Here is a 57,519-nt window from a genome sequence, read left to right on the forward strand (position 1 = left end):
CCCCAAGACAGCGATCTGGAAGAGATGGACGCGTTATGGGATGCGGTGAAGGCGGCGGAGAAAGCTAGGCAAAGCTGACGCCGGACATCCACTCGATCTGCTTGAGGTCGGACGCGTAACGCTCTGATAGTTCTGTGACTTCTTCGGGCGAAAATGCGGCGAATCCGCGGGGGGCGCGGTCCTCGGCATATTGCCCGATCACCGACTTCCACTTGGCCCGGGGCAGTTTCTTTCCCCCTTGGTATTCGTCTTGCAGCACTTCCAGCGCAGCATCCGTCGCGCTGAGGTTGACCACCCGCCCCGGCTCGATCAGCGCGCCACCCGGCACACCGGGCACCAGCCGCTGCACAAGGTCTGTGCTGGTGCCGCGTCGGGCATAAGGAATAACAGTCAACTGTTCGGGACGCAGCACATCGCGCAGAATTTCGACAATGGCGGGCCAGCCGCGATCCATGGCCATGTAGGTGGGGCGCAGCGTGTCGAACGCAGGCACCGCGTTGTCCTCGGCCCGTTTGCGATAGCCCGACACGAACAACTCGTCATAGGGGCGCACCACCAGCAGCACATGGGCAATCGGCCCGGCCCACGCAGCGCGCAGCACCTCGCAACGCGCCTTGGCCAGCGGATAGAACATACCTCGCATGAAATGGAACATGCGCCCGGGAATGTTCTCTTCGGACAGGATCAGCGGACGCCCCTTGGCATGATCACTCAGCGTCACGGCGGCACGGGGCACCGCATCGGCATCCACATTGCCAATCGTGCCCGGCAGGCGCAGCGCGAGCGTTCCCGACGGGATACCGTCACGCCCGGGATAGGCCAGCGACAGACCTGCCCCATCCAGCAACGCGCGGTTCTCGTGCAGGCACATCTGGAACGACGAAGTGCCGGTTCGATGCGCACCTGCATGGATAAAGAGAGGGGCCGTGGTCATGCCCGCCCTTATGCCAGCCCGCGCCGCCCACGCAAGGTTTTGCGCAAACCGGGGCGGCGGTTCTGGACAAGGGGTGCCAAAGGGGCCACGGTGCGCCCTCAATGAACAGGAAGACCCATGGCACCGCGCAAGACCATTATCGACACCGATCCGGGCCAGGACGACGCGGTTGCGATCCTGCTGGCGCTGGCCAGCCCCGACGAGATCGAAGTGCTGGGAATCACGGCTGTGGCAGGCAACGTCCCGCTGGACCTGACAGCCAAAAATGCGCGCATTGTCTGTGAGTTGGCGGGCAAAGCTGAAGTGCCTGTCTATGCTGGATGTGACCGCCCGTTGGGGCGCGATCTGGTCACGGCAGAGCATGTGCATGGCAAGACGGGGCTGGACGGCCCTGACCTGCCCGACCCCACCATTCCGCTGCAACCGGGCCATGCGGTCGACTTCATCATCGACACGTTGCGGGCTGAACCTGCAGGCACAGTAACGCTGTGCCCGCTCGGCCCCCTGACCAACATTGCGACAGCGCTGCAACGCGCGCCGGACATTGCGGAACGCGTGCAGCAGATCGTGCTGATGGGCGGCGCCTATTTCGAAGTGGGCAACATCACCCCGACGGCTGAATTCAACATTTATGTCGATCCGGAAGCTGCTGATATCGTGTTCAAAAGTGGCATCGACATCGTAGTCATGCCGCTGGACGTCACGCACAAGGCGCTTGTCACCAAACCGCGCAACGATGCGTTTCGCGCCCTCGCCACACCCGTGGGGATCGCCGTGGCCGAAATGACCGATTTCTTTGAACGGTTCGACAAGGAAAAGTACGGCTCCGCAGGGGCGCCTTTGCATGACCCTTGCGTGACGGCCTACCTGATCGACCCTGAGCTGTTTTCCGGACGCCACGTGAATGTCGAGATCGAGACATCCTCCGAACTGACCATGGGCATGACCGTTGCGGATTGGTGGCGTGTCACCGACCGCCCGGCCAATGCCACCTTCGTCGGCGATCTGGATGCGGATGGCTTCTTTGCCCTTCTGACTGAACGTCTGGCGCGGCTGTGAGCGCGGCGCTGACCCTCGCGACGGTGGAGCATGCCGACAAGCTTTTGCAGCTTGTCGCGGCCTTTCACGTCGAAGAAGGCATCGACCTCAGCGACGAGGACCGCGCCGCGGGCATCATGCCGCTGCTCGAGGGGATCCCCCACGGCGCTGCCTATCTGATCGGCCCGCCCCGCGCGCCCATCGGCTATATCGTGGTCACCTTTGGCTGGTCGGTGGAATTCGGCGGCATGGACGGGTTCGTGGACGAACTCTATGTGCGCCCCGGCGTGCGCAAACGTGGGATCGCCTCCGAAGTGCTGCTGGCTCTTCCCCGCGCCTTGTCGGATGCAGGCCTCAAGGCACTGCACCTCGAAGTAGACACAGGCAATGCAACGGCGCAGAGGCTCTACACTCGCGCAGGCTTTCGCTTGCGGGACGGATACCACCTGATGACCCGCACCTTCTAGCCAATCCAGCCCGCGCTGCTTATGTGTGAGGCATGAGCATGCACATCCCCTTCGACAACTCCTATGCCACCTTGCCAGACGGGTTTTTCACCCGTCTTGACCCGACCCCGGTCAAGGGCGCGCGCATGCTGGCGTGGAACACGGACCTGGCACAGCAACTGGGCATCGACGGCCAGGATGCAAACGTCTTTGCGGGCAATACCGTGCCTGATGGTGCGGCTCCGCTCGCGCAGCTTTATGCCGGCCACCAGTTCGGCAATTACAACCCGCAACTGGGTGACGGGCGCGCGATTCTGCTGGGCGAGGTGATCGACCAGGACGGCACGCGGCGCGACATCCAGCTCAAAGGGTCTGGCCCAACGCCCTATTCCCGCATGGGCGACGGGCGCGCCTGGCTTGGGCCTGTCCTGCGTGAATACGTGGTGAGCGAGGCGATGCATGCGCTCGGCATCCCGACCACCCGCGCGCTGGCCGCCGTGGCAACGGACGAACCGGTCTACCGCGAACAGGGCGCGTTGCCGGGCGCTGTGCTGACCCGCATCGCGGCGAGCCATCTGCGCGTCGGCACGTTCCAGATCTTTGCCCATCGGGGCGAGATCGACGCGCTGCGCACCCTCACCGACTATGCCATCGCGCGCCATCACCCGCAGGCAGATGGACCGTTGGGCCTCTTGTCCGCTGTCTGTGTCGCGCAGGCCGAGCTGGTGGCCGCATGGATGTCCGTCGGTTTTATCCACGGCGTGATGAACACCGACAATTGCACCATTTCGGGCGAAACGATCGACTATGGCCCCTGCGCCTTCATGGATGCCTATCACGAGGGGCGCGTGTTCTCCTCTATCGACCAGATGGGACGCTATGCGTTCGGCAATCAGCCCCGCATCGCCGTGTGGAACATGGCGCAACTGGCCACTGCACTGATCCAGTTGTTTGACGACAAGGAACGGGCCGTCGAAGAGGCGACAGCGATTGTTCATGCGATGCCCGGACAGTTGCAAACCGCGTGGTTGCGCCGGTTCGGGGCCAAGATCGGGCTGGCAGAGGCAACGCCCGAGGACCAGCCGCTAATCGAGGATTTACTGGCGATGATGCAGGCGCAAAGCGCGGATTTCACCAACGGCTTTGCCGCTCTGGGCACCGAGACTGCGCGCGATCAGTTCACGGATCGCGCCGCATTTGATGCGTGGGAAGTGCGGTGGAAGGCACGCCTGCCCGACACGGCACTCATGGCGCGCACCAATCCCCAGATCATCCCGCGCAATCATCGGATCGAGGCGATGATTGACGCGGCGGTGGCGGGTGACATGGCCCCGTTCACCCGGTTGATGGACGCACTGGCCGCGCCTTACAACCTGCCTGACACCTATGACGACTTGCGCAGACCACCCACCGAAGATGAGATCGTGCCCGCCACTTTCTGCGGCACCTAGCGGCGGTTGATCAGGATCAGGCCCGCCGCAACAAGGCCAAGCGCCAGCCAGATGCCCAGGCCGATCTCTTCCCCCAGGATGAGCCAGCCCAGAAGTACGGCAAATACCGGCGACAGAAAGCTGAACGAGGCCACACCCGAAGCCGGATACATCTTCATCAGCCAGAACCACGCCAGGAACCCAAAGCTGGCGATGGCGAGGATCTGGTAGATCAGCCCGGCCAAATGGATCGGTTGCAGATCACGGATCAGATCGCCAAAGAACAGCGATGCCACCAACAGAACCGGCGTCGAGATCAGCAATTGCCACAGCAACTGCTGCTCGGCAGGCACATCGCTGAGCGGCGTGACGCGCACGCATAGCGCAATGCCCGCCCAGCACATAGCGGCCATCAGCGACATCAGATCGCCCCACAGATTGCCCTGTGCACCACTGCGATCCGCCACGGCCAGCGCGACCCCGGCCATTGCCAGCCCCAAGCCCAGCAATCGCTTGCCGGACAACCGTTCACCCGGCAGCAGGAAATGCGCCGCCAGTGCTAGCCAGATCGGCATGGAGTAAAACAGGATGGACGAGCGTGACACGGTCGTCAGATCAAGCGCATTGAACAGCAGGATGAACTCGCCCGCAAAAAACAGACCCGCCAGCACGCCGCCCAGCATACTGGCGCGCGGCAGATGCAGCGAAATGCCCCGCGCGCGCATCCACATCAGCAGGATCACCCCCGCCCCGATGGAGCGCAACGCGGCCATGAACACCGGCTGAAAGCCCCCGTTGGACACTTTGACCACGACCTGGTTCAGGCCAAAATTCAGGGCAAAGCCGGTGAGCGCGAGCGCACCGACTAGATCGATGTGGGATTTGCGGACCATGGGCGCACTTGGGCCGTGTTGCCCGCGCAATGTCAATTCCCGGAAAACATTCCCCGCCGTTGGGTGCGCAATCTGTGCCAAGGTCGTCAGGTATGATTCCCGGGACGATGGAGGGCGACCCTATGAGCTTGATGAAAACACTGGCCAAAGTGGCCGTGGGCGTGGCTGTGGCCAAAGGCGCAAGCGCGATGATGAAGAACCGCAGCGGTGGCGGCACGGCGGCTGGCGGCGGTCTTGGCGGGCTGCTGGGTGGCCTTGCGGGCGGCACACAGGGCGGCACATCCTCGGGTGGTGCGGGCCTGCAAGACATGTTGGGCGGCCTGATGGGCGGCACGCAAGGCGGCGGCAGTGCCGCAGGGTTGCAGGACATGCTGGGTGGTTTGTTGGGCGGCGCGCAGGGCGCAGGTTCTGCCGGCGGTGGCGCGGCGGGTCTGGGCGGTCTGCTCGAAAGCCTCGGCGGAGGCGGCGGCAGTCAATCCGGCGGCTTGCAGGGCATGCTGGGCGGTCTGGCAGGCAGCGCGGGTGCGGGCGGCTTGCTGGGCGCGCTTGGCGGTGCTGCGGCCCGTCGCCCGGCTGACAATGGGGCGAGTTTTGGTCAGGTCCTGAACTCGAACTTCGACCAGACGCCAGAGGAACCTATCGAGCCAACGGCCGATCAGGAGGCTGCCGCCGCGCTGATGTTGCGCGCGATGATCCAGGCGGCGAAATCGGATGGTCAGTTGGATGACGCCGAGCAGGAAAAGCTGATGGGCCAGTTGGGCGGTGACATCGATGCGGAAGAGGCCGCGTTCCTGCGCAGTGAAATGTCCGCGCCGGTGGACGTGAACGCCCTTGCCAACGAGGTGCCGCGCGGCATGGGGCCACAGGTCTACGCCATGTCACTGCTGGCCATCGACCTCGACAGCCAGGCCGAGGCGCAATACCTGCACCAACTGGCCCAGGCCCTCGGATTGGATGCGGCATCGGTCAATGACGTGCACGCCCAGCTTGGCGTGCCATCGCTTTACACCTGATCCCGACGGATCACAGGGGCCGTCGTTACGACTGTGGCCCCTTCGACTTTGGCTTGCGCCGCCGCCGGTTCGACGGTTTTGCCCCGCCCGGTGCACCACCGGGCCGTCCCCCGCCATGCGATGCCCCACCGGGGCGGCCACGGCCCCTGCCCCGGCCACCGCCGGGTTTCTTGGCCGTGGGATCATCGACAGGTTCCCAGGCGCGCCCGGAGGCGACGGGAATCGACAGCTTCATGACTTTCTGTATGTCTTTCAGCAGCCCCATCTCGTCCGGCGCGCAAAAGGCGATGGCCGCGCCATCCTTGCCCGCCCGCGCGGTGCGTCCGATGCGGTGCACATAGGCCTCGGGCACATTGGGCAGGTCGTAGTTGTAGACGTGTTTCACGTCCGGGATATCAAGGCCACGCGCCGCCACGTCCGTGGCCACCAGCACCTTGATCTCGCTCGCCTTGAATGCCGCCAGTGCGCGGTCCCGCTGGCCCTGACGCTTGTCACCATGGATCGCAGCAACAGTGAACCCGGCCCGGTCCACGGCCTTGGCCAGCCGGTCGGCACCATGTTTGGTGCGGGTGAACACCAACGCGCGCTCATCCTTGTGATCGGCCATCAACTCGATCAGCAGGGCGGATTTTTCCGCCTTGGCGATGAAGTGCACGGCTTGGGTCACCTTGTCAGCGGCCTTGCCCGGCGGCGATACCTCGACCCGGATCGGGGATTTCAGGTAGGACCCGGCGATTTCAGCCATCTGCTTGGGCATGGTCGCCGAAAACAGCATCGTCTGGCGATCCTCGCCCATCATCGCCGCAATCTTGCGCAAGTCGTGGACAAAGCCGAGGTCGAGCATCTGGTCTGCCTCGTCCAGCACCAGAAAGCCGGTCTGATCCAGGCGCACCGCGCGCCGGTCCACAAGGTCGAGCAGACGGCCCGGTGTGGCGACAAGAATGTCGACCCCCTTGGACAAACGCTGGATCTGTGGGTTGATCGAGACACCCCCGACAACGATCTGCACTTTCATCGACGTCAAGGCACGCAGCACCTGCGCAATCTGTCCCGCCAACTCGCGGGTCGGGGCCAGCACCAGCCCGCGCGCCGTCTTGGGCGCAGCCTTGCCGCCCTCTTCCAGCAGCCGCGCCACCAGCGGGATGCCAAAGGCCGCCGTCTTGCCCGTGCCGGTCTGGGCCAGGCCCATCACATCGCGGCCGTTTATCGCATGGGGAATCGCCTGCGCCTGAATCGGCGTCGGCTGTGCCAAACCCATCTCTGCCACACGAGCGCGCAGGGCGTCGGGCAGGTCCATCATGTCAAAATCACTCATGCGCCCGCAGTGGACCCATCCCCAACCCGCGTCAACCGCAATTGCCGCGAGCGAATTGTGCAACTGGCAATCCTTCGCTAAACGAGGGGCCATGACCGCCAAGCGCCCCACCATCACCAGCCGCAGCGAGGCCAAGGGCCTGCGCATGACCCACCCGCGTCGCGTGATCGCGCAAGTGCTGGAAGAGTCCGACGACCACCCGGACGTCGAAGAGCTGTACAACCGCGCCAGCGCCGTGGACTCGGGCATCTCGATCGCCACCGTCTACCGCACAGTGAAACTGTTCGAAGAGGCGGGGATTCTCGACAAACTCGAATTCGGTGACGGGCGCGCCCGCTATGAGGATGCCGAGCGGGAACACCATGACCACCTCATCGACATGAACTCGGGCGAGGTGATCGAGTTCGTGGATGAAGAGATCGAGGCGCTGCAGGAAAAGATCGCGGAAAAGCTGGGCTATGAGTTGCGCGGTCATCGGCTCGAGCTTTATGGCGTGCCGCGCAAGACCTGATCATGCGCCCTGACCGGGCCTTACCCAAAGGATATGCCATTGGCTGACCGCGACCGCCCCCTGCTTGCCGTTCTGATCGACGCTGACAATGTTCCGGCCAAATTTGCCGACGCAATCCTGCGCGAGGTCACGGCCATCGGCGAACCTGCGCTGCGTCGTGTCTATGGCGACTGGTCCTCGACCCGGATGAAAGCCTGGGCCAGCCGTATCCTCGAACTGGGGTTGGTGGCCCATCAGGACACGTCCAACACGACCGGCAAGAATGCCAGCGACATCGGCCTTGTGATCGACGCAATGGACATCCTGCATGGCGGGCGTTTTGACGGCTTTGTCATCGTTTCGTCCGACAGCGATTTCACCGCCCTTGCCAACCGCCTGCGCGAAGAAGGGCTGACTGTCATCGGCATCGGCGAATCCAAGGCACCCGAAGCGCTGCGCAATGTGTGCAACCGGTTCATTCTGATTGAAAACCTGCTGGATGATGGCGGCAAGACCGCAGGCCGCGGTGCGGCCAAGGACGCCCTGCCCCTGATCGAGGCGGCGATGGACAAGATCGAACAGGACGACGATTGGTACACGCTGGGCCAGATCGGCCAGGCCATCCAAAGCGCGCATCCCGATTTCGACACCCGCACCTATGGCCACCGCAAGCTGTCGGTCCTTGTGGAATCCCTCAAGGGTGTAGAAACGCAAAAGCGTGGCAATCAGCTGGTGATCCGGCTGAAACGGTAAGGATACCGCCTTGGACAACCTACGCGGCGCTGCGATCATGGTTCTGGCTATGCTCGGCTTTGCCTTTGAGGATGCGCTGATCAAACTGCTGGCGGGCGCGCTGCCGCTGGGCCAGATCATCGGCCTGTTGGGGATGGGCGGAGCACTGGTGTTTGCGATCCTATGCAAGGTCCAGCGGCAAAGCCTGTGGGATCCTGCCTTTCTCGCGCCCTCGATACTGCTGCGCAATCTGGCGGAACTTGTCGGTGCCCTCGGCTTTGTGACGGCCATCGCGCTCATTCCACTGTCCACCGCGTCGGCCATCCTGCAGGCGGCACCGCTGCTGGTGACTTTGGGGGCGGCTCTGTTCCTCAATGAACCCGTGGGCTGGCGGCGCTGGGCCGCGATCCTTGTCGGCTTTTTTGGTGTCTTGCTGATCATCCGCCCTGGCACGGAGGGGTTCAGTTGGTTGTCGCTGTTCGCTGTGCAGGGCGTTGTCGGGCTGGCTGTCCGCGACCTTGCCACGCGGCGGGTCAAGGCGGCCGTCACCTCGATGCAACTGTCCTATCTCGCGTTCCTGATGATGATCCCGGCTTCCGTGATCCTGCTGATTGCGGGCGGTGTCGCACCGGTCAGCCTGACCTGGGGCCAATCCGGCGTTTTGGCCGGTGCCGTCCTCATTGGTGCGCTCAGCTACTACGGCATCACTTACGCGATGCGCGTGGGTGAAATCGGCTTTGTCACCCCGTTCCGCTATTCGCGCATGATCTTTGCGCTGATCCTTGGCATGGCATTTTTCAACGAAAACCCCGATGCGCTGACCCTTATCGGGGCCGGCATCATCATCCTCTCCGGTCTTTACACCCTGTGGCGCGAACAGAACGTGAAAAGCCACGCTGCGGCATGAAGACCCTTGTTGTTAGCGCCAACAGCGCGCTAAACGCTGCTTAACTTAAGGTCAAAGGAGCCCTTTCCCATGAGCACGATCATCGACATCCACGCCCGCGAAATCCTCGACAGCCGGGGCAACCCCACCGTCGAAGTCGACGTGACACTGGAAGACGGCACCATGGGCCGCGCGGCGGTTCCCTCGGGCGCCTCGACCGGCGCGCATGAAGCGGTGGAAAAGCGCGACGGCGACAAGGCGCGCTACAAGGGCAAGGGTGTGCTTGAGGCCGTGTCCGCCGTGAACGGCGAGATTGCGGAAACGCTGGTGGGGATCGACGCCACCGAACAGGTCGAACTCGACATGGCGATGATCGAACTCGACGGCACGCCGAACAAGGCACGTCTGGGGGCAAACGCCATCCTCGGCGTGTCACTCGCTGCGGCCAAGGCTGCGGCCGAGTGGACCCAGCAACCGCTCTATCGCTATGTCGGCGGCACGTCGGCGCGGATGCTGCCCGTCCCGATGATGAACATCATCAATGGCGGCGAACATGCCGACAACCCCATCGACATCCAGGAATTCATGATCATGCCCGTGGCCGCCGCGAACATCGCCGAAGCGGTGCGCATGGGCTCCGAAGTCTTCCACACGCTGAAGAAAGAATTGACGGATGCGGGCCTGTCGACCGGCATTGGCGATGAAGGTGGCTTTGCCCCCGACATCAGCTCCACCCGCGACGCGCTTGATTTCATTCTGAAATCTATTGAAAAGGCTGGGTACAAACCGGGCGAGGATATCTATCTGGCGCTCGACTGCGCCGCCACCGAATACTTTAAGGACGGCAAGTATGTCCTTGCAGGTGAAGGCAAAACGCTCTCCTCCGAAGAAAACGCCGCCTATCTCGCCGCACTGGTCAACGACTATCCCATCATCTCGATCGAAGACGGCATGGACGAAGACGACTGGGACGGCTGGAAGGCTCTGACAGACGCCATCGGTGACAAGGTGCAGTTGGTCGGCGACGATCTGTTCGTGACGAACCCTGCGCGTCTGGCCGAAGGGATCGAACGCGGCTGCGCAAACTCAATGCTGGTAAAAGTCAACCAAATCGGTAGCTTGACAGAGACTCTTCAAGCGGTCGATATGGCCCATCGCGCACGCTATACCAACGTGATGTCCCACCGCTCGGGCGAGACTGAGGATGCCACAATTGCCGATCTGGCCGTAGCCACCAATTGCGGACAGATCAAGACAGGCTCGCTGGCCCGTTCGGACCGGCTGGCCAAGTACAACCAACTGATCCGTATCGAAGAGATGCTGGGCGCGAGCGCGGAATTTGCGGGCCGCTCGATCCTGAAATGATGCGAGGCTGCGCCCTTGCCGTGGGTCTGGCCATTCTTGCCGGACCCGCCCTTGCCCAGACCGGCGCGCAAACCTGTGCCAAGATGCAGGCTGAAGACCGTCTTGGGCCCGTCAGCTCTGCGCAATGTCAGTGCCACTACTCCGTCGCAGAACAGGTGTTGGACGATGACATTCGCGCGCTGCTGTTTGACGCCTGGTACAACGGCAATGACAACATGGCCAAGATGGAACAGATCAAACCCCAAACCCGCGTGCGCAGGCAATTGAAGTCCATGGCCGACGCGCTGCGCAAGTACTGCTCGTGACGATAACGATCCGGCGCGCGACAGACGCGGATCAGCCTGACCTCGCGCGCCTGTGCTGGGCCTACCGTGATGTGCTGGTGGAACGTTCGGCCGGACTGCCGCCGCTTGTCGAAGTCTATTACGGCGTCGAAAGCTACGGCAAGCTGATCGATGATCTGCCTCGCATTCACGCACGTCCCACGGGCGACATTCTGGTGGCCATCATGGACGACGCAGTTGTGGGCTGCGCCATGTACTACCCCCTGGCCGAAGCGGGCACGACAGAGATCAAGCGCGTCTTTGTCGATCCCGTGGCACGCGGCACAGGGGCAGGCCGCATGCTGGTGAGCGACGCGATGACCCGCGCGCGCGCGGACGGGTACAAGCGCATGGTGCTTGACACGATTGCGCCCTTGACCGAGGCCATCGCGCTTTACACCCGGCTCGGATTTGAACCCTGCGCGCCGTTCTATGAACCGGAGCCAGATTTCGTGCCGTATTTACGGTTTTTCGATCACCCGCTCTGAAATCGCTTGGGTGTGTAGGGTGCGACCAAGGCGGCTTGCGCATTGCTCAGCGGGCGGTCCAGCACCTCAGCACTCAGCAGTTCAGCCGTGATTGCAGCCAGCGTGATTCCGGAATGCATCACCGCAACAAACAGACCGTCCGGCCCGCACGGCCCGATCACCGGTAACCCGTCCTGCGGCACCGGGCGCTCGGCCAGCATGACGCGATCCCATTCCAGATCAGCGCTGGGCAGCAGATCGCGCAGCCGTGCAATGGCAGCATCGGCCAAGGTGTCCAGAGGGGTTTCTATCGACGTCGTATCATCGCTCTGGTGTTGCGCAGCGACCGGGGCCCAGATGTGCCCTGCCCGGTCCTGGCGCAACTCTTGCCCCGGTGCGACAAGGATGTGATCGAACATGCGCCGCACGGGTTTGGTGCGCATCATTACGCCGGGGCGCTGGAGCATGGGCAGCGCCACACCCACGGGTGCAAGCAGAGCCGGACTGCCCTTGCCTGCCGCGACCACCACGCGGTTGGCTGCGATGTGGCCCTGGGCAGTGGCAAGGCCGATCACTTTCCCGGCCCTGGTCGCGATTCCCTCCACATGAACGCCGCTGATGCATTTCACGCCCGCTAACAGCGCCGCAGCCGTCGCAGATGGCTCGGCAATGCCTTCCTGCATGAACCGCAGCGCACGGGCGGGCGGGGCGATATTGGGCTCGAGTCCCGCGAACTGCACGGCGTCCAAAACGTCTACACTGTACCCCAACGCGTCGAGGGCTGCGTGTTGGGCGTCAAAGGCGGCGCCCTCCTCCTCCCAACAGAGGCACCCTGTCCAGTCCACCTGCCCACCCAGACGCTGCCACGCAGCGATACCCTCTGCCCGCAGGCGAAAGTGATCTTCATTCAGGTAAAAGCTCGCATTGACCCACCCGAAAGACGCAGGCGTCGCCCCACTGCCAGCGCCGACAACCGTTACGCCCGCCCCCGTGCGCGCAAGAGTCCGCGTAAGTGCTGCGCCAATGATCCCGCTCCCCACAATCACGATTTTCATGCGCTTGTCCTCACCATCTGCCCACCCTACCTTGACCCCATGAACGCACAAGAGATCATCGAGCGGCTCGATTTACAGCCCCATCCCGAAGGCGGTCATTATCGCCAGACCTGGGTTGCAAAGAATGCGGGACGCCCCACAGGCACCTGCATCTACTTCCTGCTGGCCGAGGGTGAATCCAGCCACTGGCACAAGGTCGATGCGACTGAAATCTGGCTGTTTCATGCGGGTGCCCCGTTGGTTCTGTCGATCAGCGAAACCAATCAAGGTCCGGCAAGCGATCACCTGCTCAGCCCGGATCTGACCAAAGGCGCCCCACAACTGATCGTGCCCGAAGGCCACTGGCAGGCCGCGCGCAGCACAGGCGAATGGACATTGGTCAGTTGCACCGTTTCGCCCGGCTTTGTGTTCGACGGGTTCACGCTTGCCCCACCGGGGTTTGACATCCCCCGGTGATTGCTGCCCTGGGGGCTGTTACCGACCTGTCGGAACACTCACCGTACCGCCGCCCACAGCCGCCCGGACACCCGTTGTCCCCGGGCAAGACGTGGGCATCCCGCGCGCGACGCGGACCGCCAGATAGGCAAAGGCCTGCGCCTCGAGCATGTCGCCGTCAAGCCCCACCTCTTCCACCGCCCGCACGGGGCAGTCCAGTGACACCGCCAGCATCTGCATCAGGACCGGGTTGTGCCGCCCGCCCCCCGTCACGAGGACCGTCGAGGGCGGCGTCGGACAATGCTGCATCGCCTCGGCCACTCCGGCGGCGCACATCGCCGTGAGGGTCGCGGCCGCGTCGGCATCGCTCAACTCGTTCACCAGCTTTACCATTTCCGCAAAGTCGTTTCGGTCCAGTGACTTGGGCGGCATACGCGCAAAATACGGCTCGGCCAGAAACAACTCCAGCGCGCCAGTCTCAACCTCGCCCTGCGCCGCGATCCGCCCACCCTCGTCAAAGGGGATACCCAATCGCGCCTGCACCAGATCGTTCACCGGTGCATTGGCCGGACCTGTGTCAAAGGCGAGCAACGCGCCCGCATCTTCGGGGCGGTCCTGCGTGGGGTCGACCCAGGTGATGTTGCCCACGCCGCCGAGGTTCAGAAAGGCGACAGGGCGGTCCGCGCCCATCCACTTGGCGCAGGCAAAGTGGAAGAACGGCGCAAGCGGCGCGCCCTCGCCACCCAGTTCGACATCTGCCGAACGAAAATCCCAGACGACGGGCGTGCCAATGTCATCTGCCAAGGCTGCCCCATCGCCCAATTGCAATGTGCCCTGCTGGCGCGGAGCATGAGCCACGGTCTGACCATGAAACCCAACCAGATCGACACCCTCAAAGCCGCGCAGCAGGTCGGCATGCGCCGACATCACCACTTGCGTTGCAGGGGGCAAGGTCGGGCCATGCCACTGCCCGAGGGCGGCGCGTAAAATGCCCTGTTCGTCGGCGGAATAGGCGCGGTATCCGTGTGGACCAAAGCCATGGATGCCTACCCCGTCCGTGTCGAGCACTGCGGCATCGACGCCGTCCAGCGACGTGCCCGACATTGCCCCCAGTGCCCGCACAACCACGCCTTTTTGCCTGACCTTATCCATGGCCTTTTCCTTTGCCCCGCCGCAGCTTATAGACTGCGCCGGAGCCGCCCCAAGGACAAGCCCAATGACCTACACACCCCGATCCGATTTCCTGCACGTGATGCAAAGCCGCGGGTTCCTCGCTGATTGCACCGACATGCAAGGCCTCGACGAGATCCTGCTGACGCCGGGCCAGTCCGCCTATATCGGGTTCGATGCGACGGCCAAGTCGTTGCATGTGGGCTCACTCATCCAGATCATGATGCTGCGCTGGTTCCAGAAAACCGGTCACAAGCCGATCACCCTGATGGGCGGCGGTACAACCAAGGTGGGCGATCCCTCGTTCCGCGCCGATGAACGCCCCCTGCTTGATGCCGCCGCCATCGACGCCAATATCGCGGGCATCAAACAGGTGTTTTCGGCCTATATCGACTACGATGGCGGCGCGCAGATGCTCAACAACGCCGAATGGCTGGACGATCTGAACTACCTCGATTTCCTGCGTGATATCGGGCGGCACTTTTCGATCAACCGGATGCTTTCCTTCGAGTCGGTCAAATCCCGGCTCGACCGGGAACAGTCGCTGTCCTTCCTCGAATTCAACTACATGATCCTGCAAGCCTATGATTTCATGGAGCTTCACCGCCGCTATGGCTGCATCCTGCAAATGGGCGGGTCGGATCAATGGGGCAATATCGTCAACGGCATCGACCTGACGCGCCGGGTGATCCAGCAGGAAGTGTTTGGCCTGACCTCGCCGCTGCTTGAGACGTCGGACGGCAAGAAGATGGGCAAGTCGCAATCGGGCGCCGTCTGGTTGAACGCCGAGATGCTCAGCCCTTACGAGTTCTGGCAGTTCTGGCGCAACACGACCGATGCAGATGTGGGTCGGTTCCTGAAGCTGTACACCGAATTGCCGCTGGATGAATGCGACCGGCTCGGCGCGCTGGAAGGGTCCGAGATCAACGAGGCCAAGGCCCGCCTCGCCACCGAGATCACGACGCTGCTGCATGGTGCTGATGCTGCGGCAGCGGCGGCGGACACGGCGCGCGAAGTCTTTGAAAAGGGCGGCGTCGGGGATGATCTGCCAACGCTGACACTGTCGGCAGAGGAGTTGGGCGATGGGATTTCCATTGTGCAACTGATCGTCAAATCCGGCCTCGCCGCCTCTGGCAAAGAGGCCAAGCGCCTGATCGGCGAAGGTGGTGCGCGCATGAATGACGCCCCCCTCAGCGAGGCTGGCCTGATGGTGGACAGCGCCGCCCTCGCCCAGCCCATCAAGCTCTCGGCAGGCAAGAAGCGCCACGCGCTCGTGCAACTCGGCTAGGCCTGCCGCACGCGCCGAATCAGGAATGGTGTGCGCCGTAAGGCGCGCCTTTGGATCAGAGCCGGTCGAGGACCGCGCGGGCGGCACGCAGACCGGGATCTTCCCCGCCGCGTCCCAAACGATCCATCGTCAATTCCATCGCCTCTGACTGTTTGGACGGGTCGGCCAGCAGGTGTTCGAGTGCTGCGACCACGTTCGGGACATTGAAATCCTTGCCCACGACCTCTGGCACCACGCGCGTGTCCGTGACGTGATTGATCAGGCTGCCCGAATCCGTTGTGACCATACGGCTGATGATGGCCCGGCTGAACCAGTGAAAATCATAGGCGCTGACCATCGGCGTCCCTGCCGCCGCCAGTTCCAGCGCAACGGTGCCGGATGTAGCCAGCGCCACATCGGCGGCGGCAAAGGCCGCGCGCTTTTGTGACAGGGCGTCCTCTGGCGACAACCCACGCGGGTCAAGCACAAGGGGTTGCACAGGCCATGTAGCAACTTCGGCGCGCACAAGATCGGCAACCGCACCCGCAGCGGGCAGCACCAACCCCATGTCGGGCCGCGTCTGCGCCACCTGCGCGAGGGCCACACCGAACACGGGCGCCATGCGCCCCACTTCCCCCGGCGCGACCCGGGCAAGACCAGCACAAGCGGGTTTGTTTGTGCCAGCCCATGCGCTTTGCGGAACTGCGCGATCTCGTCGCGCGTGGCCCGTGGCACCGTGGACGCGGGGTGCCCCACGAAATCGCAGGCCATGCCCTCGGCCTCCATATAGGGCGGCTCGAACGGAAACAGGGCGAGCACATGATCGATCATCCGGGCCATTTTCCTGGCCCGGCCCGGGCGCCACGCCCACACGGTCGGGGCGACATAGTGCACCGTGCGGATGGTCGATGCGGCCTTGACCAGCTTGGCCACACGCAGGCTGAAATCCGGGCTGTCGATGGTGATCAGGACGTCGGGCCGGGTGTCGATCACGGCCTGCGCCGTCTGCGCGATCCGGCGCTTGAGGTGGCGATACTTGGGCAGCACTTCGGCGATGCCCATGACGGACAGCTCCGACATGTCGAAACGGCTGTCGAGGCCTTGCGCCTGCATCAGCGGCCCGCCTACCCCGTCATATTGCACATCCGGCGCCAGCTGGTTCAGCCCCGCCATCAATGCGCCCCCCAGCGCATCGCCCGACGGCTCACCCGCCACGACAAAGACCTTCAGCGCACCCACAAAAACATCCCCATCGCGTCCAGGATGGCCCGCACACGGGGTTGGTCCAGCACCATCACACCCTTATGGGCAATCACGATGCCATCCAGCCCCGCCTCGGCCGCGCGCATCGCGGTGTTGGGGCCAATGGTGGGCAGATCAACGCGCCGGTCCTGCGCGGGCTTGGGGGCCTTGAACAGCGTGCCACCCTTGGCATCTGCCCGCGCTTCGGCGACGGGGCCCGACAGCCAGTCGGCTGCGGCATCAAGTGCATCGCCGACCACATCCATGGCAAAGGAAAACGGATCGCCCCCCGACATATCCGGCGCCGCATAGGGCGCTGCCAGATCGGCCAGCATCGCATCCGTGCCCCGCGCATCCTCGCGTGCCACAACAGTGCCGTTGCGGATCACGCAGGCCTGCCCCAGATCGCGCGCCGCCTGTTCCGCAAGCGTCTGATCCGCCAGCGCCGCTTGTGCCAAGATATCGTCGGGCAGCCCGGACGTGCTCAGCACGCCGGCCTCGGGCAGCAGGTCGGGCGCAAGCGCATCCGCACCGCGCACCACAAACCCGGTCTCTTCGAAGATGCCCACGATGGCGCGCAATGCGCTGTCCTCGCCTCCTGCCGCCACACCGGCAAGGGTTGGCACCAGCGGGGCCGTGCGCGCGTCGATCATGACAGGGTCAATCACAGGGCGCTCAACCCCGCCGCAAAAGCAGACCTCGCGCACACCGCGCGCCGACAACGTATCAAGGAAACTGCCCAACTGTTCAAAACGGAACGGGATGTCGATGGACAAACCGTCCGGATCATTGCCCATCAGGCTGCAAATCAGGGGTGTGTCATCCTGCGCTTGGGCAACAGCAGCGGGCAGTGCCCCTCGGCCCGCGATCAGCGCCAGCATCAGCGCGGGGTCAGGAACGACCGATCCGAGTCGCCCATCACAAAATCCACGATTTCGCGCACATAGTCGCTGTCGGTTTCCTTGCCCAAACGCTCGGCCCGGTCATGGAACGTGCCCTCACCCTGCGCCAGCATCTGAAAGGCGGCGCGCAAGGCGGTGATGTCAGCACGGCTGACGCCCCGCCGCTTGAGGCCAACAAGGTTCAGACCATCCAATTCACCGCGCGGCGCCTGGACAAGACCAAATGGGATAACGTCGTTCGTGACCATGGTGACTGCACCGATGATGGCGCCGCGCCCGATGCGCACGAACTGATGGATACCGGCAAGGCCCCCGACAATCACGTCATCCTCCAGCACGCAGTGCCCCGCGACAGCGGCCGAATTGACCACGATCACACGGTCCCCGATATGGGCGTCATGGGCCACATGGCAGCCCGCCATGAACAGGCCGTCATCGCCGATCCGGGTGACGCCGCCACCTCCTTCGGTTCCGCCGTTCATGGTGACATGTTCGCGGATACGGTTGCGTTTGCCGATCACCAACCGGCTCGCCTCGCCCTTGAATTTGAGGTCTTGGGGCACCTCGCCAATCACCGAAAAGGAAAACACCACCGTGTCATCGCCAATCTCGGTGTGGCCGGTGACCACCACGTGGCTTTTGAGGATCACACCGGGGCCAATCTGCACATCCGGACCGATCACGCAGAACGGCCCGACCTGTGCGGTTGGATCAATCCGTGCGCCCGGCTCGATGACAGCCGAAGGGTGGATCAGCGGATCGCTCATGCGCTGGGTAGATCCATCATCGCGGTGAACTCTGCTTCACAGGCCAATTCGCCCCCCACTTCGGCAACGCCGAGGAACTTCCACACCTTGCCACCCGGTTTGCCGCGCGTCGTCGAAAGCTTGAGCTCGAGTACGTCGCCGGGCACAACCATGCGGCGGAACTTGCATTTGTCGATGGCCATAAAATAGACCAACATGTCCTTGTCTGCCATGTCCAATGCCGTCCCGACCATGACGGCAGCTGTCTGCGCCATCGCCTCGACGATGGTCACGCCCGGCATGATCGGCTTGCCCGGGAAATGGCCCTGAAAATGCGGCTCGTTCATCGTGACGTTCTTGATACCCGTGGCGGCAGCATAGCCGTCGATATCAATCACCTTGTCGATCAGAAGGAATGGGTAGCGATGTGGCAGTATTCGTTGAATGAGCCCGATATCGGCGGTTTTCAGGTCGTTGGACATAGAGTGCACGGGCCTTTTCCTGGCGTATCTTGTGGTTCTGCCTACCAAGACGCGCCGCCCCCCGCAAGCGCGGGCCTAGTCCTGTGTTACAGTCCCGTCACCAAGGGCTGCATCAATCCGTTCAATGGCGGTTTCGGTGATATCAATGGCATTTGCGCTGATGAAAACCTCGCGCCGCTCGATGATGATGGCCGCATTCGCCTCGCGCATGATCATCTCCAGAACGGGTGCTGCGGCCACCAGAAACTGATCGCGATTGTCCTCCAGCTGTGCCGCGATCTGGCGGCTCTGGGCATCGCGTTCGCGGCGGATGGCCTGCACACGGGTATCAAAGGCGTCCGCAAGGATGCGGAACTCAGAGGGCGACATGCTCTGGCGTTGAACGGTCAGTTCCTGTTCCTCGGCCTCGAGCTTTTCTTCGAGAATCCTGTTTTCTTCGGCCAGCGCTGACGTCTGCGCCTCGATCTCGCGCAGCACGCGCTGTCCGAAGGCGCTGTCCTGGTACAGGCGTTCACTGTCGATGGTCAGAATGGGGCTGCGCACGTCTTGCGCTGGCGCTGCGCAGGCCCACACAAGGGCCAACGCGACACACAGCCAGCGCGCGCACCACACCATCCGATCAGAACGTAGTCGAGATGGTCAAATCGAACGTCTGCTCTTCGTCAAAGTCTTCTTTCTTCAACGCGTTGCTGAAGTTCAGGCGCAGCGGGCCAATGGCCGTGTCCCAGAAGACGGAGAACCCGATGACATGACGGAACGATCCGCCCTCGCCCACGATGTTGCCACCGGACAGGTCGACATCATCCAGGTTCCACAAGTTGCCGACGTCATAGAATACGCCACCCCGGATCCCGAGTTCCTCAGGCAGACCCAGCGGAAATTCGGCTTCGAACCGCGCTGCGAGAAACAGGTTGCCGCCCAGCGGATCGGGATCTTCGGGCGCGGACAAATCGCGCGGTCCGATGCCGCCGGGTTCAAACCCGCGCAGAATGCTTGGCCCAATCGTAAAGCGGTCGATGGTTCGGTTTGTCCCCCCCGACCAGGACAGCAAACCGCCTTCGAGTGTCGCGCGCAGAACGACCTCTTCGTTGAAGGCCAACCGCTGTCCGACGACTTTCGCGCGGGTCCGAATGTATTCGGAATCTCCGCCGAGGCCCGCGAAATCCTGCCCGAATTCAAACAGGAAACCCGCGTTCGGGTTCAACCCGCTTGTCCGAGAGTCGTAGGTGTACGTGTAGCCCAGGGCCGACGCGACTTGAGAACCTGCATCGATCTCGTTTTGAACGACGTTCCCGTTTTCAATCGGGTCACGCTGGATTTGCTCGGCATCCTGATAGATATACCGCAGGCTCAGCCGGCCATTTTCACTGATCGGGAAAGTCAGGCTGGGCTGGAAAGTCAGAGTTTCGGTATCGTAGTTGGTAAAGCTCGAGTCACTTTCGCTGTAGTTCAGGTTCAGGCCAAAAGCGACATCCCGCCCAAGCAGTGCAGGTTCGACAAAACGGATGCCATATCGTGCGGATTCTTCGGCGGAGGAGAAATCCAGACCCAGCGTCTGACCACGACCAAGGAAGTTGCGCTCGGAAAAGCTGACCACAAGGCCAAACCCGTCATCGGCCGAAAACGCACCACCAAAATTCAAGGAACCGGTGTTTTGCTCTTCCACGTCGACATCGATCACAACCTGATCGGGGCGCGATCCCTCGCGGGCGTTCACATCCGCCACGCTGAAATAGTTCAGCGATCTGATCCGTTCGGCCGCATCGCGGATTTCGCGCGGGTTGAAGGGGTCACCTTCGGCGATCTTGAACTGGCGCCGCACGACGCGATCAAGGGTCGTTGTGTTCCCCTCGATGTCGATACGCTCCACGAACACACGTGGGCCACGGCTGATTACCAGCTCGACATCCAGCGTCAGGTCGCGGTCGTTGCGGATCACACGCGGCTCGACCCGCAGAAAGTCGATGCCTTCGCGCTGACCCTGCCGTTCAAGGCGCGAAATCTCCGCCTCGACGAGAGTTGGCGAGTAGACAACGCCCGGGCGCGCCTTGACCAGCGACTGGTAGGCCACTTCGTCGACTTCGGGCAGTTCGCTGACGACGGTGACTTCACCGAACCTGAACTGCTGACCCTCCTGGACATTGAACACGAGGAAGAAACCATCGCGTTCTTCGGTCAGTTGGGCATTTGTGCTGAGCGTGCGGAAATCCACATAACCGCGCGAGTTGTAGAAGTCGCTCAGAACCTGCTTGTCGAATTCGATGCGGTCTTCGACCAGCGTGTCGGACTTGATCAGCGCGCGGAACAGGCCCGCCTGCTTGGTTTCAAGCACACGGCGCAGACGACGGTCCGAATAGACGCGGTTGCCGACAAAACTGATGCGCTCGACTTCGACCACATCGCCTTCGAAGATTTCAAAGACCAGATCGACGCGGTTGTCGCTGCGTCGGATGACGCGCGGACTAACTCGCGCGGCGATCTCGTCCTTCAGTGCTATAGGCTTCAGCAATCGCACTGGCATCCCGCTCTGCTTGCGACGGGTTGAACACCCGGCGCTCCTGGCTCTGGATGGTGGCGCTCAGCGCTTCGTCATCGACGCGCCGGTTCCCTTCAAAGCTGATGCGGTTGATTGTCGGATATTCGACAACCGAAATGACCAATGTGCCGCCGCGCGGTTCAACCGAAACGGTTTCAAACAGGCCACTGGCTTGCAGGTTCTGGACAGCGGCATTGACCTGCCCTGCGGTCACCGTCTGGCCCGGAGCGATTCCGGCACGTGTGAGGATGGCCGCATCCCCGATCCGGTTGTTTCCGTCCACGACGATGGAATTGAATCTGAAGTTCTGGGCGAAAGACGGTGCCACTTGCACGATCCAAGCCACTGAAATCAGTGTTAAAACAATAAATGCTCGAGTGACGCCCTGTTGGCATGACAGTGCCAACGCCGCTGCGCCCCGTTTCCCCAGTCTCATGGTTTTGCCCCACGTATTCAGACATTCTATGGGTCATGAAGTAACGGCATTGCGAGGGGTTGTCAAAAGCACAAAAACCCGCGCGAATGCGCAGGTTGCCTCGGTGCATCTGTGGATAACTTGACGGTGTTACAGGCTGCCCAGCCACGCGCCCGCAGCCAGCGCGGTTGCAATCGTCGCACCATAAAGCGCACGGTCCCAGTTCAGCATCATCAGCAGGCTCAGGCCACGGTATCCACTTTGTATCGTCTGCATGTCACTTATCCTTTGGATCATGCATTGGATACGGGCGGATTGCGGCACCATGTTGAGCCAAATGTGGCAACAATGGGGCAAGCGGCCAATAGCGCGGCCCTACGGGCAGAACAGATCGTTCCCAAGCGCGAATATCATCAGGGACAACACAAGGGTCAGGCCAACTGCCATAAGCACCCGCAGCGCTCCGTCACTCGGTGGTTTGCCGGTCACGGCCTCGTAGGCATAGAACACCAGGTGACCCCCATCCAGCGCGGGGATGGGAAACAGGTTCAGCAACCCGACGGCGGTGGACAGAACCGCAATGAACCAGACAAAACTTTGCACGCCCTGGCTCGCCATGGTGCCCGAGACTTGCGCGATGCCGATAGGGCCCGACAGGTTGCAGGTGCTGATCGCGCCGGTGATCATGTGACCCAGCCCCGAAATCGAGCCCGTGATGATCCGCCATGTCTGCGCGACACCGCCTGTTACGGCGGCGCCAAGACCGGGCGACTCGCTCGCTGGCTCAAAGGCGTTGGCGCTAGAGACGCCAATCCGCCACTGGGTGGCAAAACCGCCTTCGGGCTGGGGTTCGTCGACACGTTTCGGTGTCAGTTGTTTTTGCAGCGTCTCGCCGTCGCGCCAGACGGTCAGGTCCAGCGCCGCACCGTCAGAGCCCTCGACCGCCACCACCAACTGGCCAAAGGCAAAGACGGGTGCGTCGTTGACGGCTGTAATCACATCGCCCGTCTCCAACCCTGCGGCCAGCGCTGCGCTGCGCGGGGCAACCGTGTTGATCAGCGGCGGACGCAGGTAAGGCCCCTGCACCACGCGGCGGCTGCCATCGCGTTCGACGGTATAGTCGAGGATCGGCTCGGCTGGCAGGTTGTCCATCAATTCACGGTAACCTTCGTCCGCGATGCTGGGCACCGGTGCGCCATTGATCTCGAGAACGACATCGCCCGTCTGCAATTCCTGCACGGCCGCAGGCAATGGCCGGATTTCTCCAACTGTCAGCGGATCGCGCGGCACACCGACCGTAAAGCCGACGGCGGCAAAGACGAGGATCGACAGCGCGAAATTGAACACCGGGCCCGCGGCAACCGTAGCGGCGCGCGCCCACAGAGGGGCACCGTGCATGGTGCGGCGCAGGGCGGCCGGGTCAGACTGCACATCGGCCATCGCCGCTTCGTCCTTGCCCGAGGCCGCATTGGCATCACCTGCGAATTTGACGTAACCGCCAAAGGGCAATGCGGCGATCTGCCAGCGCGTGCCGCGCTTGTCCATCCGGCTCCAGATCACGGGGCCGAACCCGATGGAAAACACATCGGCCTGAATGCCAGACCAGCGGCCGACGATGTAGTGGCCGTATTCATGGATCGCGACGATCACGCTCAGCGCGACGACGAAAAAGAAAATGGTCCAGGCAAAGCCGCCAAAGGCGGGGATGAGGGCCGAAATATCCAAAATATGTTATCCTGTTTTCTGCTCGATCAAGCCGCGCGCAGCCTGTCTGGCCATGTGGTCCGCAACGGCCACGTTATCAAGGGTCATTGGGGCATCAATATGGCCTGGGTCCACCGCATTCAGCACTTCGTCAACGACGTCCGCCATCTGGGGAAAGCGCAACTCGCCCGCAATAAATCCATCCAGTGCCGTTTCCTTGGCGGCGTTAAAGACAGCGCCAGCCAGCCCGCGCCGCTCCATCACTTCGCGGGCGAGGCGCAGGGCGGGCCAGCGCACCTCGTCCGGCGCGCGAAAGGTGAGCGCGCCAATGGCGGCAAGGTCCAAACGTTCGACCGGCAGATGTTTGCGGTCGGGCCAGTGCAGGGCGAACCCGATGGCGTGGCGCATATCCGGCGGGCCCACATGGGCCATCAACGCGCCATCGTTGAAACCAACCATGGCGTGGATCAGGGATTCGGGATGCACCAACACTTCGATCTGGGCAGGTGAGACGCCGAAATATTCCCGCGTTTCAATGAGTTCGAGCGCCTTGTTGAACATGGACGCACTGTCGATGGTGATCCGTTGGCCCATGTCCCAATTGGGATGCGAGGACGCCTCGGCCAGTGTCGCATCGGCCAACTCTTCCAACGGCCAGTCGCGAAAGGCCCCACCGCTCGCGGTGATCACGATACGCTCGACCGCGCCCATGTCTTCCCCGATCAACGCCTGAAACACTGCCGAATGCTCGCTGTCCACGGGCAACAGGCGCGCGTCATGGGCCTTGGCCGTTTCGAGCATCAAGGCGCCAGCACAGACCAGCGACTCCTTGTTGGCCAGCGCCAGGGTCGCGCCCTGCTGCAAGGCACAGATGCCGGGGGCCAGGCCCGCCGCACCAACGATCGCTGACATGACCCAATCGGCCGGGCGACAGGCCGCTTCGGTCAACGCCGCCTGCCCCGCTGCCGCTGCAATGCCGGTTCCGTCAAGCGCGCGCTTCAATTCGCCGAGCCGCGCCTCATCCGCCGTGACCGCAATGTCCGCGCTCAGCCGTATGGCGTCACTGGCCAGTTGCGCGATGTTGGATGCGCCCGTCAGCGCGACAACGTCATAGGCCTCGGGATCGCGGGCGATCAGATCGATGGTGTTTTGCCCCACCGATCCCGTCGCACCAAAGATCGACACACGCCGCGTCACAAGACGCCCCCGGGAAAGCCGGACACTTGCCCCAGCATCAGAAGAAACACGGATGCGCCCAACATTCCGTCAAACCGGTCCAGCACACCGCCATGCCCGGGAATCAGGGCCGAGCTGTCCTTGACCCCCATCCGGCGTTTGATCGCGCTTTCGCCGATATCGCCCATCTGGCTGGCCATGGACAGGGCGACGGACACGCCTATCAACTGCATCGTGGCCTCTGTGTTGATGGCAAACACGGCGCCGACAACGCCCGCGCCAATCCAGCCCGCAACGGTTCCGGCCCACGTCTTCTTGGGGCTCACGCGTGGCCAGAACTTGGGCCCGCCGATCAGGCGACCGGCAAAATAACCCACCACATCCGTGACCACGACCACCATCACCAGCCAGACCATCCAGCCAAAGCCGAGATCGTCGCGCACATTCATCATGCCAAACCCGGCCATCAGAACCAGAACGCAAAAGATCATGTAGGTGACGCGGTGCTTGTCGATCTGGCCGAACCCCACCATCGCAGGCGCGAGCAACAAGGGCAGCGCAAATCCGGTCGGCAGGTAGACGGCCAACAAGACGGCAAACGCAGACACGCCGCCCAGTTGGGTCGCCAGCGCGGCCTGGTCGGGTGCGATCATACGCACCAGTTCCCAGATCATCAGCCCGCAGATCACGGCCACCAGCACATGAAAGACGTCGCCGCCCATCCATATGCCCCACACGCCGATCAGCACCATCAGCAGGCCAGAGCCCATGCGCACCGCCAGGTCTGACCACTTCTCGGTCATCGCTTGACCCCGCCAAAGCGGCGCTCGCGCCCACCATAGCCCGCGCATAGGGAGGTGAATTCGTCCCGGCCAAAGTCGGGCCAGAGCGTGTCGATGAACTCGTACTCGGCATAGGCCGATTGCCAGAGCAGGAAGTTGGAAATGCGCGCCTCGCCGCTGGTGCGGATCACGAGGTCCGGATCCGGAAGAACGTATGTATCAAGGTACTTTGGCAGGGTTTCTTCATCCACCTGATTGGGATCAAGCTGCCCGGCCGCCACATCCTGCGCCAGACGCTTTGTGGCGCGCGCCACCTCGTCCCGTCCGCCATAGTTCAGCGCGATGGTCAGGTTGACGGCGGTGTTGTGCTGGGTCAGCGCCTCCAGCTCGTCCATCAGGTCGATCAGTTTTTTGTCCAGCCGCACCCGGTCGCCGATAAACCGCACACGCGCCCCGAATTCATCAAGCGCGCGGGCCTCCTTGGTGATGTAGCGACGAAACAGGCTCATCAATCCGGCTACTTCGACCTGGGTGCGCTTCCAGTTTTCCGTCGAGAAGGCAAAGATCGTCAGATATTCGACACCGATGTCGGGGCATGTCTCGACCACCTCGCGGACGCGGCGGGCCCCGGCATGGTGCCCAAACAAACGGGGGCGTCCCCGCTGCGTCGCCCAACGGCCATTGCCGTCCATGATGATGGCGACGTGGCGGGGGCCGGTATGTGAGGCGTCTGCGATGATGCTGTCCTTGGATGTGGTCTGGCCAACCCCGTCAGCGGGGCTCAGACCTTTCAAGACCCAAACGCTCCGCCGGGGCATCTGCCCCGGCCATGGGCCAGGGTCCGGTCGTCAAACCTGCATGATTTCCGCTTGCTTGGTCTCAAGCGCGGCATCGACCGCCTTGATGAACCTGTCGGTCATCTCCTGCACTTCGTCTTCCCACAGCTTCTGGTCGTCTTCTGACATCCCATCGCCCTTGGCTTTCTTGATCTGGTCCATCCCGTCGCGGCGAACGTTGCGCACGGATACGCGGGCGTTTTCAGCGTAACTGCCGGCCACCTTGGTCAACTCGCGGCGGCGCTCTTCGTTCAGTTCGGGGATGGGCAGCATGATGATCGTGCCGTTCAGCTGTGGGTTGATCCCCAGCCCGCTTTCGCGGATCGCCTTTTCGACCTTGCCGACCAGCCCCTTGTCCCAAACGTTGATGGTGACCATGCGCGGCTCGGGCACATTCACCGTGCCCACCTGGTTGATCGGCGTCATCGAGCCGTAGGCATCCACCATCACAGGTTCCAGCATCGAGGCCGACGCGCGGCCCGTGCGCAGCGATGCAAATTCGGTTTTCAGGTTGGACATTGCGCCGTCCATCCGGCGCTCAAGATCGTCTGTGTCGAGCATGAAGTCGTCTGACATCGTGTTCCCCGTGTTGTCTTATGGCCGTTTGGCCCGCTTTCGTTTGGGTATAGATCATGCCGTATGCAGAATGCCAGAGGGGTTTCGTGCAGCCCATGTGCAGGCAGCGCCACACGGCGTCAAAGACGTCCCATCACAGGCAGAATCTGGCCACAACCGAAGGTCACGACAAACAATACGGGCAGCCAGTACCCTTCGAAGTTGCGCTGTGGCAGCTATCCCTGAACGCGCGTGAACGTGCCCTTGCCTTCCAGGATGCTTTTGAAGCCGCCGGGCGTGTCCAGCGGGAACACGATCAGCGGCAGGTTGTTGTCACGCGCCAGCGCGATGGCGCTCGCATCCATCACGCCAAGGCGCTTGGCCAGCACCTCGTCATAGGTCACGGTGTCATAGCGCACCGCGTCGTCGTGCTTGGCCGGGTCCTTGTCATAGACCCCGTCGACACCGTTCTTGCCCATAAAGATCGCCTCGCAGGACATCTCATTGGCGCGCAGGGTCGCGGCGGTGTCGGTGGTAAAGTACGGGTTGCCCGTTCCGGCGGCAAAGATGCAGACCCGCTTTTTCTCGAGGTGGCGCACGGCGCGGCGGCGGATATAGGGCTCGGCCACTTCGTTCATGGTGATGGCCGAAATCACCCGGGTAAAAACGCCCAACCCTTCGAGGGAGGACTGCATCGCCAGCGCGTTCATGACGGTGGCGAGCATGCCCATGTAGTCGGCGGTTGTCCGCTCCATCCCCTGGGCCGAGCCTTGCAGGCCGCGGAACACGTTGCCGCCCCCGATCACCATGCAAATCTCGACGCCCATGTCGTGCACCGACTTGATCTCGGCGGCGATCCGTTCGACCGTCGGCGGGTGCAGGCCATAGCCCTGATCCCCCATCAGCGCCTCCCCCGAAATCTTCAACATCACCCGTTTGAATGTGGCTTTTGTCTCGGTCTCGGTCATGGTGCGCCCCCGCTCTTTCAATTTGCGCGCAACCTGTCCTAAAAGTGGCGGGTTTTCAATGGACGTTCCGCCATGATCCGCGACCTCATTGCCACATTGCCGCCTGACCTGCCTGTGTTGATCGCCGGGCCGACAGCATCCGGCAAATCCGCGCTTGCGATCGAGATTGCGCGCGCGTGTCACGGGGTGGTGGTCAACGCGGATGCCAGCCAGGTTTATGACTGCTGGCGCATCCTGACGGCACGCCCCTCGGCAGAGGAAGAGGCCCAAGCCCCCCACCATCTCTATGGGCACGTGGCCTATGATGCGCCCTACTCGACCGGGCACTGGTTGCGCGAGGTGACGGCGCTGCTCGGCGGGCCGCGCCCCGTCATCGTTGGCGGCACGGGCCTCTACTTTGCCGCGCTGACCGAGGGGTTGGCGGATATCCCCAAAACACCCCCCGTATTGCGCGCCGAGGCTGATACGCTTCCCATGGCTGACCTGATCCGCGCGCTGGATCCGGACACACTCTCCCGCATCGACCCTGCCAACCGGGCGCGTGTGCAGCGGGCGTGGGAAGTGCAACGTGCCACGGGGCGTGGACTGGCAGACTGGCAAGACGACACCGCACCGCCCATCCTTGGAGCGGACGCATTCACTGGCATCGTCATGGACAGCCCCAAAGACTGGCTGACGCCGCGCATCGAGGCCCGATTTGACAGCATGTTGCGCGGCGGCGCGCTGGACGAGGCACGCGCGATGCAGGCGCGCTTTGACCCCGGCCTACCATCCTGCCGCGCTATCGGCGTGGCCGAGGCGATGGGGGTGATCGAAGGGCGGCTCAGCCACCAAGAGGCCGTCACAAGCGCTACGATCGCCACCCGACAATATGCCAAGCGGCAGCGCACCTGGTTTCGCGCCCGCATGGCGGATTGGCGCTGGATCGCGTCCGAGGCACTGGCCACCGCTTGACTTTTTTCGCTTTGTTTTGCGAGAATGCTGTGCAATCCACGCTGTGAGTTTACAGTTTCGAACAAAAGCAGGCCGCCATGTCACTGCCTCCGGTTCAGATTTCGACCCTTGCGCAACTGGCGGGCGGGCAGGATTGGCGGCTGTCGCTGGCGCATGACCGCCCCGCGCATCTGGTGATCTGGATCACGCGGGGCCAGGGACGGATGCTGTTGAATGGCACGCGGCGCGGCGTGGGCACGCATAACGCGATGTCCATTCCGCCAAACACCCTGTTTTCGCTCGAGCTGGGGCGTCAGGCCATGGGCCTTGTCGCAGTCATACCGGATGGGACCGAGGTGCGCCTACCCGAGGGTCCGCGCCAATTGCGCCTGCGCGATGTCGATGCCATTTCCGACCTGACGGGCCTGTTCGAGGCAGCACAACGCGAGGCCAATACCGCGCGGGAACTGTCGCAGGACGCGCTGGATGCGCATATAGCGCTGATGTCGGTCTGGTTGCGCCGCCAGATCGCCCTGCCCGAGAACCTGCCCCAAACGATGAATGCCGCCGCGCGCCTGAGTGCGGCGTTTTGCACGCGTGTCGTCAATTATCATGCGCAGGGCCTGACAATGGCCGAACATGCGAGTGCTCTGAACGTGACGCCAACGCATCTGACTCGCGCCTGCAAGGCGGCGACCGGGCGCACGGCGGCCGATCTGCTGACCGAACGGGTGCTTTACGCCGCGCGCATTGCCTTGGCGAGCACGGATGTGCCCATTCAGGATGTGGCACGGCATCTCGGCTTTGGCTCGGCCGCATATTTCACGCGATTCATCCAGCAGCACACCGCACAGACTCCATCGGGCTTGCGCAAACTTGCGCGCCAGTAATCGGCGCTCGCATCGGCTGATGTCGCTGATGGAATAGTCATATGTCGCAAACAGGCGACGATTCCATCATACGCACCGTTGACCTAGCTGCGGTTCTGTTGCCTCATGAGGCTCAGGGAACAACAAAAGTCACCGCGACACCCAAGGACCCACGCAAGATGGGGCTAAGAGCCGCCATGCAATTTTTGCGGCGCCGCGCGTAGACCGGGGAGCATACGTGTAAAAAGCGACACCAATCACCGACTTCAATATAGCCCGGCACAGGGCAGAACGGCGAGGCGCAGGTAAATGCCGCCCGCATCAAATCACCGGCAGCAAAAGACTGCCCAAAGCCACCCAACAGGGGCGATATATGGGACTTTTTATCCTCAGACGACTGGGCGTGATGTTGTTGACGGCGCTTTGCCTGACCTTCATCGTCTTTTTCCTGACCAACCTTTATCCAAACCTCGAAAAACTCGCCAAGACCCAGGGCAACTTCCGCATGACGGACGAAGCCGTGGCCAGTTGGCTCGGGGATCGCGGGTACATCGACAACACCTTTGTGAAGTACGGCCGTTGGCTCGGTGTTGCGCCCGGTTGGGTGACCGAGAAGGAAGACGGCACAGTCACGGGCCAATGTTTCTCCGAAAACACGCCGGAAGAAGACCGCCCGACGCGCTGCGGTGTCCTGCAGGGCGATTGGGGCTTTTCCCTGGTCTTCAAGGATGAGGTCGGCAGCCTCGTTGCCACGAGGTTGGCCGCGACGGGCAAGTTGATGGGCTTTGTGCTGCTGGTCATGGTGCCCATGGCGCTGATTGTCGGGGTTCTGGCCGGGATGCGCGAGGGGTCGGGACTGGATCGATCGCTGTCGACCTTCTCGATCGCGACGACGGCGACGCCGGAATATGTGTCGGGGGTGATCTTTATCGCGGTATTTGCCTCATCGGCCTTTGGGCTCAAATGGTTCAAGGGGTCGGCCACGCAGGCCATCGAAAACGCGACGTTTGAAAACTTCGCCCTGCCCGTGATCACCATCGCGCTTTATGGCATGGGCTACATCGCGCGGATGACACGGGCCTCGATGACCGAGGTGATGACCGCGCAATACATCCGAACCGCGCGGCTCAAAGGGGTCAGTTTCGGCAACATTGTCCTGAAACACGCGTCGCGCAACGCGCTGATCGCGCCCTTTACGGTCATCATGCTGCAAATCCCGTGGCTGCTGAACGGCGTCGTCATTGTCGAGACCCTGTTCAACTACAAGGGCTTTGGCTGGCTGCTGGTGCAGGCGGCAGGCAACAATGACATCGAACTTTTGTTGGCCGTTTCGGTCGTCTCTGTGGTCGTGGTGCTGATCACGCAGCTGATATCCGACATCGGCTACGTGTTCCTCAACCCACGCATCCGCATTTCTTAAGGGGGCCGATCAAATGGAACCTTTGACTTGGACCGGCCCGCTTGGCGCATTTCTTGACCCGGTACTTTATGCACTGTCCGCAATTTTTCTGGTCATTCTGCTCGCGCAGATTGTCCTCGGGATCGCCACGGGCGGCGCGCGGGTTGTGACCAACCCCGACGGCACGCTCAGCTCGGCCGGTGGACCCTATGATCTGGCATCGACCGGAACACGGTGGGCCGGCATGGGCCTTCTGGCGGTTGTCGTCCTCTACATCGTCATCGGCGCATTTGGGGGTGCAAGCACCGCCGGCATCATGGGCGGGATGAGCCAGCAGTTGATCCCGGTGTGGATCGCGCTGGTGGTCACCTTCGCCCTGTCGATCCGCTACAAGCGCAAGCTGGGTCTTTACGGCAAACTCTTTGACTCGACCGTTGGCATGATCGGCTTTGCACTGGTGATGTTCTGGGTGTTTGCGGGCGTCATGGCGGGTCTGTTCGACTGGATCACCACCCATGAAAGCCTGAGCCAGGTATCGGGGATGAAGAACAAGGTGCCCGGCACGCCGCTGCGCGGTGCCGAAGAGGGCGAATATGCCTGGTATCTGCTGGGCGGCGACAACCTGGCGCGCGACGTCTTCAGCCGCCTGTTCAAAGGGGCCTGGGTCGTGGTGCAGATCGCTCCCATGGCGACGCTCTTTGCCTTCATGGTCGGCATCACACTGGGCCTGCCCGCGGGGTATTATGGCGGACGTCTGGATACGATCCTGTCCTTCATGGCCAACCTGATCCTCGCCTTCCCGGTCATCCTGCTGTTCTACCTGCTGGTGACACCAGAGATCGTGGCGACGGGCATTCCGAACTACATGGCGACGGTTCTGTTCATCTTTCCGCTGATCTTTGTCGCGGTGCTGCTGAATTCGCGCTTTTACACGCAGCCCTCGTTCCGCACACCTCTGCTGATTGTCGTGCTGGGGGTGCTGGCGTGGATCTACCTGTCGCTGATCTCGACCAACGGATCGATCGTGTCCACGGCGACCTACCGAATTCCCGGCCTGCCCAACGCTGTTGATCTGTTCAACATCGATCCCGGCATTCTGGTGGTGTTCGTCTCGGTCGTGTTCGTAAACGCGCCCACCGTGTTCCGGATCGTCCGGGGCCTCGCCCTCGACATCAAGACGCGGGACTATGTGGCCGCCGCACAGACGCGTGGCGAGGGGCCGTGGTACATCATGCTGTGGGAAATCCTGCCCAACGCACGGGGGCCTCTGATCGTCGATTTCTGTCTGCGCATCGGCTACACCACCATCCTGCTGGGCACCTTGGGCTTCTTTGGTCTGGGTCTGGAAAGCGAGAGCCCGGATTGGGGGACAACCATCAACGCCGGACGCCGGTTGCTGTCGGTCTATCCGCATGCGGCCATTGCCCCTGCCCTGTCGCTGTTGACGCTGGTGCTGGGCCTGAACCTGCTGGCGGACGGTCTGCGCGAGGAAAGCCTCAAGGACTGAGTTGAAACCGAGGGACTGGGGCTCTGCCCCAGACCCCGGAGTTTATTTGGCAAGATGAAGAGAGCAATCTTCACGGCCACACGGGAGATTTGAAGATGGCGAAACTGGACTATGACGGCCCGATCCTCGAGATCGACAAGCTGAGCATTTCATTCTTTACCCGGCTGCGCGAAATCCCCGCGGTCATGGATTTTTCCGTAACGGTGCAACCGGGCGAGGCGGTTGGCCTTGTAGGGGAGTCGGGATGCGGGAAATCCACCGTGGCGTTGGGGGTCATGCAGGACCTTGGCAAGAACGGGCGCATCGTCGGCGGGTCGATCAAGTTCAAGGGGCGCGATCTGCAAGAGATGAGCGCGGAGGAGCTGCGCGACATTCGCGGCAGCGAAATCGCGATGATCTATCAGGAACCGATGGCCTCGCTGAACCCGGCAATGAAGATCGGCAAGCAATTGATGGAAGTGCCGATGATCCACGCGGGCATGTCGGAAAAGGACGCCTATGACCGCGCGCTTCAGGTGGTGACGGACGTCAAACTGCCCGACCCCAAGCGCATTCTGAACTCCTTTCCCCACCAGCTGTCCGGTGGCCAGCAACAGCGCATCGTGATTGCGATGGCACTGATGTCGGAACCCTCCCTGCTGATCCTCGATGAACCCACGACCGCGCTGGATGTGACGGTCGAGGCGGCGGTGGTCGAACTGGTCAAGGACCTCGGCAAGAAATACGGCACCTCGATGCTGTTCATCAGCCACAATCTCGGCCTCGTGCTGGAAACCTGCGACCGCATCTGCGTGATGTATTCCGGTGAAGCGGTCGAGCGTGGATCCATCGAGCAGGTGTTCGACCACATGCAGCACCCCTATACCCAGGCGCTGTTCCGCTCGATCCCCCTGCCCGGTGCAGACAAGAACGCGCGCCCCCTCGTGGCCATTCCCGGCAACTTCCCCCTGCCCCATGAACGCCCGCCGGGCTGCAACTTTGGCCCACGCTGCGACTATTTCGAGGCCGGGCGCTGTGATGCAGAGAAAAGCATCGCTATGGCGCCAGCCAATGCAGATGCGAGCCACGAGACACGCTGTCTGAAGTTCAAGGAAATCGACTGGGATGCGCCGCTGGAACTGGCCGATGTCAAACAGAAGGGCGAAGTCGGCGACGTGGTCCTCAAGATGGACAACCTCAAGAAATACTACGAGGTGGCGGCCTCGGCCCTGTTCTCATCCGGCGAGAGGAAGGTGGTCAAGGCGAACGAGACGCTGAGTTTCGAGGCGCGCGAATCCGAAACGCTCGCCATTGTGGGCGAGTCCGGATGCGGCAAGTCGACCTTTGCCAAGGTGCTCATGGGACTTGAGACAGCGACCGAAGGCACGATCACCCTGGGCAACAAGGCGATCCAGGACATCCCGATCGAAAACCGCGACACGCAGACCGTCGCGGATGTGCAGATGGTGTTCCAGAACCCGTTTGATACGCTGAACCCGTCCATGACGGTCGGGCGCCAGATCATCCGGGCGCTCGAGATTTTCAAGATCGGCAAGAACGAGGGCGAGCGCCACCAGCGCATGCTGGAACTGCTCGACCTCGTGAAACTGCCCCGCGCCTTTGCCGACCGCATGCCGCGCCAGTTGTCGGGCGGACAAAAGCAGCGCGTGGGCATTGCCCGCGCCTTTGCCGGGGATGCCCGCATCGTCGTCGCGGACGAGCCTGTGTCGGCTTTGGACGTGTCCGTGCAGGCGGCGGTCACCGATCTGCTGATGGAGATCCAGCGCGAGCACAAGACAACCCTGCTGTTCATCAGCCACGATTTGTCGATTGTCCGCTATCTCAGCGACCGGGTCATGGTGATGTATCTGGGCCATGTCGTCGAACTGGGATCGACGGATCAGGTGTTCTCGCCCCCTACCACCCCTATACCGAGGCGTTGCTGTCCGCCGTGCCCATCGCGGATACAAGCGTGGAAAAGCAGCACATCGTGCTGGAAGGCGATATCCCGTCGGCCATGAACCCGCCCACGGGCTGCCCGTTCCAGACCCGGTGCCGCTGGAAATCCGAAGTCCCCGGCGGCCTGTGCGAACAAGAGGTGCCGCCCGTACGCACCTTGGCAGAGGGCCATCAGGTCAAATGCCATCTGGCGGACGACATTCTGGCCCGGATGGAGCCTGTGATCAAAATTGCTGCCGAGTAGCGCATGGGGCCGCTGAAACGCGGCCCTTGTCTGCTCAGGCGGCGGGTGTCGTCAGGATGTAATAGAACGTGTGGATGTCGCTGGCATTGGCCGCAACGACTCCGGCCAGATAGCCGATCCAGAACTGCCATCCGCGCGGATTGCGGCGGGCAAAAATCTGGCTCATCACAAAACCGAACGGGGCTGCGGCAACACCTGCCATCAACAGGGCCTGCGTGTAATCGGCCAGCACCAGTTGATAGAGCGTCGTGGCGTCGAGCGCGATCACCAGCAACAACCCGACTTTCATCGCAAACAACGTACCGATGATCCCACCGGCCACACCGCCCACGGCCAGCATGTCCCAATGCAGGCGGCGCTGGCGCTTGGGTTCCTGCACCAGGTTCTCAACTTGATAGGCATCACCGCCACCAAAAGTGGTCTGGCTTTCAATGCGGGCAAGACGCTCGTTGAAGGTGCTTTGTGTTTTCAAGGGTTACGCTCCTTGTTGAATGGCGGGAGAGGTCGCGTCGCGCCGCCGTGTTGCTGCTCGGCCCCTGCGTCACACACCATCTGGGCGGGAATATGGCGCTTGCACGAAAAAACGCGCCGCAAAGGTTTGCGGCGCGCCTTTCTCGGATGCCTGCGATCAGGCTGTGTTAGTACACCGGTGTCGCATCAATGTCTTCAGGCATCATCTCGACCACGCGGTCGGCTGTGCCTGTCACCAGTGCCTTGTAAAAGTCGGACACATCGGGGTCGACAACTTCGAAACCGGCCGGTGCGATGAATGTACCCTCCACCGCGCTCACCACGACGGGATCAATGCGCGCCGGGAACACGTGGTCGGGGTGCGAATACAGCACGTTGAACCAGATGCGGTTGTACTCTTCGCTGTCGGGCTTGGTCGTGTCGCCATCCATGAACAGCTTGACCACCTGCACCTCGATCACGGCGTCGGTGTCACGCCCGGTCGTGGGCAGACGGGCCTCGATGGCGTTCTCGATATCGGTGGCGATGTTGGGGAAAAACTTGTCGGATGCTTCGCCTTCCACGCTGTCGATGCGCGAATTCACGATCACATCACCCAGCGGCACTTCGGCCAGTGCGGTGGTGACGGTTGCAGCGCTCAGGGCTGCGGCAATGGCTGTTGTTTTCATAAAGCGGGTCATAGATTTGATCCTCCTTCGAATGCACCGCGGGATGGGCCTGACTGGTCCAACCTGTTGCGCGGCGGCTTCGACGAGACAACCAAGACGATGGCGTCGGGTTCCGCAGGATCAGAAAATTTTTCGAAAAAGATGCCGATACGGAGGGGCAGAGAGTCTGGAAACCAAATGCAAAAACAGCGACTTACCAGCCCTGCCTAGCTCCCCCAAATAATCTTGACGTAATTGCGGGTTTCCTTGAACGGGGGCACGCCGTTGTACTTTTTCACCGCCCCCGGACCTGCATTGTAGGCGGCAAGCGCCAGCCGCCAGCTGCCAAAGGCGCGGTATTGCTGCATGAGATAGCGCGCGCCACCATCAAGGTTTTCCGCCGGGTCCTTGCGATCAACCCCCAGCGAGCGCGCCGTTGCAGGCATCAACTGGGCCAGACCATACGCACCCTTGTGCGACCGCGCCTTGGCATTCCAGCCCGATTCCTGCTGCACAAGGCGCAGGAACAAATCCTCGGGCACGCCGTGACGGCGCGCGGCATCCTTCGCAAGGCTCAGATATGGCCCTTTGTACTTACCGCGGAATTTCGGGCTTTCCGTGTCCCACTTGGTGGGTGTGACAACCTTGGGCGGCTGCAAACGCACCGAGTTCGAATACTGCTTGGACGCCCGCGTATCCAGCACTTTGGTCTGTGATTTGAAAAGGTTGGTTCTGCTGCGGCTCGACACGCTTTGTGCCCAGCCCGCTTCTGCCACCAGCGCCAGGATAATGGCCCCCGCCCAGACTGCCCTCATCTTGTCCCACATCCCAACTGATGACCCAAACGGTTCTTGCGACACAATATACGGTTTTTTCGCCAATGCGCCAGCAGTGATGCGAATATGACGTTTAAGGTCGCATTAACCACGTGTAGTCTAGCCAGAAGCTGAACAGGCGGCTGGAATCAGCCCGCAAGGACAAGACGAGGGGAAAACCATGGCAGGGTCCGTCAACAAGGTCATTTTGATCGGCAATCTGGGGCGCGACCCAGAGGTGCGCACGTTCCAGAACGGCGGCAAGGTGTGCAACCTGCGCATCGCCACATCCGAGACGTGGAAAGACCGCAACACAGGCGAGCGCAAGGAACGCACCGAATGGCACTCCGTGGCCATCTTTTCCGAACCGCTGGCGCGTGTGGCCGAACAGTATCTGCGCAAAGGGTCCAAAGTGTACATCGAAGGGCAGCTTGAAACCCGCAAATGGCAGGACCAGTCCGGTCAGGATCGCTATTCGACCGAGGTTGTGCTGCGCCCCTACCGGTCCGAGCTGACGATGCTGGATGGTCGCGATGGCGGCGGCGGTGGCGGCAACTTTGGCGGCGGCGGTGGCGGCGGCCAGATGGGCTATGACGACCGTGGTGGTGATTATGGCGGTGGTGGTGGCAGCGCCCCCAGCCCGGCACCTTCACGCGATCTGGACGACGAAATCCCGTTCTAAACCGAACGCATGTTATGAAAATCTGGCCCGGAAACTCTGTCGGTTTTCGGGCCTTTTTGATGGATCAAGGGGCCGTGCCGTCTCAGGCCAGCGCCAGTGCATCCTCAAGAACCGACAACACCGTGTCGCGCGGCACATCAGACGTGACAAAGGCATCGCCGATGCCCCGCGCCAGAACGAAATTCAGCGTGCCTGCGACGACTTTCTTGTCCTGCCCCATCAGGTCGAGCAGTGCTGCCGCCCCCGGCAATTCCCCGGGAATGTCCGCCAGATCGGTTTTCATGCCCATTGCCTTCAGGTGCGCGCGCACCCGGCTCGGGTCCTCCTGACTGCACAGCCCCAGGCGCGCAGACAATTCGAACGCCAGTCCACAGCCGATCGCGACCCCCTCACCGTGCAACAGCCGGTCCGAATAGCCTGTCGCCGCCTCTAGCGCGTGACAGAACGTGTGACCAAGGTTGAGCAGCGCGCGGTCGCCCTGTTCGGTCTCGTCGCGGGTCACAATATCCGCCTTCATCTGGACCGACCGTTTGACGGCCGCCACGCGCAGGGCCATGTCGCCCTCTGCCATCGCGCCGGCATTGTCCTCAAGCCAGGCAAAGAACGCAGCGTCGCCCAAAAGCCCGTATTTCATCACCTCGCCATACCCGGCCAGAAAATCCCGCGTGCTGAGGCTGGAGAGCACATCGGTATCCGCCAGAACAAGGCTCGGTTGGTGAAAGGCGCCCGCAAGGTTCTTGCCCTGCGCCGTGTTGATCCCGGTCTTGCCCCCGACCGAGCTGTCGACCTGCGCCAGCAGTGACGTCGGCACCTGCACGAACCGCACCCCGCGCCGCAGGATCGCACAGGCAAATCCCACCAGATCGCCGATGACGCCGCCGCCCAAGGCCACAACGACATCGCGACGTTCGATCTTCTGATCCAGCAGCCACTCGGTCACTTGGCCGAGATGCGCCCAGCTTTTCGTGGCCTCTCCCGGTGGTAACTCAAGGGCAACCGCATCAATCCCAGCAGTGGCCAACCCCGCGCGCAACGCGTCCAGATGCAACCCCGCCACGCGGGTTTCCGTCACGATCGCCACGCGCGGGCGCGGCAAAAGGGGCAAAACCAGCGCGCCCGCCTCGGCCAACAAACCCGGCCCGATCATCACGTCATAGGCACGCGTATCCAGGGGGACATGGACGATCTCACGCATGTTCAAGCTCCAACACATCAGGGCGGTCCGCGACCAAAGTCGCGATCACGCGGTCCACCATCTGCTCGATCGACAGGTCCGGCAAGGACACGACCGACACGTCCGCCAAGGCATAAAGCGGCACGCGCGCCGCGTAGATTTCGGCCAGCGTCGCGCGGGGATTTGCGGTGCGCAGCAAGGGGCGGGTGTCCTTGTGGCGCACGCGCTGCCACAACAGGTCCAGATCCGCATTCAGCCAGACCGACACACCGCGTGCAGTGATGTTGGCCCGGTTCACTTCGGCCAGAAAGGCGCCACCGCCGGTCGAGAGAACGCCCCGCGCCTCATCCAACAGGCGCGAGATCACTTGCGTCTCCTTGGCCCGGAAAAACGGCTCCCCGTCGCGTTCGAAAATCTCGGGCACCGTCATGTTGGCGGCAGTCTCGATCTCGGCATCGCTGTCGACAAACGGCACAGCGAGGCGCGCCGCCAGCGCGCGGCCCACAGCCGTCTTACCAGCGCCCATCATGCCCACCATCACCACTGTCTTTTTCAAACGGTACCGGGGCCGACTCTGCTGATATTGCTGATTTTCGCTCATTTGGCTGTCAATGACGTGATTTTACGAAAAAGGCCATATATGCTTTGGGCAAAACGAGCAAATCATTGGCACTTCATAGCAGGCAGTTACATTCATGGGCCGACTAATCAAGCTGTTGATCTTCCTTATGATCATCGGGTTCATCGGGCTTGTGGCCTATGCCTATGTGGGCGAATATTTCGGCGCGAATTTCTCGCCGCCGCAAACCGAGACGCGCGTGCCTGTGACCCTTGATGCGGAATAGCCTGCATATCCTCACCCTTCTGGGCAGTTTCGCGGTGCAGCCCGTCTCCGCGCAAGACACTGCGTCGGCACCCCTGAACGTCATCGACTGGCTGGACACGCAGGCCCCGACCCCGGCAGCCCTGCCCGCCCCCACCGAACCCGGCGTGGCCGAAACGGCAACCGTCCCGGATGTAACTGTCGCGCCCCTGGACAGTGCTGCCCCCAAACGCGTCGGGCTTGCGCCGCCGAACGTGACCGGGTTGCCCGACACGTTGTGGTCGGTCACGGACGGCACCACCCTGGTCCAGACGGTCGAAGCGATGCCCGATCTGCGCCTGCCCGCGCTGCAATCCCTCTACTTTACCCTCCTGCTGGCCGAGGCGTTGCCGCCCCAATCGGGCGCGGACGCCTTTGATCTTGCCCGTGTGCAGGCCCTTTATGCCCAAGGCGCACTGGAACCAGCGCTGGCCCTGCTGGATCAAGCGGGACCGGACCGAACGCGCGCCCATTTTGCGCAATACATGGACATGGCCCTGCTGGCCGGGACAGAGGCGACGGCTTGCGCCATTCAGGGCGCGCAGCCCAACCTGTCCCCCGGCAAGGCGTTCGAGGTATTTTGCGCCGCGCGCGCAGGCGACTGGGACACGGCTGTGCTGCAACTGGGCACGGGCCGCGCGCTTGGCCTGATCGATGACGCAACCGTGGCGGCGCTTGAACGGTTCCTCGACCCCGACCTGTTTGAGGGCGAGGCGAACCTGACCCCACCCAAATCCGTCGATCCCCTTGTGTTCCGGCTGTTCCAGGCCATCGGCACACCGATCCCCACACGCGGTTTGCCCGTGGTCTATGCGAATGCGGATTTGGCCGACACCGCCGGGTGGAAGGCGCAGATCGAGGCGGCAGAGCGTTTGGCGCGCACCGGTGCCGTGCCCGACAACCGCCTCCTTGGCCTCTATACCCAGCGGCGTCCGGCGGCCTCGGGCGGTGTCTGGGATCGGGTGGCGGCCCTGCAACGGTTCGAAACCGCCCTCAAAACAGAAAGCCCCGCCGCGATTTCCAAGACACTGCCCGCAGCATGGCGCACGATGCGCAATGCCCGGCTGGCGGTCCCGTTTTCCGCATTGTTTGCCGAGGATCTCAGCAAACTCGTCCTCAGTGGCCGCGCGGCAGACATCGCTTTCGAGATGATCCTGCTGTCACCCCAATATGAAACAGCGCCACAGGTGTTTCCGGCCCGCGCACAGCGCCGCCCCGTGGCGACAGGCGTGGCAACGGGCGATGTGCGCGCGGACACAGCGGCAGACGGCAAGGCAGCGGCAATCGTTGCCGCGTTCTCCGACGCCCCCCGGACACGTCGATCGTGGCAGATGCCCAAGCCGGGGCGCTTGGCCATGCGCTTCTGCGCACGCTCGCGCAGACACATGCGGGCGGTGCGGGCGATGTGGCGCAACTGACAACCGGCCTTGCGACCTTGCGCGCTCTGGGGCTCGAGGATGTGGCCCGGCGCACTGCCTTGCAGGTGCTGCTGCTTGAGGGGGCCACATGACGAGCAGGTGGATATCGACATTCCTCGAGGCACAGGCTGCAGAACTCGGCGCGGCGCGCAACACGTTGCTGGCCTATGGGCGCGACCTCAAGGACGCGCAGCACTGGCTGACCGGCAAGGGCGTCGATTTCGACGGGGCTGCGCAATCCGATATCGAAGGGTACCTGATCCATTGCGACGCGCAGGGGCTCGCCAAATCGACACGGGCGCGGCGTTTGTCGGCCATCAAACAGCTCTATCGCTTTGCGTTCGAAGAAGGCTGGCGCGCCGACAACCCGGCCATCCAGATCGCCAGTCCCGGACAGGACAAACGCCTGCCCAAGACATTGGACGAGGCAGAGGTGGACCGCCTGCTGGCCGCAGCGCGCGCGTTCGGGCGCGGCGTGCATGACAGGCTGCGCGACACCTGCCTGATGGAATTGCTCTATGCCACCGGCATGCGGGTGAGCGAGTTGGTCAGCCTGCCCGTCTCGTCCGCGCGCGGCGACCCGCAGATGCTGCTGATCCTCGGCAAGGGGGGCAAGGAACGCATGGTGCCACTGTCCCCGCCCGCCCGCGACGCGCTGGCGGCATGGATCACCGCACGCGACGAGGTGCAGGCCGCGGCCGAAGCCAAGGGCGCCGCCGCGTCCCGGTTCCTGTTCCCGTCACGCGGGGTCGCAGGCCACCTCACGCGCCACTGGTTCTATGCGCGCATCAAATCCCTCGCCGCCTTCGGCGATGTCGCCCCGGACAAGGTCACACCGCACACGCTGCGCCACGCCTTTGCCACGCATTTGCTGGCAGGCGGTGCCGACCTGCGCGCCATCCAGACGATGCTGGGCCACGCCGATGTCGCCACGACCGAGATCTACACCCATGTGGTCGATGAACGGCTGACGCAGCTGGTGCTGGATCACCACCCGCTTGCGCAGGGTTCCGACAAGTCCGGGGGCACCCCGTCTTCCGACGGCTAGCGGCCAGGCGCACATCCCGCATCCAACACCCAAGCCCGTGCAATCGTGCAGCACCGCGATGGTGCACTTTGTCACGTCCCTTGATTGCGCGGGCGCCGCCCCCCATAACCCAATGAACACCAAAGGATTAGTGACGTATGGACGACCCCGCCTCGACCTTGGATGCCGCATTCTGGATCACCTGTGGCGTGATCCTGCTGTTGCTGGTGATGTCCGGGTTCTTTTCCGGCTCCGAGACGGCGCTGACAGCCGCCTCGCGCGGCAAGCTGCGCGCCCAGGCCGACAAGGGGTCGCGCGGTGCTGCGCGCGCGCTCAAGATCACCGAAGACAACGAACGCCTGATCGGCTCGGTCCTGCTGGGCAACAACCTCGTCAACATCCTCGCAACCTCACTGGCCACAGCCATCTTTACCCGCGCCTTCGGGGAAAGCGGCGTGGCACTGGCCACGCTGGTGATGACGCTCCTCGTTCTGATCTTTGCCGAGGTCTTGCCCAAGACCTACGCCATCACCAACTCCGAAACCGCCGCATCGCTGGTCTCGCGGCCCATTTCGCTGGTGGTGACCGTGTTTTCGCCCGTGGTTGCGGCCGTGCGCGTGCTGGTGCGGGGGGTGCTGCGCGTCTTTGGCGTCCAGATCGACCCCGACAGCCACATCATGGCCGTGCGCGAGGAAATCGCAGGCGCGCTGCAACTCGGCCACTCCGAAGGGGTGGTTGAAAAGGAAGACCGCGACCGCATTCTGGGCGCGCTGGACCTCGGCGACCGCACGGTCGAGGAAATCATGCTGCACCGTTCCGGCATTGAAATGATCAATGCGGCTGACGATCCGCAGGACATCCTGGAACAGTGCCTGAAATCCAACCACACCCGCCTGCCCGTTTTCCACAAGGAACAGGAAAACATCACCGGTGTGATCCACGCCAAGGACCTGTTGCGCGCGATGTACCAGGTGATCGGCGGACCTGATGGCGATGCGGGCGCGCTCAAATCCTTTGACATCAGCCAGGTGGCCATGCCGCCCTACTTTGTGCCCGAAACCACGACGCTGGATGACCAGATGCGGCAGTTTCTGCGAATGCGCACGCATTTTGCCCTCGTGGTTGATGAATACGGATCGTTGCAGGGGCTCATCACACTCGAAGACATCCTGGAAGAGATCGTGGGCGAGATCACAGATGAATTCGACCCCGACGGAGATCATCCCGTAAGCCGGGCCGAGGATGGTCACTACATCGTCGATGGCGCCATGACGATCCGCGACCTCAACCGGGCCACCGAATGGAACCTGCCGGATGACGAGGCCAACACCGTTGCAGGCCTCGTCATTCACGAGGCACAGATGATCCCGACCACGGGCCAGGTGTTCCTGTTTCACGGCTTCCGCTTCGAGGTGACAGGGCGCGAGGGCAATCGCATCACCGCACTGCGCATCAAGGCGCTGGATTGATCAGGCGATTTCCTGAAGCGTGGTTTGCGCGTCTACCCAGTCGCGCACATCGTTAAGCCGCCCGCGCGCCACCGGCACCGTCTCGCCATCGACCAGGCGCAACGTCGTGCCCCTCAGATCCTGGGCGCTGTCTGCGGCCACCCAATGGGATCGGTGGGTCTGTATGCCGTCGCCCGGCTCCAACTGTTCCAGAAACGTCGCCATACGCTCGCGAATGACCTCGACACCTTTGCCGCTGTAGACTTCAAGATAGTGCTCGGCCGCCTTGACGCGTGTGATGTTCGACAACAGAAACCGGCGCCCGGCCAGAGTGACCGTGCGTTGCGTGCAGACCTGTTCCTGGCGCGCGCGTTGCGCGGGCAACAACCACAACAAGGCGACGGTTTCAAAAACATGGGCAACAAGAACGTTCCGCACATTCATCTGCCAGGTCATGCTGTGAAACGGGGACTTGCCCGGCTCGAACATGATCGTCAGCAGCGCCGAGGTGAGATACGTGCACCCCAGAACCAGCGGACAGGACAGCACGATCAACGGGATCGGACCCCCAAACAGCTTGCGCCACATGCGACAGGTCAGGCGGGAATACAGCGTTGATGCGACAAGGTAGAAAAACAGCGCGATCAACCAAAACGCGAGGCGCAATCCGAAACTGTCAAACTGCGGCAAGGTGATGGGATGACCCGTGGCCATGATGAAAAAGCCCACCATAACAAGGACCCACATCTGCCAGGACATGTACAACTGGTGCATTTCACGTATCGTGAAACGCGCCACGCTGCCATTCGAGACATAAACGTGCACTTCGTGCGAGTAGGCCTTTCCCAACATAATTGCTGTCTACCATGTGACGCTAAATAGAGTAAACGTGCCACAACGGCCTGTCAGGGATGCGGTTTGACGGGATTTTCGGTGTCAGTATACAGGCCTGCGTCGATCAGTGCGTCGCAACGAACCGCATCCCGATTGCCCTTCCTGCCTTAGCTCCGCAAGCGCTGCCCGTCCGCATCAAAGGGCGGTGCGTCAAGTATGGTTGCTTTATGCGGGCGCCCCAGCACCATCACATCGACCTCCTCGCCAGCACCGACACCGTTCACATATCCCAGCGCGAGGCTCATCCCGACAGAATATCCATACGCACCCGACGTGACGCGCCCCACGCCATCGCCTTTGAAAAAGATCGGCTCACCCCCTGTCGCATCCGCCTTGGACGCCTCCGTATCGTCAGAATGCAGGTGCAGCAAAACGAGTGATTCGCGCTGGGGTTGGGCCATGACATCCGCCGCTGCCTCCTTGTTAAGAAAATCCTTGTCCATCTTGACCAGCCGGTCGAGGCCCACTTCCTGCGGCCAGTATTCGGGGCTGTATTCCCGGCTCCACGATCCGTATCCCTTTTCCACACGCAGGCTCATCAACGCCCGGCTGCCGACGGGGCCCATGCCCATGTCTTTGCCGGTCGCGATCAACGCGGCGTACAGCCGCTCTTGATCTTCCGTCGCGCAGTGCAGTTCCCACCCCAGATCGCCGGAAAAGGACACCCGCAAGGCCAGCACCTCGATCCCGCCGAGCTCGATCCGCTGCGAGCGCATGAACGGGAAATCTGCATTTGCCAGCGACGCGTTTGTCATCCGTTGCAGCATGGCGCGACTGTCCGGCCCCGCCACATTAAATCCGCACATCGCCTCGGTCCGGCTTTCAAACACTGTCCCCGCAGGCAGCGGCACCTGTTTGAAAAATCTCTGGTGATAACGCTCGGCCATGCCTGACCCGATGATCCAGAATTCATCCGCCGCCAGCCGCGTTACGATAAAATCACCAGCGATGCCCCCGCGCTTGCCGATCAGCGGCGTCAGGCACGACCGCCCGACCGCGCGCGGCATGGTGTTGGCGAACACGGCGTTCAGCCAACCCTCGGCCCCCGGCCCTTTGCAGATGTATTTGGCAAAGTTCGAGATATCGATGATCCCGCCCCGGGCGCGCAGCATCTTGCATTCCTCGCCCACAGGCCCCCACCAGTTCTGCCGCGTGAACCCATCCGTGTCCGCGACCCCCGGCACGTCCGCGAACCACAGGGGATGTTCCCAGCCGTAATTGAGGCCCATGACGGCCCCCATCTCGCGCTGCATGTCGTAGGCAGGGCGCGTCCGCACAGGCCGCCCGGCTCTGCGCTCTTCATTGGGAAAGTGGATCTTGAACCGGTTGGCATATTGATCGCCAACCCGCGCCTTGGTGAAATCCTTGCCCGCCCAGGAACCAAAGCGGGCCACGTCCCAGGGGAACATGTCGTATTTCATCTCGCCCTCGATGATCCACTGCGCCGCCAACAGGCCCATGCCGCCCGATTGCGAGAAGCCGGGGATGATGCCGTTGCAGCAGAAATAGCCGGTCAATTCCGGCACCGGGCCGAACAGCACATTGCTGTCAGGTGACCAGATCATCGGCCCGTTGATCACCCGCTTGATCCCGGCGGTGCCGACAACGGGCACCCGGTCAATGGCGCGCATCATGTTGTCCTCGATCCGCTCCAGATCATCCGCGAACAACTCGTGGCCAAAGCCTTGCGGCGTGCCCTCTTCGGCCCAGAGGCGGTAGTCTTTCTCATAGGCCCCGACCAGCAGGCCCTGCCCTTCCTGGCGCAGGTAGTATTCGCCGTCCCGGTCCGCGACCGACGGCAACCGGCGATCCATGGCCGCGATCTCGGAAATCGTTTCGGTGACGAAATACTGATGCTCGGTCGGTTGCAGCGGCAGTTCGATCCCCGCCAGCGCTGCCACCTCGCGCCCCCAAAGGCCCGCGGCGTTCACGACCCAAGGGGTGGCGATATCGCCCTTCTCCGTGCGCACGATCCACGTACCATCAGGCTGCTGCTCCGTCCCCGTCACGGAACAAAACCGAATGATCTCGGCCCCGTTCTGGCGCGCACCGGTGGCATAGGCGTTGGTGACGCCCGAGGGGTCCACATTGCCGCCGTCAGGTTCCCACATGATGCAGCGGATGCCGTCATAATCGACCAGCGGGTGCAGACGCTCGGCCTCAGCCCGGTCCACCTCGTAAAAGTTCATGCCATAAAGCTTCGCCTTGGCCGCCTGCAGGCGCAGTTGGTGTTCGCGCGCCTCTGTCTGCGCCAGATACAGCGATCCGGGCTGAAACACCCCGCAGCCCTGCCCCGTCTCCTGCTCCAACTCTTTGTACAGACCCATCGTATAGTGCTGGATGCGGCTGATATTGGTGCTGTCATGCAACCCATGAATATTGGCCGCCGCATGCCAGGTCGACCCGGATGTCAGCTCGTCCCGCTCCAGCAGAACAACATCGCTCCAGCCCAGTTTGGTCAGATGATAAAGGATGGAACAGCCGATAACGCCGCCGCCGATTACGACGGCCTTTGCGTGGGTGCGCATGTGAAATAGCCCTGCCTAATGTCTCGCTGCCCCGCACCCTGCGCCCAAGCGCGCCCCGAGGATTGCTTGCCTACGACATCCCGCGTCGTTTCGTGGCCAAAACGCATCCGCGCGCCGTTCACGACACGTTTCGTCGTTTTCACGCGCTCGAACGCGGCATTGGGCCAAATAAACTGGCCCGGACAGGCCCATGGGCCATCACGCAAAAGGTCACGATCATGCAAACCACCACCCGGGTCGCCGTTATCGGCGGCGGCGTCGTTGGCGCCTCAGTCCTCTATCACCTGACGAAACTCGGCTGGTCCGACGTGATGCTGATCGAACGCTCCGAACTCACATCCGGGTCAACCTGGCACGCGGCAGGCGGGTTTCACACGCTCAATGGCGACACCAACATGGCCGCGCTCCAGGGCTACACCATCCGGCTGTATAAAGAGTTGGAGGAGATCACGGGCATGTCCTGCGGCCTGCACCATGTAGGCGGCATCACGCTCGCCGACAATCAGGATCGCTTTGGCATGCTGCTGGCCGAACGCGCCAAGCACCGGTTCATGGGGCTCGAAACCGAGATTGTCGGCCCGGACGAGATCAAACAGATCGCGCCCATCACCAACACCGATGGCGTCATCGGCGCGCTCTATGACCCGCTCGATGGCCACCTTGATCCCTCGGGCACAACCCATGCCTATGCCAAGGCGGCGCGCATGGGCGGCGCCACGATTGAAACCCACACCATGGTGCAGGAAACCAACCAACGCGCGGACGGCACATGGGACGTGGTCACCGACAAGGGCACGATCCACGCCGAACATGTGGTCAATGCCGGTGGGCTCTGGGCGCGCGAGGTCGCGGCGATGGCAGGCGTCTACCTGCCCCTGCACCCGATGGAGCATCAGTACATCGTCACCGACGACATTGCAGAAATCTATGAACGTGACGCCGAACACCCGCATGTGATGGACCCGGCGGGCGAAAGCTATCTCCGGCAGGAAGGGCGCGGCCTCTGCATCGGGTTTTACGAACAGACCTGCCGCCCCTGGGCTGTTGACGGCACACCGTGGAGCTTTGGGCACGAGCTGCTGCCAGACGATTTCGACAAGATCGAAGACAGCATCGCCTTTGCCTACAAACGCTTCCCCGTGCTGGAAACGGCGGGCATCAAATCGGTGATCCACGGCCCCTTCACCTTTGCGCCCGACGGCAATCCGCTGGTGGGGCCGGTGCCGGGGATGCGGAACTACTGGTCGGCCTGCGGCGTGATGGCGGGCTTTTCCCAAGGCGGCGGCGTGGGCCTGATGCTGGCGCAATGGATGATCGAGGGCGCGCCAGAACGTGACGTGATGGCGATGGACATCGCCCGCTTTCCCACCTGGATCACCGCCGACTACACCCGCCCCAAGGTGATCGAGAACTACCAGAAACGCTTCAGCGTCGCCTACCCGAACGAGGAATTGCCCGCCGCGCGCAATTGGCGGCGCACGCCCATGTACGATGTGTTCGACGACATGGGCGCGGTCTGGGGCTTCCAATACGGGCTCGAGGTGGTCAACTACTTTGCCCAAGGGGATGAGGCGCGGTTTGAAACGCCCTCGTTCCGCCGCTCAAACGCATTTGACGCCACCGCACGCGAGGTGACGGGCGTGCGCAACCGCGTTGGCATCAACGAGGTCCACAACTTTGGCAAATACGAGGTCACGGGGCCGCAGGCGCGCGCCTGGCTCGACCACATCATGGCAGGCCGTGTGCCACAGCCGGGACGCCTGAGCCTGACACCGATGCTGTCCGAGGCGGGCAAGCTGATCGGCGATTTCACCATCTCCTGCCTCGCGGACGACCTGTTCCAACTGACCGCCAGCTATGGCGCCCAAGCCTATCACATGCGCTGGTTCGAGGCGCATGCGATGGACGGCGCACGCGTCACCAACATCTCCGATCAGCGCACGGGCTTCCAACTGGCGGGGCCGCGCGCACGGGACGTGCTGGCCGCCTGCACCCGTCACAACCTCGCCGATATGGCCTTTATGGATGTTGCGCGCATGACCATCGGCATGGCCCCCTGCATCGTGCAACGGGTCAGCTATACCGGCGATCTGGGGTTCGAGATTTACACGGACCCGATGCACCAGCGCCATCTCTGGGACGTGTTGTGGGAGGCCGGTCAGGCGCACGGGATTACGCCGTTTGGCATGCGGGCGATGATGTCCCTGCGCCTCGACAAATCATTCGGCTCCTGGATGTCCGAATTCTCGCCCGACTACACGGCGGCAGAAACGGGGCTCGATCGGTTCATCTCGTGGAAGAAAAACGCCGATTTCATCGGGCGTGCTGCTGCCGAGGCCGAGCGTGCAACCGGCGCGGCGCGCAAGCTCTGCACCTTTGTCGTCGAAGCGGCGGATGCCGACGTGCACGGCTACGAGCCCATCTGGCTCGACGGTGCGGTTGTCGGCTTTTGCACCTCGGGCGGCTATTCGCACTATGCACAAGCCTCTGTCGCAATCGGGTTCCTGCCCACAGCGCACATCGCAGATGGGCTTGAGGTCGAGATCGAAATCCTCGGGCAGATGCGCAAGGCGCAGGTCACGTCCACGCCGCTCTTTGATGCGGACGGCGCGCGGATGCGCGGTTAGCCGCGTTGCAGTGCTTGGGGCAGCGGGGCTAAGGTCTGCCACATGATGCCTATCCTGATCCTCGCCGCCGGTGCGTCTTCGCGCATGCGCGGCGCAGACAAGCTGTTGGAGCAGATCGACGGCATCCCGCTGTTGCGCCACCAGACCGAAATCGCCCTCAGGGTCAGCGACGATGTGCGCGTCGCGCTGCCACCGCGCCCGCACGCACGTTACGCCGCACTGGATGATCTGCCCGTGCGCATGGTCGAGGTGACAGATGCCGCCGAGGGCATGAATGCCAGCCTGCGCACGGTTTTCGGCACGCTGGAACCGGATATCCCCCATGCGATGCTGCTGCTCGCCGACCTTCCGGACATCACCCAAGACGATCTGAACCGCATGAAAACCGGCGTGGCCGAACACCCCGACGCCCTGATCTGGCGCGGCACCACCGAGGACGGGCGCGGTGGGCACCCGATGGTGTTCGACGCGGCGCTATTTGCCGAATTCAGCCATCTGACAGGTGATGCTGGCGGGCAATCCGTGGTCAAGGCCGCAGGATCGCGCGTGCACCATGTCCCGTTGCCGGGCAATCGCGCCCGCCGCGATCTCGACACGCCAGAGGACTGGGCCGCATGGCGCGCGGCCCAAACCTGACGCTTACTTCAGCCGATCCACGATGATCTCGGCTTCGTGCCGCTTCAGCGCCAGCCGCGCCGCGCCGTAGCTGTCGAGGCCTGCCAGCGTTTCCAACTCGGGGAACAGCGTCAGAACTTCGCTGCGTTGATCCGCACCGATGCCGCGCAAAGAGTGATCGCCCGGCTGGAAGCTTTCGGACCACGCGCCATCCGCCAACACCACTTCATGCTGATCAAACATGAGGTGCAGGTAGCTGACCGCGCCCGTTTGCACCTGGTCGACACCGTCCAGACCCGTCAGGTGCTTGGCCGCAATCAACACTTCGCGCTCATCAAACATCACTTCGGCGATGTCGGATGTCACCAGCATCCGGTGCTGGGGCGACACCAGCATGTCGCGCTCCGGCAGATCTTTGCCAAGGGCACCTTTGCGGATCAGCACAGGCTGGAACTCGGAATGGGCGCGCATCTCGTCCGGCGTCAGGTCGCGACGACCCACCCAGCGCAGCGCCTGCGCACCGTTGTCCCGCGTGATCACCTTGTCACCGACCTGCAGCCGTTCGACCGCCACTTCGCCCTTTTGCGTGGCGATGCGGGTGCCGGGGGTAAAGCAGATGATGATCTGCTCGATCTCGGAATACGTGACGCGGCGCGCCACGTTGCCGTTGCTGTCCAGCAATTCGACAGTGCCGGATTCCGGCCCGGTCTGGATAACGTTGGCGCGCACGCCCGTAAGGTCGAGAACGTCGATGTCGAGGCCATCGGCGTCTTCACCACCGATGATCGTGTGATTGCCCAGCCCATCAAAGGTAAAGCGGTCCGAATTGTTGCCGCCCTCGGCGCGATCATTGTCGGGGCCCAGTTGCAACACGTCTTCGCCGTCACCGCCCAGCAGCGTGTCATCGCCCTGACCGCCCGCCAGGAAATCAGCGCCCGCGCCGCCCTCGAGGCTGTCCTGACCGGTGCCGCCTTCCAGCGTGTCATCGCCTTCGCCGCCGTCGATGGTGTCATCACCGCCGTCGCCCAACAGGCTGTCATCGCCACCCTGACCAAAGATCAGATCCTGGCCACCGCCCCCTTCGATCGTGTCATCGCCCGCTTCGATCGGCGTCACAACCGGATCGTCAATCAGATCACCCGAGAACGAGAACCCCGAATTCGAGCTTCGCGACTCCAGCGTGAATTCGATGAACTCACGATTTTCGAACGAGGCCGAGAACCATGCTTCCTGATCATCAGGATCGTTGTTACCGCGGCCCTCGGCCGTCACTTGCCCACCGCTCTCGATCACGTTCAGGACCGAGTCGCTGGACGTGGCAAAAGAGGTAAAGCTGCCCGCGTCGATGGTCACGGCCTCCTGATCGCCAACGCTGTTGCGGTCAAGATCGTTGACCGTCGCTGTCGAATTCAGGGCAACCGGTGTGCCGGTTGTCGCGTTCGGGCTGTCGGGGATAAAGAATTCCATGCGGAAATCGGCGGTGTCGCCGGAGCCGCGGCCATTCATCAAAATCTCGAACCCGTCGCCGCCAGACAGATCGACGGTCATGCGCGAGTCCGATTTCGACACCAGGATTAGGCGGGCCGATACCTGCGTGCCGTCCTCCAGCTGCGCGACGTTCTTGTAGACGGCAAAGTCGTCCGGATCATTGTCGCGATCCTGTGGGGTGACCAGATTGGCGATGTCGATGACAAGGGGGGTCGCATCATTGCCGGGCGCTGTGCCATCGCCAACATCGCCGTACAGGGTATCGTTGCCGCCCCCGCCCAGAATGCTGTCGTCACCGCCTTCGCCCGAGACGAGGTCCTGACCGTTGAAGGCATTTATCGTATCATTCTCATTGCCACCCTGCAGGGTGTCATTATTCGACGTTCCGTTAAAAACCGGCATGGCAGCTGCCCTCACATAAGACTTCAACTAGGCGACGCATCTTGCCATCCCCAATGGGTCAACACGCCAGAACCTGAATTATTTCAAATTTTGGCCGAATTCAGGGGGAAAAATTTCTGTTTGGTAAACTTGGGCCGGAATAAGGCATTTTGGTGCTGCATTGCAGCACTATACGGATGCGTTCTGGAAACAATACTTCCGAACCACGCAGATTAAACACGAAAAACGGGTGCAGCCCCCTGCCCCGCTTCCCGCGTCCCCCGCGAATCACGCGGGGGATGCTGCACATATGTCTTGGATGGATTGCGTAAAGCGCTGTGCCTAGGCCAGCAGTTGCGCTTCATGCTTTTTCAGGCTGCGACGTGCGGCCGTGTAGGCCTGGACACCCTGTTCGGTTTCCAGTTCCGGGAACAGCTCAAGGATTTCCGCGCGCTGCTCCTGACCCATCGACGCAAGCGTCTGATCACCAGGCTGGAAGCTTTCGGTCCATGCGCCATCCGACAGGATGACCTCATGTTGATCAAACATCACGTGGATATACGTCGTTTCCGAAACCTCGACCACGTCGATCCCGTCCATGTCGGTCAGGTGCTTGGCCGCGACCAGCACTTCGGTCTCGTCGAAGTACAAGGCTGTCTTGTCGTTGGCCACCAGCACACGGTGCTGGGGCGAGACAAGCATATCGCGCTCCGGCAGGCCGTTGCCCAGGGCGCCCTGCTGGATCAGAACCGGGCGCAGGTGTTCTGCACGGGCCAGTTCCTCGCCCGACATGGCGCGTTGACCCACCCAGCGGATGTGCTGGATGCCGTTGTCGCGGGTGATGACCCGGTCGCCGACACTCAGCTCTTCGACAGGGCGCTCACCCTGCGGCGTCGCGATCAGCGTGCCGGGGGTAAAGCAGGGGATGACATTCTCGATGTTCTGGAAGGTCAGCGAACCCGCAGCGTTGCCGTTGGTGTCAAAGAAGTTGACCACACCGTTTTCAGGGTTGCCCGCATCGTAAACGATGTTCAGCGAACCACCGCCGGGTGCCGAGCCGCGCAGATCAAGGGTGTCGAAGTCGTCGCCGCCCTCGTTGCCGTCGATTTGCTCGCCCGCGTTCACGTTGATGAACGTGTCACGGTCGTCGCCACCGAACATGATGTCCGCGCCGCCGTTGCCGCCGTCGATGGTGTCGTTGCCCGTCCCGCCGTCAATCACGTCATCGCCGGTCGAACCGATGATGCTGTCATTGCCGCCGTCACCGTTCAGCGTGTCGTCACCGGTGCCGCCGTCGATCAGGTCGTCGCCTTCGCCGCCGTTCAGAACATCCGCGCCGTTTTCACCAAAGATGGTGTCGTTGCCATCGCCGCCGTCAACGGTGTCCGCATTGCGGCCTGCGTTGATGAAGTCGTTGCCGATCCCGCCATCGATGGAGTCATTGCCCTGACCACCCAGCAGGCTGTCATTGCCGATCCCACCTTCGATGGTGTCGTCGTCAATCTCACCGTCGATGGTGTCGTTGCCCGACCCACCGATCAGCAGGTCATCGTCATCGGCACCAAAGATCAGGTCGTTGCCCTCACCGCCGTCAACCGTGTCGCGACCATTGTCAGGGCGCAGGTCGGGGCCAAAGGGGTTGGAACCGTCATCTTCGATGTTGAGCGCGTCCAGACCCAGGACCGGATCATTCCCGGCATAGATCGTGTCGTCGCCAACGCCGCCGAGGATGTCGTCGTTGCCTTCACCACCCACGATACGGTCTGCGCCGTCATCGCCCGTGATTTCGTCATCGTCGATGCCGCCGTCGATCACGTCGTCGCCGGTGCCGCCCACAATCGTGTCGCGGTCATCGCCGGTCGAGATCGTGTCGTTGCCCGCGCCGCCGTCAACATAGTCGCGCTCGTTTTCGGCTTCGGGCGTGCCTTCCTCGCCGCTGAACAGACCGGGATAGCCTTTGTCGATCTTGAGGTCGTTGCTCGGATCGCTCGAGGTGATCAGGTCATTGCCGTCGCCCCCTTCGATGCTGTCAGAGCCTGCGCCCCCGGTGATGACGTCATCATTGGCACCACCAAAGATGGTGTCATCGCCCTCTTCACCGTTGATCGTGTCCGCACCCTCTTCGCCGCGCAGGATGTCGTCACCGACCCCGCCGTCGATCGAGTCGTTGCCTGTGCCGCCAAAGACATCGTCGTTGCCTTCCCCGGCCAGAACAGTGTCGTTCCCGCCATTGGCCACGATGATGTCGTCATTGGGGCCTTCACCCGGCAGGATCTCATCGTTGTTGTCGACCCGGTCGCCCTCGGGATCACCCAGGAAATCGACGTCGATCAGGTTGTCGTCATCATTGCCGGTGACGATACCGTCCAGCGGGTTCGGTTCGACCGTCACGATCACCTGTGCGGTGTCAAAGCCGCCGTTGTCATCCGTGATCGTGTAGTTGATGACCGCGTCGCCGTCGAACCCGTCTGTCGGGGTAAAGAGCAGGTTGCCGTCACTGTCGATCACCACCGTGCCGTTGGGCGAAGTCGCCTGGGTCACGCGCAGGGTGTCACCGTCCACATCCGTGTCGTTGTCCAGCACATCAATGGTCACAGCCGTGTTGAACGCCGTGGTCGCGGCGTCATCATTGGCAACCGGATCGTCATTCACAGGGTTCACAGTCACGTTGACGGTCGCAGTGTCGAAACCGCCATTGTCGTCTGTCACTGTGTAGCTGATCGTGGTCGCGCCGTTGAAGTTCTCCGCAGGCTCGAACGTGATCGTGCCGTCACCGTTGATCGTCACGTCACCATCAGGCGATGTCGCCTCGGTCACGCGCAGGGTGTCGCCGTCCACGTCCGTGTCATTGAGCAGCACGGGGATATCGACCGAGCCGTCTTCGTCGACGGTCGCGGTGTCATCATTGGCCACGGGGTCGTCATTCACCGGGTTCACGGTCACATTGACGGTCGCGGTGTCGAAACCGCCGTTGTCGTCCGTGATCGTGTAGGTGATCGTGGTCGCGCCGTTGAAGTTCTCGTCGGGCTCGAAGGTGATCGTGCCATCGGCGTTGATTGTCACGTCACCGTCGGGCGATGTCGCCTCGGTCACGCGCAGGGCGTCGCCGTCGGGATCCGTGTCGTTGCCCAGCACGGCGATGTCGACAGAGCCGTCCTCATCGACAGTGGCCGTGTCATCCATCGCATCAGGGCCGCGGTTGACCTCGTCGCCCACCACTTTTTCGATCTCGGTGAATGTCAGGGTCAGCCCGTTGGGGTTGCCCGCACCATCCACGAACACAACCGTGCCGTTGATGCCGTTGCCGTTGCTGTCAGGCGTCACGTTGTCCAGGTAGAATGGCCCCTGGCCCGTCAGATCCAGAACGTCGAAGTCGGTGTTCTTGGTCGGATCGCTGTCAAAGCCACCCGCGCCACCGTCAACCTCGTCGCCCGCACCGGCAAAGATCACGTCCTTGTCGGCACCGCCGGACAGCGTGTCGTCGCCAGCGCCACCGATCAGGACGTCGTTGCCGTCCTCACCGAACACCATGTCGTCGCCTTCACCACCGTCCAGCGTGTCATCGCCGGTCTGGCCGTGCATCCAGTCGTTGTCGGCGCCGCCATCGGCGGAGTCGTTGCCCGACCCCATCCAGATCTCGTCGTTGCCGGCGCCACCAAAGGCGGTGTCCTCACCGCTGCCACCCAGCAGGATGTCGCGCCCGTCGCCACCGTCAAGAACGTCATTGCCCTTGCCACCTTCCAGGCGGTCATTGCCGTCGCCGCCAACCAGGCTGTCGTCGTCATACTCGCCCTTCAGCGTGTCATTGCCGTCTTCGCCAAAGATGGTGTCGTCGCCGTCTCCGCCCTTGAGAGAGTCGTTGCCAGCAAGACCGTCATCAACCACAGGCGCGTCGAAATACACGTCGGTGATGTTGATACCGCTGTTGTTGCCGCCGTTCTGGTCGTGCTCGATCACGATACGGGACACCGGACCGGCAATGCTGACCAGCAGCGAATATTCCTCGGACGTGTCGTCCAGGTAGCCGCCATTGCTGTCGGCAGTGTCATTGCCAGCAACACCGTCAGTGTCCTTGAGCGTCAGGTTGCTGCCGCCTTCAAGGAAGACAACAATCTGCTGACCGGCTGCGTTATACGCTTTGACGCGGACAACGCCGTCACCGTCGATGTCATTGATACGGAACGACACATCGTCGACAGAGTTCGAGAACTTCAGCTCGTAATCCGCCGAATTTCCATTGCCGTTCAGCACGTTGCTGAGCGAGCTGTCGTCGTCGATGGAATTGCCGTCACCGTCGATGTTCTGGATGTTCTGCTCTTCGTCCGACTGTTCGGTCTCGGATGCCGAAGACTGGCTCAAGATCTTGAAGGACACGTCCACATTGCCGGTGTCCTGGGTGAAGTTGCCCAGATCGTTGCCGTCGCCAAAGCCGGACTTTTCCCACTCGAACACTTCGCGCGTGGTCGTACCAGCGCCCGGGCCCGCATAGTTGCTGTCGCCATAGATGACGTCGTTGCCGTCACCGCCATCGACATTGTCGTTGCCGCTGCCGGCATAGACTTCGTCGTCGCCCTTGCCGGATTTGATGGTGTCGTCCCCGCCCAGGGCGTCAACGATGTCATCATCCTTGCCTTCGCCGGGCAGGATCTGGTCGTCGGCGTCAATGCGGTCGCCTTCGGGATCGCCGGTATAGCCTGAATCGATCACGTTGCCGTCGTTGTCGCCCTCGACCACACCGTCGAGGCCACTGTCGTGGAACACCAGGTTGTCGATGGCGCCCGAACCTTTCAGCTCGACTTCCATCCGGAACACGCCATCCACATCGAAATCGACGATGGATTGGCCGTTATTGTCGGTGTCGTGCACGCTGACTTTCTTGATCAGGTGCCCGTCCTCATCGAAGAAACGCACATAGGCGCCCTCTTCGATATCAAGGAAGGTCAGGCGGTTGATATAGGCCGCGTCGTCAAAGACGAAATTCAGCTTGCCGCCGTCGCCCTCGTCATCGGGATCGTGGCTGTCGCCATCTTCGGAGATGATCAGTGCCTTGCCCAGGTTGGTGGACTTCAGATCCGTGTCACCGCCGGTCGGGTGGGCGGTGTTGAAGATCATCGCCTTGTTCGATCCGCCAACAGCGGAAATCGTCACGCCCTGGCTGGAAAATTCATTGTCGACCACGGTGCCCGTGGCGAGGTTGTTGAAGTCGATAAATTTTGTCATGGCTATGGTCTCCTACGCGCCGTGGCCAGTGGCACGCTCAGCGGCCGGGAAAATTACAGAGTGAATAAAGGACACGGGCGCTTTCAGCCCTTGCATGGCAGCATACTGCTGCTGTTGCTTCAGCGCCTGGTGATGCGGCATCTTGCACATGGGTACGTCTCCATCATTCACTCACTCGTCACCCGAAAAAGAAGCGATGCAAACGGCAACTGGGCGAGCCGCACACACGCCTGAAACCGAAGGGAGACTTGGATGGCACATACCAACCGACGCGTCGGAAAACCCCGACACACACGTGTATCAGCCGTTGCTAAACAACATGGCAGACACACACTCTCCCGCACTCGTTCCAGTGCGTCTTGTGCGGTCGCCCCCGTGACCTACAGACATCGCCCCCCAGTTGGGCAAGACCTGTCATACGGTCAGCTTTGAGGCAAACAAAGTGAAAAATGTCCGAAAAACGGCGGTATTCTGGCGCCATGCGGGATGAAAACGCGAGCGTATGTGGACAATACGCAACCGTAAGTAGCAGTTTTCGGCAGGCGAAAATCGGGCGCATGGGCGGAAATCCGCAGAAGCTACAGAGTTATAAGGGTTTGCGCGGAAATCCGCCCTTGGCGCTACTCAACGTCAGGTTTCCGCACTGGAAACAATGATACGGGAGGGTCTGGCTCGCCTCAGCGCCAAATTTCTCGGCCGACCTGTTCACGATTGCCGAACAATCGGCCG

General features: G+C 62.3%; 49 protein-coding genes and 3 pseudogenes (1 of these 52 only partly in view). 25 read left to right on the plus strand and 27 right to left on the minus strand.

The genetic code is table 11. The annotated features are described in order from the left end of the window. Positions 1-78, plus strand: partial view of a nucleoside triphosphate pyrophosphohydrolase gene (mazG, locus tag ACMHLQ_RS23470; RefSeq protein ID WP_415403077.1) — the 3' portion only. The gene continues 777 nt to the left of window position 1, outside the view; only the last 78 of its 855 coding nucleotides appear in the window; its start codon lies off the left edge, out of view; it ends in the stop codon at positions 76-78. Here mazG and ACMHLQ_RS23475 read toward each other — a convergent pair. Further along, complete coding sequence (locus ACMHLQ_RS23475) at positions 65-934, minus strand: hypothetical protein (RefSeq protein ID WP_415403078.1); 870 nt, start codon at positions 932-934, stop codon at positions 65-67. The two genes, mazG and ACMHLQ_RS23475, sit on opposite strands and share 14 nt — an antisense overlap. Before the next feature lie 117 nt (positions 935-1,051). Between ACMHLQ_RS23475 and ACMHLQ_RS23480 the strand changes: the two genes are divergently transcribed. The 3 genes from ACMHLQ_RS23480 to ACMHLQ_RS23490 are packed head-to-tail and all read left to right on the plus strand — an operon-like array spanning position 1,052 to position 3,869. Continuing rightward, positions 1,052-1,993 (plus strand): nucleoside hydrolase, encoded by a 942-nt coding sequence (locus ACMHLQ_RS23480; protein WP_415403080.1) that lies wholly within the window; start codon positions 1,052-1,054, stop codon positions 1,991-1,993. Beyond that, positions 1,990-2,439: a GNAT family N-acetyltransferase gene (locus tag ACMHLQ_RS23485; RefSeq protein WP_415403081.1), complete on the plus strand. Its 450-nt coding sequence runs from the start codon at positions 1,990-1,992 to the stop codon at positions 2,437-2,439. The genes ACMHLQ_RS23480 and ACMHLQ_RS23485 overlap by 4 nt, the downstream gene beginning before the upstream one ends. A gap of 32 nt (positions 2,440-2,471) precedes the next feature. Continuing rightward, on the plus strand, positions 2,472-3,869 hold the full coding sequence (locus ACMHLQ_RS23490) for a protein adenylyltransferase SelO (protein WP_415403082.1): 1,398 nt from the start codon (positions 2,472-2,474) through the stop codon (positions 3,867-3,869). On the opposite strand, the gene ACMHLQ_RS23495 is transcribed toward ACMHLQ_RS23490, so the two are convergent. Next, positions 3,866-4,741 carry a DMT family transporter gene (locus ACMHLQ_RS23495; protein ID WP_415403083.1) on the minus strand — a complete coding sequence of 292 codons (876 nt, stop codon included), beginning with the start codon at positions 4,739-4,741 and terminating at the stop codon, positions 3,866-3,868. The genes ACMHLQ_RS23490 and ACMHLQ_RS23495 overlap by 4 nt on opposite strands. 122 nt (positions 4,742-4,863) lie before the next feature. Here ACMHLQ_RS23495 and ACMHLQ_RS23500 point away from each other — a divergent pair, with 122 nt between their 5' ends. Then, complete coding sequence (locus ACMHLQ_RS23500; protein ID WP_415403084.1) at positions 4,864-5,754, plus strand: DUF533 domain-containing protein; 891 nt, start codon at positions 4,864-4,866, stop codon at positions 5,752-5,754. Positions 5,755-5,779: 25 nt separating this feature from the next. Here ACMHLQ_RS23500 and ACMHLQ_RS23505 read toward each other — a convergent pair whose 3' ends face one another. Next, positions 5,780-7,069 (minus strand): DEAD/DEAH box helicase, encoded by a 1,290-nt coding sequence (locus ACMHLQ_RS23505; RefSeq protein WP_415403085.1) that lies wholly within the window; start codon positions 7,067-7,069, stop codon positions 5,780-5,782. A gap of 91 nt (positions 7,070-7,160) precedes the next feature. Between ACMHLQ_RS23505 and ACMHLQ_RS23510 the strand changes: the two genes are divergently transcribed. From ACMHLQ_RS23510 to ACMHLQ_RS23535, 6 genes are all read left to right on the plus strand, one after another. Next, the gene (locus tag ACMHLQ_RS23510; RefSeq protein ID WP_415403086.1) at positions 7,161-7,580 is read left to right on the plus strand and encodes a Fur family transcriptional regulator; all 420 of its coding nucleotides are present in this window, start codon (positions 7,161-7,163) and stop codon (positions 7,578-7,580) included. A gap of 33 nt (positions 7,581-7,613) precedes the next feature. Beyond that, positions 7,614-8,312 carry an NYN domain-containing protein gene (locus ACMHLQ_RS23515; protein WP_415403087.1) on the plus strand — a complete coding sequence of 233 codons (699 nt, stop codon included), beginning with the start codon at positions 7,614-7,616 and terminating at the stop codon, positions 8,310-8,312. Between the two features lie 10 nt (positions 8,313-8,322). Continuing rightward, entirely contained in the window at positions 8,323-9,198 is an 876-nt protein-coding gene (locus tag ACMHLQ_RS23520) for a DMT family transporter (protein WP_415403088.1), read from the plus strand. A 69-nt stretch (positions 9,199-9,267) separates the two neighbouring features. Then, positions 9,268-10,542 carry a phosphopyruvate hydratase gene (gene eno, locus ACMHLQ_RS23525; protein WP_415403089.1) on the plus strand — a complete coding sequence of 425 codons (1,275 nt, stop codon included), beginning with the start codon at positions 9,268-9,270 and terminating at the stop codon, positions 10,540-10,542. After that, a complete protein-coding gene (locus ACMHLQ_RS23530) occupies positions 10,542-10,847 on the plus strand; it encodes a hypothetical protein (RefSeq protein WP_415403090.1) in 306 nt (101 codons plus the stop codon). Before eno ends, ACMHLQ_RS23530 begins: the two co-directional genes overlap by 1 nt. Next, the gene (locus ACMHLQ_RS23535; RefSeq protein WP_415403091.1) at positions 10,844-11,353 is read left to right on the plus strand and encodes a GNAT family N-acetyltransferase; all 510 of its coding nucleotides are present in this window, start codon (positions 10,844-10,846) and stop codon (positions 11,351-11,353) included. Before ACMHLQ_RS23530 ends, ACMHLQ_RS23535 begins: the two co-directional genes overlap by 4 nt. On the opposite strand, the gene ACMHLQ_RS23540 is transcribed toward ACMHLQ_RS23535, so the two are convergent. Next, entirely contained in the window at positions 11,341-12,387 is a 1,047-nt protein-coding gene (locus ACMHLQ_RS23540) for an NAD(P)/FAD-dependent oxidoreductase (protein ID WP_415403092.1), read from the minus strand. The two genes, ACMHLQ_RS23535 and ACMHLQ_RS23540, sit on opposite strands and share 13 nt — an antisense overlap. Positions 12,388-12,426: 39 nt before the next feature. Between ACMHLQ_RS23540 and ACMHLQ_RS23545 the strand changes: the two genes are divergently transcribed. After that, the gene (locus tag ACMHLQ_RS23545; RefSeq protein WP_415403093.1) at positions 12,427-12,843 is read left to right on the plus strand and encodes a cupin domain-containing protein; all 417 of its coding nucleotides are present in this window, start codon (positions 12,427-12,429) and stop codon (positions 12,841-12,843) included. Between the two features lie 18 nt (positions 12,844-12,861). Here ACMHLQ_RS23545 and ACMHLQ_RS23550 read toward each other — a convergent pair whose 3' ends face one another. After that, positions 12,862-13,974 carry an anhydro-N-acetylmuramic acid kinase gene (locus tag ACMHLQ_RS23550; RefSeq protein ID WP_415403094.1) on the minus strand — a complete coding sequence of 371 codons (1,113 nt, stop codon included), beginning with the start codon at positions 13,972-13,974 and terminating at the stop codon, positions 12,862-12,864. 64 nt (positions 13,975-14,038) lie between these two features. Between ACMHLQ_RS23550 and tyrS the strand changes: the two genes are divergently transcribed. Then, positions 14,039-15,280 carry a tyrosine--tRNA ligase gene (gene tyrS, locus ACMHLQ_RS23555; RefSeq protein WP_415403095.1) on the plus strand — a complete coding sequence of 414 codons (1,242 nt, stop codon included), beginning with the start codon at positions 14,039-14,041 and terminating at the stop codon, positions 15,278-15,280. Between the two features lie 55 nt (positions 15,281-15,335). Here tyrS and lpxB read toward each other — a convergent pair. The 13 genes and pseudogenes from lpxB to pyrH form a co-directional block, all read right to left on the minus strand. Next, positions 15,336-16,489: pseudogene (lpxB, locus tag ACMHLQ_RS23560) on the minus strand (lipid-A-disaccharide synthase). Beyond that, the gene (locus tag ACMHLQ_RS23565) at positions 16,486-17,382 is read right to left on the minus strand and encodes an LpxI family protein (RefSeq protein WP_415403096.1); all 897 of its coding nucleotides are present in this window, start codon (positions 17,380-17,382) and stop codon (positions 16,486-16,488) included. The pseudogene lpxB and the gene ACMHLQ_RS23565 overlap by 4 nt, the downstream one beginning before the upstream one ends. Continuing rightward, positions 17,382-18,170 carry an acyl-ACP--UDP-N-acetylglucosamine O-acyltransferase gene (gene lpxA / locus ACMHLQ_RS23570; RefSeq protein WP_415403097.1) on the minus strand — a complete coding sequence of 263 codons (789 nt, stop codon included), beginning with the start codon at positions 18,168-18,170 and terminating at the stop codon, positions 17,382-17,384. The genes ACMHLQ_RS23565 and lpxA overlap by 1 nt, the downstream gene beginning before the upstream one ends. Then, the gene (fabZ, locus tag ACMHLQ_RS23575; RefSeq protein ID WP_415403098.1) at positions 18,167-18,631 is read right to left on the minus strand and encodes a 3-hydroxyacyl-ACP dehydratase FabZ; all 465 of its coding nucleotides are present in this window, start codon (positions 18,629-18,631) and stop codon (positions 18,167-18,169) included. The genes lpxA and fabZ overlap by 4 nt, the downstream gene beginning before the upstream one ends. Before the next feature lie 75 nt (positions 18,632-18,706). After that, on the minus strand, positions 18,707-19,246 hold the full coding sequence (locus tag ACMHLQ_RS23580; protein ID WP_415403099.1) for an OmpH family outer membrane protein: 540 nt from the start codon (positions 19,244-19,246) through the stop codon (positions 18,707-18,709). A gap of 4 nt (positions 19,247-19,250) precedes the next feature. Further along, a pseudogene (gene bamA / locus ACMHLQ_RS23585) lies at positions 19,251-21,603 on the minus strand (outer membrane protein assembly factor BamA). A gap of 129 nt (positions 21,604-21,732) precedes the next feature. Then, positions 21,733-21,858, minus strand: a complete 126-nt coding sequence (locus ACMHLQ_RS23590; protein ID WP_415403100.1) for a hypothetical protein — start codon at positions 21,856-21,858, stop codon at positions 21,733-21,735. A gap of 99 nt (positions 21,859-21,957) precedes the next feature. Then, positions 21,958-23,307 carry an RIP metalloprotease RseP gene (rseP, locus tag ACMHLQ_RS23595; RefSeq protein ID WP_415403101.1) on the minus strand — a complete coding sequence of 450 codons (1,350 nt, stop codon included), beginning with the start codon at positions 23,305-23,307 and terminating at the stop codon, positions 21,958-21,960. Between the two features lie 6 nt (positions 23,308-23,313). Beyond that, positions 23,314-24,483 carry a 1-deoxy-D-xylulose-5-phosphate reductoisomerase gene (dxr, locus tag ACMHLQ_RS23600; protein WP_415403102.1) on the minus strand — a complete coding sequence of 390 codons (1,170 nt, stop codon included), beginning with the start codon at positions 24,481-24,483 and terminating at the stop codon, positions 23,314-23,316. Further along, on the minus strand, positions 24,480-25,265 hold the full coding sequence (locus ACMHLQ_RS23605; protein WP_415403103.1) for a phosphatidate cytidylyltransferase: 786 nt from the start codon (positions 25,263-25,265) through the stop codon (positions 24,480-24,482). The genes dxr and ACMHLQ_RS23605 overlap by 4 nt, the downstream gene beginning before the upstream one ends. Continuing rightward, positions 25,262-25,936, minus strand: a complete 675-nt coding sequence (uppS, locus tag ACMHLQ_RS23610; protein ID WP_415405342.1) for a polyprenyl diphosphate synthase — start codon at positions 25,934-25,936, stop codon at positions 25,262-25,264. Before uppS ends, ACMHLQ_RS23605 begins: the two co-directional genes overlap by 4 nt. Before the next feature lie 156 nt (positions 25,937-26,092). Beyond that, entirely contained in the window at positions 26,093-26,656 is a 564-nt protein-coding gene (gene frr, locus ACMHLQ_RS23615; protein ID WP_415403104.1) for a ribosome recycling factor, read from the minus strand. A 215-nt stretch (positions 26,657-26,871) separates the two neighbouring features. Then, on the minus strand, positions 26,872-27,603 hold the full coding sequence (gene pyrH, locus ACMHLQ_RS23620; protein ID WP_415403105.1) for a UMP kinase: 732 nt from the start codon (positions 27,601-27,603) through the stop codon (positions 26,872-26,874). Positions 27,604-27,675: 72 nt separating this feature from the next. Here pyrH and miaA point away from each other — a divergent pair, with 72 nt between their 5' ends. The 5 genes and pseudogenes from miaA (at position 27,676) to ACMHLQ_RS23645 (ending at position 34,493) form a co-directional block, all read left to right on the plus strand. Continuing rightward, positions 27,676-28,557: a tRNA (adenosine(37)-N6)-dimethylallyltransferase MiaA gene (miaA, locus tag ACMHLQ_RS23625; RefSeq protein ID WP_415403106.1), complete on the plus strand. Its 882-nt coding sequence runs from the start codon at positions 27,676-27,678 to the stop codon at positions 28,555-28,557. Between the two features lie 77 nt (positions 28,558-28,634). Continuing rightward, positions 28,635-29,426: a helix-turn-helix transcriptional regulator gene (locus ACMHLQ_RS23630; RefSeq protein ID WP_415403107.1), complete on the plus strand. Its 792-nt coding sequence runs from the start codon at positions 28,635-28,637 to the stop codon at positions 29,424-29,426. A gap of 352 nt (positions 29,427-29,778) precedes the next feature. Then, entirely contained in the window at positions 29,779-30,825 is a 1,047-nt protein-coding gene (locus ACMHLQ_RS23635) for an ABC transporter permease (protein WP_415403108.1), read from the plus strand. Between the two features lie 13 nt (positions 30,826-30,838). Further along, a complete protein-coding gene (locus ACMHLQ_RS23640; RefSeq protein ID WP_415403109.1) occupies positions 30,839-32,311 on the plus strand; it encodes an ABC transporter permease in 1,473 nt (490 codons plus the stop codon). A 95-nt stretch (positions 32,312-32,406) separates the two neighbouring features. Next, positions 32,407-34,493 (plus strand): annotated as a pseudogene (locus ACMHLQ_RS23645) (dipeptide ABC transporter ATP-binding protein). Between the two features lie 34 nt (positions 34,494-34,527). On the opposite strand, the gene ACMHLQ_RS23650 reads toward ACMHLQ_RS23645, so the two are convergent. From ACMHLQ_RS23650 to ACMHLQ_RS23660, 3 genes are all read right to left on the minus strand, one after another. After that, entirely contained in the window at positions 34,528-34,965 is a 438-nt protein-coding gene (locus ACMHLQ_RS23650; RefSeq protein ID WP_415403110.1) for a hypothetical protein, read from the minus strand. 166 nt (positions 34,966-35,131) lie between these two features. Next, entirely contained in the window at positions 35,132-35,632 is a 501-nt protein-coding gene (locus tag ACMHLQ_RS23655) for a hypothetical protein (protein WP_415403111.1), read from the minus strand. Positions 35,633-35,838: 206 nt separating this feature from the next. Next, positions 35,839-36,426, minus strand: coding sequence for a lytic transglycosylase domain-containing protein (locus ACMHLQ_RS23660; RefSeq protein WP_415403112.1), 588 nt, complete (start codon positions 36,424-36,426; stop codon positions 35,839-35,841). Positions 36,427-36,607: 181 nt separating this feature from the next. On the opposite strand from ACMHLQ_RS23660, the gene ssb reads away from it, so the two are divergent. Next, positions 36,608-37,108 carry a single-stranded DNA-binding protein gene (gene ssb, locus ACMHLQ_RS23665; RefSeq protein ID WP_415403114.1) on the plus strand — a complete coding sequence of 167 codons (501 nt, stop codon included), beginning with the start codon at positions 36,608-36,610 and terminating at the stop codon, positions 37,106-37,108. A gap of 82 nt (positions 37,109-37,190) precedes the next feature. On the opposite strand, the gene aroB is transcribed toward ssb, so the two are convergent. After that, positions 37,191-38,303 (minus strand): 3-dehydroquinate synthase, encoded by a 1,113-nt coding sequence (gene aroB, locus ACMHLQ_RS23670; protein ID WP_415403115.1) that lies wholly within the window; start codon positions 38,301-38,303, stop codon positions 37,191-37,193. Continuing rightward, positions 38,296-38,883, minus strand: a complete 588-nt coding sequence (locus ACMHLQ_RS23675) for a shikimate kinase (protein WP_415403116.1) — start codon at positions 38,881-38,883, stop codon at positions 38,296-38,298. Before ACMHLQ_RS23675 ends, aroB begins: the two co-directional genes overlap by 8 nt. 94 nt (positions 38,884-38,977) lie before the next feature. Here ACMHLQ_RS23675 and ACMHLQ_RS23680 point away from each other — a divergent pair, with 94 nt between their 5' ends. From ACMHLQ_RS23680 to ACMHLQ_RS23695, 4 genes are all read left to right on the plus strand, one after another. Continuing rightward, entirely contained in the window at positions 38,978-39,127 is a 150-nt protein-coding gene (locus ACMHLQ_RS23680) for a hypothetical protein (RefSeq protein WP_415403117.1), read from the plus strand. After that, a complete protein-coding gene (locus tag ACMHLQ_RS23685) occupies positions 39,117-40,562 on the plus strand; it encodes a hypothetical protein (RefSeq protein ID WP_415403118.1) in 1,446 nt (481 codons plus the stop codon). Before ACMHLQ_RS23680 ends, ACMHLQ_RS23685 begins: the two co-directional genes overlap by 11 nt. A gap of 88 nt (positions 40,563-40,650) precedes the next feature. Beyond that, the gene (locus ACMHLQ_RS23690; RefSeq protein ID WP_415403119.1) at positions 40,651-41,610 is read left to right on the plus strand and encodes a site-specific tyrosine recombinase XerD; all 960 of its coding nucleotides are present in this window, start codon (positions 40,651-40,653) and stop codon (positions 41,608-41,610) included. A gap of 137 nt (positions 41,611-41,747) precedes the next feature. Continuing rightward, positions 41,748-43,058 carry an HlyC/CorC family transporter gene (locus ACMHLQ_RS23695; protein ID WP_415403120.1) on the plus strand — a complete coding sequence of 437 codons (1,311 nt, stop codon included), beginning with the start codon at positions 41,748-41,750 and terminating at the stop codon, positions 43,056-43,058. On the opposite strand, the gene ACMHLQ_RS23700 is transcribed toward ACMHLQ_RS23695, so the two are convergent. Both ACMHLQ_RS23700 and ACMHLQ_RS23705 read right to left on the minus strand, forming a co-directional pair. Then, complete coding sequence (locus tag ACMHLQ_RS23700) at positions 43,059-43,784, minus strand: LytTR family DNA-binding domain-containing protein (RefSeq protein ID WP_415403121.1); 726 nt, start codon at positions 43,782-43,784, stop codon at positions 43,059-43,061. A 254-nt stretch (positions 43,785-44,038) separates the two neighbouring features. After that, a complete protein-coding gene (locus ACMHLQ_RS23705) occupies positions 44,039-46,459 on the minus strand; it encodes a GcvT family protein (protein WP_415403122.1) in 2,421 nt (806 codons plus the stop codon). 218 nt (positions 46,460-46,677) lie between these two features. Here ACMHLQ_RS23705 and ACMHLQ_RS23710 point away from each other — a divergent pair, with 218 nt between their 5' ends. Beyond that, a complete protein-coding gene (locus ACMHLQ_RS23710; RefSeq protein WP_415403123.1) occupies positions 46,678-49,086 on the plus strand; it encodes a GcvT family protein in 2,409 nt (802 codons plus the stop codon). A gap of 42 nt (positions 49,087-49,128) precedes the next feature. Next, positions 49,129-49,722: a nucleotidyltransferase family protein gene (locus ACMHLQ_RS23715; protein WP_415403124.1), complete on the plus strand. Its 594-nt coding sequence runs from the start codon at positions 49,129-49,131 to the stop codon at positions 49,720-49,722. Between the two features lie 3 nt (positions 49,723-49,725). Here ACMHLQ_RS23715 and ACMHLQ_RS23720 read toward each other — a convergent pair whose 3' ends face one another. Both ACMHLQ_RS23720 and ACMHLQ_RS23725 read right to left on the minus strand, forming a co-directional pair. Further along, a complete protein-coding gene (locus ACMHLQ_RS23720) occupies positions 49,726-51,591 on the minus strand; it encodes a Hint domain-containing protein (RefSeq protein WP_415403125.1) in 1,866 nt (621 codons plus the stop codon). A gap of 321 nt (positions 51,592-51,912) precedes the next feature. Continuing rightward, positions 51,913-56,790 carry a Hint domain-containing protein gene (locus ACMHLQ_RS23725; RefSeq protein WP_415403126.1) on the minus strand — a complete coding sequence of 1,626 codons (4,878 nt, stop codon included), beginning with the start codon at positions 56,788-56,790 and terminating at the stop codon, positions 51,913-51,915. Positions 56,791-57,519 lie beyond the last annotated feature (729 nt).

It is taken from the genome of Tateyamaria algicola (genome assembly GCF_047715485.1).
GTDB lineage: Bacteria > Pseudomonadota > Alphaproteobacteria > Rhodobacterales > Rhodobacteraceae > Tateyamaria.

What these genes read in the sequence shown, in the direction of transcription:
- ACMHLQ_RS23475 (WP_415403078.1), bottom strand. Translation starts at nt 934, where the DNA reads ATGACCACGGCCCCTCTCTTTATCCATGCAGGTGCGCATCGAACCGGC.
- ACMHLQ_RS23480 (WP_415403080.1), top strand. Translation starts at nt 1,052, where the DNA reads ATGGCACCGCGCAAGACCATTATCGACACCGATCCGGGCCAGGACGAC.
- ACMHLQ_RS23490 (WP_415403082.1), top strand. Translation starts at nt 2,472, where the DNA reads ATGAGCATGCACATCCCCTTCGACAACTCCTATGCCACCTTGCCAGAC.
- ACMHLQ_RS23495 (WP_415403083.1), bottom strand. Translation starts at nt 4,741, where the DNA reads ATGGTCCGCAAATCCCACATCGATCTAGTCGGTGCGCTCGCGCTCACC.
- ACMHLQ_RS23500 (WP_415403084.1), top strand. Translation starts at nt 4,864, where the DNA reads ATGAGCTTGATGAAAACACTGGCCAAAGTGGCCGTGGGCGTGGCTGTG.
- ACMHLQ_RS23505 (WP_415403085.1), bottom strand. Translation starts at nt 7,069, where the DNA reads ATGAGTGATTTTGACATGATGGACCTGCCCGACGCCCTGCGCGCTCGT.
- ACMHLQ_RS23510 (WP_415403086.1), top strand. Translation starts at nt 7,161, where the DNA reads ATGACCGCCAAGCGCCCCACCATCACCAGCCGCAGCGAGGCCAAGGGC.
- ACMHLQ_RS23515 (WP_415403087.1), top strand. Translation starts at nt 7,614, where the DNA reads ATGCCATTGGCTGACCGCGACCGCCCCCTGCTTGCCGTTCTGATCGAC.
- eno (WP_415403089.1), top strand. Translation starts at nt 9,268, where the DNA reads ATGAGCACGATCATCGACATCCACGCCCGCGAAATCCTCGACAGCCGG.
- ACMHLQ_RS23530 (WP_415403090.1), top strand. Translation starts at nt 10,542, where the DNA reads ATGCGAGGCTGCGCCCTTGCCGTGGGTCTGGCCATTCTTGCCGGACCC.
- ACMHLQ_RS23540 (WP_415403092.1), bottom strand. Translation starts at nt 12,387, where the DNA reads ATGAAAATCGTGATTGTGGGGAGCGGGATCATTGGCGCAGCACTTACG.
- ACMHLQ_RS23545 (WP_415403093.1), top strand. Translation starts at nt 12,427, where the DNA reads ATGAACGCACAAGAGATCATCGAGCGGCTCGATTTACAGCCCCATCCC.
- ACMHLQ_RS23550 (WP_415403094.1), bottom strand. Translation starts at nt 13,974, where the DNA reads ATGGATAAGGTCAGGCAAAAAGGCGTGGTTGTGCGGGCACTGGGGGCA.
- tyrS (WP_415403095.1), top strand. Translation starts at nt 14,039, where the DNA reads ATGACCTACACACCCCGATCCGATTTCCTGCACGTGATGCAAAGCCGC.
- ACMHLQ_RS23565 (WP_415403096.1), bottom strand. Translation starts at nt 17,382, where the DNA reads ATGCTGGCGCTGATCGCGGGCCGAGGGGCACTGCCCGCTGCTGTTGCC.
- lpxA (WP_415403097.1), bottom strand. Translation starts at nt 18,170, where the DNA reads ATGAGCGATCCGCTGATCCACCCTTCGGCTGTCATCGAGCCGGGCGCA.
- fabZ (WP_415403098.1), bottom strand. Translation starts at nt 18,631, where the DNA reads ATGTCCAACGACCTGAAAACCGCCGATATCGGGCTCATTCAACGAATA.
- ACMHLQ_RS23580 (WP_415403099.1), bottom strand. Translation starts at nt 19,246, where the DNA reads ATGGTGTGGTGCGCGCGCTGGCTGTGTGTCGCGTTGGCCCTTGTGTGG.
- ACMHLQ_RS23590 (WP_415403100.1), bottom strand. Translation starts at nt 21,858, where the DNA reads ATGCAGACGATACAAAGTGGATACCGTGGCCTGAGCCTGCTGATGATG.
- ACMHLQ_RS23605 (WP_415403103.1), bottom strand. Translation starts at nt 25,265, where the DNA reads ATGACCGAGAAGTGGTCAGACCTGGCGGTGCGCATGGGCTCTGGCCTG.
- uppS (WP_415405342.1), bottom strand. Translation starts at nt 25,936, where the DNA reads ATGGACGGCAATGGCCGTTGGGCGACGCAGCGGGGACGCCCCCGTTTG.
- frr (WP_415403104.1), bottom strand. Translation starts at nt 26,656, where the DNA reads ATGTCAGACGACTTCATGCTCGACACAGACGATCTTGAGCGCCGGATG.
- pyrH (WP_415403105.1), bottom strand. Translation starts at nt 27,603, where the DNA reads ATGACCGAGACCGAGACAAAAGCCACATTCAAACGGGTGATGTTGAAG.
- miaA (WP_415403106.1), top strand. Translation starts at nt 27,676, where the DNA reads ATGATCCGCGACCTCATTGCCACATTGCCGCCTGACCTGCCTGTGTTG.
- ACMHLQ_RS23630 (WP_415403107.1), top strand. Translation starts at nt 28,635, where the DNA reads ATGTCACTGCCTCCGGTTCAGATTTCGACCCTTGCGCAACTGGCGGGC.
- ACMHLQ_RS23635 (WP_415403108.1), top strand. Translation starts at nt 29,779, where the DNA reads ATGGGACTTTTTATCCTCAGACGACTGGGCGTGATGTTGTTGACGGCG.
- ACMHLQ_RS23640 (WP_415403109.1), top strand. Translation starts at nt 30,839, where the DNA reads ATGGAACCTTTGACTTGGACCGGCCCGCTTGGCGCATTTCTTGACCCG.
- ACMHLQ_RS23655 (WP_415403111.1), bottom strand. Translation starts at nt 35,632, where the DNA reads ATGAAAACAACAGCCATTGCCGCAGCCCTGAGCGCTGCAACCGTCACC.
- ACMHLQ_RS23660 (WP_415403112.1), bottom strand. Translation starts at nt 36,426, where the DNA reads ATGAGGGCAGTCTGGGCGGGGGCCATTATCCTGGCGCTGGTGGCAGAA.
- ssb (WP_415403114.1), top strand. Translation starts at nt 36,608, where the DNA reads ATGGCAGGGTCCGTCAACAAGGTCATTTTGATCGGCAATCTGGGGCGC.
- aroB (WP_415403115.1), bottom strand. Translation starts at nt 38,303, where the DNA reads ATGCGTGAGATCGTCCATGTCCCCCTGGATACGCGTGCCTATGACGTG.
- ACMHLQ_RS23675 (WP_415403116.1), bottom strand. Translation starts at nt 38,883, where the DNA reads ATGAGCGAAAATCAGCAATATCAGCAGAGTCGGCCCCGGTACCGTTTG.
- ACMHLQ_RS23680 (WP_415403117.1), top strand. Translation starts at nt 38,978, where the DNA reads ATGGGCCGACTAATCAAGCTGTTGATCTTCCTTATGATCATCGGGTTC.
- ACMHLQ_RS23685 (WP_415403118.1), top strand. Translation starts at nt 39,117, where the DNA reads ATGCGGAATAGCCTGCATATCCTCACCCTTCTGGGCAGTTTCGCGGTG.
- ACMHLQ_RS23690 (WP_415403119.1), top strand. Translation starts at nt 40,651, where the DNA reads ATGACGAGCAGGTGGATATCGACATTCCTCGAGGCACAGGCTGCAGAA.
- ACMHLQ_RS23695 (WP_415403120.1), top strand. Translation starts at nt 41,748, where the DNA reads ATGGACGACCCCGCCTCGACCTTGGATGCCGCATTCTGGATCACCTGT.
- ACMHLQ_RS23700 (WP_415403121.1), bottom strand. Translation starts at nt 43,784, where the DNA reads ATGTGGGTCCTTGTTATGGTGGGCTTTTTCATCATGGCCACGGGTCAT.
- ACMHLQ_RS23705 (WP_415403122.1), bottom strand. Translation starts at nt 46,459, where the DNA reads ATGCGCACCCACGCAAAGGCCGTCGTAATCGGCGGCGGCGTTATCGGC.
- ACMHLQ_RS23710 (WP_415403123.1), top strand. Translation starts at nt 46,678, where the DNA reads ATGCAAACCACCACCCGGGTCGCCGTTATCGGCGGCGGCGTCGTTGGC.
- ACMHLQ_RS23715 (WP_415403124.1), top strand. Translation starts at nt 49,129, where the DNA reads ATGATGCCTATCCTGATCCTCGCCGCCGGTGCGTCTTCGCGCATGCGC.
- ACMHLQ_RS23720 (WP_415403125.1), bottom strand. Translation starts at nt 51,591, where the DNA reads ATGCCGGTTTTTAACGGAACGTCGAATAATGACACCCTGCAGGGTGGC.
- ACMHLQ_RS23725 (WP_415403126.1), bottom strand. Translation starts at nt 56,790, where the DNA reads ATGACAAAATTTATCGACTTCAACAACCTCGCCACGGGCACCGTGGTC.